This window comes from Pedobacter africanus, from assembly GCF_040548825.1.
GTDB classification, from domain to species: Bacteria; Bacteroidota; Bacteroidia; order Sphingobacteriales; family Sphingobacteriaceae; genus Pedobacter; species Pedobacter africanus_A.
The window spans coordinates 807,403-865,073 of the sequence record NZ_JBEPSL010000002.1 but is presented as its reverse complement, the minus strand read 5'-3'; the positions used below and the strand labels follow the sequence as shown (position 1 = coordinate 865,073).

Annotated in this window: 38 protein-coding genes (2 of these 38 only partly in view); 29 read left to right on the top strand and 9 right to left on the bottom strand. The window is 43.6% G+C overall.

Features of this window, described 5'->3' with window-relative positions; all coding sequences use genetic code 11:
• The 4 genes in view from ABIE26_RS13720 to ABIE26_RS13705 are tightly spaced (at most 58 nt apart) and all read left to right on the top strand, a layout consistent with a single transcriptional unit that may run on beyond the window.
• Window positions 1–1,173 carry the final stretch of a MutS-related protein gene (locus tag ABIE26_RS13720; RefSeq protein WP_310142078.1) on the top strand. Its footprint begins 1,497 nt before the window's first position, so the window shows 1,173 of its 2,670 coding nt (coding positions 1,498–2,670); the start codon falls outside the window, past its left edge; the stop codon is at window positions 1,171–1,173.
• Window positions 1,174–1,231: 58 nt separating this feature from the next.
• Window positions 1,232–3,955 (top strand): M16 family metallopeptidase, encoded by a 2,724-nt coding sequence (locus ABIE26_RS13715; RefSeq protein WP_310142079.1) that lies wholly within the window; start codon window positions 1,232–1,234, stop codon window positions 3,953–3,955.
• A gap of 10 nt (window positions 3,956–3,965) precedes the next feature.
• The gene (locus ABIE26_RS13710; protein ID WP_310142081.1) at window positions 3,966–6,257 is read left to right on the top strand and encodes a Gldg family protein; all 2,292 of its coding nucleotides are present in this window, start codon (window positions 3,966–3,968) and stop codon (window positions 6,255–6,257) included.
• 2 nt (window positions 6,258–6,259) lie between these two features.
• A complete protein-coding gene (locus ABIE26_RS13705; RefSeq protein WP_310142083.1) occupies window positions 6,260–7,024 on the top strand; it encodes a sterol desaturase family protein in 765 nt (254 codons plus the stop codon).
• 91 nt (window positions 7,025–7,115) lie between these two features.
• Here ABIE26_RS13705 and ABIE26_RS13700 read toward each other — a convergent pair whose 3' ends face one another.
• On the bottom strand, window positions 7,116–7,826 hold the full coding sequence (locus ABIE26_RS13700; protein ID WP_310142084.1) for a DUF4198 domain-containing protein: 711 nt from the start codon (window positions 7,824–7,826) through the stop codon (window positions 7,116–7,118).
• Between the two features lie 100 nt (window positions 7,827–7,926).
• On the bottom strand, window positions 7,927–12,027 hold the full coding sequence (locus tag ABIE26_RS13695; RefSeq protein WP_310142085.1) for a hybrid sensor histidine kinase/response regulator transcription factor: 4,101 nt from the start codon (window positions 12,025–12,027) through the stop codon (window positions 7,927–7,929).
• 300 nt (window positions 12,028–12,327) lie between these two features.
• Here ABIE26_RS13695 and ABIE26_RS13690 point away from each other — a divergent pair, with 300 nt between their 5' ends.
• The 9 genes from ABIE26_RS13690 to ABIE26_RS13650 all read left to right on the top strand — a co-directional run bounded on the left by ABIE26_RS13690 (window position 12,328) and on the right by ABIE26_RS13650 (window position 32,735).
• A complete protein-coding gene (locus ABIE26_RS13690; protein WP_310142086.1) occupies window positions 12,328–15,183 on the top strand; it encodes a SusC/RagA family TonB-linked outer membrane protein in 2,856 nt (951 codons plus the stop codon).
• A gap of 18 nt (window positions 15,184–15,201) precedes the next feature.
• Window positions 15,202–16,842, top strand: a complete 1,641-nt coding sequence (locus tag ABIE26_RS13685) for a RagB/SusD family nutrient uptake outer membrane protein (RefSeq protein ID WP_310142088.1) — start codon at window positions 15,202–15,204, stop codon at window positions 16,840–16,842.
• A 22-nt stretch (window positions 16,843–16,864) separates the two neighbouring features.
• Entirely contained in the window at window positions 16,865–19,924 is a 3,060-nt protein-coding gene (locus tag ABIE26_RS13680) for a SusC/RagA family TonB-linked outer membrane protein (RefSeq protein WP_310142089.1), read from the top strand.
• Window positions 19,925–19,928: 4 nt separating this feature from the next.
• Entirely contained in the window at window positions 19,929–21,671 is a 1,743-nt protein-coding gene (locus tag ABIE26_RS13675) for a RagB/SusD family nutrient uptake outer membrane protein (protein WP_310142091.1), read from the top strand.
• A 10-nt stretch (window positions 21,672–21,681) separates the two neighbouring features.
• On the top strand, window positions 21,682–23,118 hold the full coding sequence (locus ABIE26_RS13670) for an alpha-L-fucosidase (RefSeq protein ID WP_310142093.1): 1,437 nt from the start codon (window positions 21,682–21,684) through the stop codon (window positions 23,116–23,118).
• A gap of 25 nt (window positions 23,119–23,143) precedes the next feature.
• Entirely contained in the window at window positions 23,144–24,340 is a 1,197-nt protein-coding gene (locus tag ABIE26_RS13665; protein ID WP_310142094.1) for a glycoside hydrolase family 88 protein, read from the top strand.
• Between the two features lie 9 nt (window positions 24,341–24,349).
• Entirely contained in the window at window positions 24,350–25,603 is a 1,254-nt protein-coding gene (locus ABIE26_RS13660) for a DUF2264 domain-containing protein (RefSeq protein ID WP_310142096.1), read from the top strand.
• 369 nt (window positions 25,604–25,972) lie between these two features.
• Window positions 25,973–31,831 (top strand): Ig-like domain-containing protein, encoded by a 5,859-nt coding sequence (locus ABIE26_RS13655; RefSeq protein ID WP_310142098.1) that lies wholly within the window; start codon window positions 25,973–25,975, stop codon window positions 31,829–31,831.
• Between the two features lie 13 nt (window positions 31,832–31,844).
• Window positions 31,845–32,735: a PorP/SprF family type IX secretion system membrane protein gene (locus tag ABIE26_RS13650; RefSeq protein ID WP_310142100.1), complete on the top strand. Its 891-nt coding sequence runs from the start codon at window positions 31,845–31,847 to the stop codon at window positions 32,733–32,735.
• Between the two features lie 205 nt (window positions 32,736–32,940).
• Here the strand turns inward: ABIE26_RS13650 and ABIE26_RS13645 are convergent, their stop codons facing one another.
• From ABIE26_RS13645 to ABIE26_RS13635, 3 genes are all read right to left on the bottom strand, one after another.
• Window positions 32,941–34,755, bottom strand: coding sequence for a RagB/SusD family nutrient uptake outer membrane protein (locus tag ABIE26_RS13645; protein WP_310142101.1), 1,815 nt, complete (start codon window positions 34,753–34,755; stop codon window positions 32,941–32,943).
• An 82-nt stretch (window positions 34,756–34,837) separates the two neighbouring features.
• A complete protein-coding gene (locus ABIE26_RS13640; protein WP_310142102.1) occupies window positions 34,838–35,893 on the bottom strand; it encodes a YeiH family protein in 1,056 nt (351 codons plus the stop codon).
• A gap of 73 nt (window positions 35,894–35,966) precedes the next feature.
• Window positions 35,967–36,863, bottom strand: a complete 897-nt coding sequence (locus ABIE26_RS13635) for a LysR family transcriptional regulator (protein ID WP_310142104.1) — start codon at window positions 36,861–36,863, stop codon at window positions 35,967–35,969.
• 73 nt (window positions 36,864–36,936) lie between these two features.
• On the opposite strand from ABIE26_RS13635, the gene ABIE26_RS13630 reads away from it, so the two are divergent.
• From ABIE26_RS13630 to ABIE26_RS13585, 10 genes are all read left to right on the top strand, one after another.
• The gene (locus ABIE26_RS13630; RefSeq protein ID WP_310142106.1) at window positions 36,937–37,437 is read left to right on the top strand and encodes an RNA polymerase sigma factor; all 501 of its coding nucleotides are present in this window, start codon (window positions 36,937–36,939) and stop codon (window positions 37,435–37,437) included.
• A complete protein-coding gene (locus ABIE26_RS13625; RefSeq protein WP_310142107.1) occupies window positions 37,424–38,053 on the top strand; it encodes a hypothetical protein in 630 nt (209 codons plus the stop codon). The genes ABIE26_RS13630 and ABIE26_RS13625 overlap by 14 nt, the downstream gene beginning before the upstream one ends.
• A 50-nt stretch (window positions 38,054–38,103) precedes the next feature.
• Window positions 38,104–38,403 (top strand): hypothetical protein, encoded by a 300-nt coding sequence (locus tag ABIE26_RS13620; RefSeq protein WP_310142109.1) that lies wholly within the window; start codon window positions 38,104–38,106, stop codon window positions 38,401–38,403.
• 117 nt (window positions 38,404–38,520) lie between these two features.
• The gene (secA, locus tag ABIE26_RS13615) at window positions 38,521–41,829 is read left to right on the top strand and encodes a preprotein translocase subunit SecA (RefSeq protein ID WP_310142110.1); all 3,309 of its coding nucleotides are present in this window, start codon (window positions 38,521–38,523) and stop codon (window positions 41,827–41,829) included.
• 64 nt (window positions 41,830–41,893) lie between these two features.
• On the top strand, window positions 41,894–42,349 hold the full coding sequence (locus ABIE26_RS13610) for an SPOR domain-containing protein (protein WP_310142112.1): 456 nt from the start codon (window positions 41,894–41,896) through the stop codon (window positions 42,347–42,349).
• A complete protein-coding gene (locus ABIE26_RS13605) occupies window positions 42,349–43,533 on the top strand; it encodes a M20 metallopeptidase family protein (RefSeq protein WP_310143403.1) in 1,185 nt (394 codons plus the stop codon). The genes ABIE26_RS13610 and ABIE26_RS13605 overlap by 1 nt, the downstream gene beginning before the upstream one ends.
• Before the next feature lie 17 nt (window positions 43,534–43,550).
• A complete protein-coding gene (locus ABIE26_RS13600; protein WP_354376048.1) occupies window positions 43,551–44,477 on the top strand; it encodes a hypothetical protein in 927 nt (308 codons plus the stop codon).
• Window positions 44,478–44,501: 24 nt separating this feature from the next.
• A complete protein-coding gene (dnaG, locus tag ABIE26_RS13595) occupies window positions 44,502–46,487 on the top strand; it encodes a DNA primase (RefSeq protein WP_310142116.1) in 1,986 nt (661 codons plus the stop codon).
• Between the two features lie 3 nt (window positions 46,488–46,490).
• A complete protein-coding gene (locus ABIE26_RS13590) occupies window positions 46,491–46,853 on the top strand; it encodes a YraN family protein (protein ID WP_084238043.1) in 363 nt (120 codons plus the stop codon).
• Window positions 46,834–47,922, top strand: coding sequence for a glutaminyl-peptide cyclotransferase (locus tag ABIE26_RS13585; protein WP_310142118.1), 1,089 nt, complete (start codon window positions 46,834–46,836; stop codon window positions 47,920–47,922). The genes ABIE26_RS13590 and ABIE26_RS13585 overlap by 20 nt, the downstream gene beginning before the upstream one ends.
• A gap of 1 nt (window position 47,923) precedes the next feature.
• Here ABIE26_RS13585 and ABIE26_RS13580 read toward each other — a convergent pair whose 3' ends face one another.
• Both ABIE26_RS13580 and pgi read right to left on the bottom strand, forming a co-directional pair.
• Window positions 47,924–48,454, bottom strand: coding sequence for a DUF4251 domain-containing protein (locus ABIE26_RS13580; protein WP_310142120.1), 531 nt, complete (start codon window positions 48,452–48,454; stop codon window positions 47,924–47,926).
• Between the two features lie 102 nt (window positions 48,455–48,556).
• Window positions 48,557–50,203 (bottom strand): glucose-6-phosphate isomerase, encoded by a 1,647-nt coding sequence (gene pgi, locus ABIE26_RS13575; protein WP_310142122.1) that lies wholly within the window; start codon window positions 50,201–50,203, stop codon window positions 48,557–48,559.
• A gap of 83 nt (window positions 50,204–50,286) precedes the next feature.
• On the opposite strand from pgi, the gene ABIE26_RS13570 reads away from it, so the two are divergent.
• From ABIE26_RS13570 to ABIE26_RS13560, 3 genes are all read left to right on the top strand, one after another.
• Window positions 50,287–50,790, top strand: coding sequence for a hypothetical protein (locus tag ABIE26_RS13570; protein ID WP_310142123.1), 504 nt, complete (start codon window positions 50,287–50,289; stop codon window positions 50,788–50,790).
• Window positions 50,791–50,868: 78 nt separating this feature from the next.
• Window positions 50,869–51,943, top strand: a protein-coding gene (gene prfB, locus ABIE26_RS13565; protein ID WP_310142124.1) for a peptide chain release factor 2 whose coding sequence is annotated in 2 segments (ribosomal slippage) — window positions 50,869–50,928 and window positions 50,930–51,943 — 1,074 coding nt in all. Because the reading frame shifts where the segments join, the coding sequence is not laid out codon by codon here.
• Between the two features lies 1 nt (window position 51,944).
• Entirely contained in the window at window positions 51,945–52,856 is a 912-nt protein-coding gene (locus tag ABIE26_RS13560) for an alpha/beta hydrolase (protein ID WP_310142126.1), read from the top strand.
• Here ABIE26_RS13560 and ABIE26_RS13555 read toward each other — a convergent pair.
• Window positions 52,851–53,720 (bottom strand): transglutaminase-like domain-containing protein, encoded by an 870-nt coding sequence (locus ABIE26_RS13555; protein ID WP_084238038.1) that lies wholly within the window; start codon window positions 53,718–53,720, stop codon window positions 52,851–52,853. The genes ABIE26_RS13560 and ABIE26_RS13555 overlap by 6 nt on opposite strands.
• Before the next feature lie 35 nt (window positions 53,721–53,755).
• On the opposite strand from ABIE26_RS13555, the gene ABIE26_RS13550 reads away from it, so the two are divergent.
• Window positions 53,756–54,538 carry an O-methyltransferase gene (locus tag ABIE26_RS13550; RefSeq protein ID WP_310142128.1) on the top strand — a complete coding sequence of 261 codons (783 nt, stop codon included), beginning with the start codon at window positions 53,756–53,758 and terminating at the stop codon, window positions 54,536–54,538.
• 12 nt (window positions 54,539–54,550) lie between these two features.
• On the opposite strand, the gene ABIE26_RS13545 is transcribed toward ABIE26_RS13550, so the two are convergent.
• A complete protein-coding gene (locus tag ABIE26_RS13545; RefSeq protein WP_310142129.1) occupies window positions 54,551–55,681 on the bottom strand; it encodes a BamA/TamA family outer membrane protein in 1,131 nt (376 codons plus the stop codon).
• A 113-nt stretch (window positions 55,682–55,794) separates the two neighbouring features.
• Between ABIE26_RS13545 and ABIE26_RS13540 the strand changes: the two genes are divergently transcribed.
• Both ABIE26_RS13540 and ABIE26_RS13535 read left to right on the top strand, forming a co-directional pair.
• Window positions 55,795–56,775 (top strand): deoxyhypusine synthase family protein, encoded by a 981-nt coding sequence (locus tag ABIE26_RS13540; RefSeq protein ID WP_084238035.1) that lies wholly within the window; start codon window positions 55,795–55,797, stop codon window positions 56,773–56,775.
• A 252-nt stretch (window positions 56,776–57,027) separates the two neighbouring features.
• Window positions 57,028–57,671, top strand: the 5' portion of a protein-coding gene (locus ABIE26_RS13535; RefSeq protein ID WP_310142132.1) for a c-type cytochrome. Its footprint extends 646 nt past the window's final position; the window shows 644 of its 1,290 coding nt (coding positions 1–644); the start codon lies at window positions 57,028–57,030; its stop codon lies off the right edge, out of view.

Sequence of the window (57,671 nt, the reverse complement as noted above, 5' to 3'; positions counted from 1 at the left end):
GCATTTTTTCAGCAGCACAAGGTAATTTTTCCAGTGATCCGTTCCCAGGTAGAATCCATGGAAGATTATCTGGCCGGTGGGGCCGGGGCTTCACTGCCAAGGGTTGCATGGGGGATCTTCGCTAAGAAGTTTAAGCAAGTTCTTTTTCATAATGCTGAACTATTGCAATTGCAGGCCGGACAATCGGTTACCATTGAAGTATTGCAGGCTTTCCGCCAGTTTTTCCTGGAATTGAAAGGGAAAGATGGAGTGTCTGTTTATCGGAATAATCTGGATATGGCACAAAAGATCTTACAGGATCCCAGCCTTCAAAGCATCCTGGATGCTGGAGAAGGGCAGCTTTCTTTAATGCAATTGATCCGCAACGATTACACTATCCGCCATGCAATGATCAGCCAGATGGAAACGCTCCTAAAACTCATCTATGAATTGGATGTATATATAGGTGTGGCTGCGGTAGCCGCAGATCAGGGTTTTGTATATGCCAGGGCTTTACCTGCGGACCATATGCTACTGGATATGGAAGGCTTCAGACATCCGGCACTTAAAAATGGGGTGGTAAATGACCTGCTCCTAACCCGGGACCGCAATATGCTGTTCCTGACCGGAGCAAATATGGCAGGTAAATCCACCTTTATGAAATCCATGGGGATTGCCGTATATCTGGCCCATATGGGCTTCCCGGTTGCTGCCAGACGAATGGAATTTTCGGTTAAGGACGGCTTGTTCTCGTCTATAAACGTTTCGGACAACCTGGACATGGGCTACAGCCATTTTTATGCCGAGGTATTGCGCACCAAAACTGTGGCTAAATCGGTTAGCGAATCACAGGATTTGTATGTGTTGTTTGATGAGCTTTTTAAAGGTACCAATGTTAAGGATGCTTACGATGCGACCCTTGCCGTAAGTAAAGCATTTGCGGCAAACCGCAACAGCTTCTTTGTGGTATCTACCCATATCATTGAAGTAGGGGAAGCCCTGGGTAAAGCATGCGATAACCTGCAATTCTCCTTTCTGCCAACAGTAATGAAAGATGGCGTCCCCACTTATCCATATACCCTTGCGTCGGGTATTACTACAGATAGACAGGGTATGATCATCATTGAAAATGAAAGGATCGTGGACATCATCCAGGCCAACGATCCGGTAACACCTAACCTTATTCAGAATTAACATGTTAATCAGATATAGATTTTTAAGCTTTCTTTTAATTGCGGCGTTTTGCACCCTCATGGCTTGTAAAACCCAGCTAAATGACCAGTCGTTATCCCTGGATCCTGAGGTAAGGACAGGGAAGCTGGCTAATGGATTTACTTATTACATCCGCAAAAATAAGACACCCGAAAAGCGGGTGGTGATGTACCTCGCAGTAAAGGCAGGTTCTATCCTGGAAACCGACCAGCAAAGGGGAGTAGCCCATTTTGTAGAGCACATGAGCTTTAACGGTACCAAACATTTTCCTAAAAAAGCACTGTCCAATTACCTGGAACAATCCGGCGTGCGCTTTGGCGCAGACCTGAATGCGAATACCAACCTTGATGAAACTGTATATCAGCTGCCCTTGCCATCCGACAACCCGGAACTGCTGGCTAACGGCCTGCAGATTATGCGCGATTGGGCGCAGGAAGCCAATATAGAAGCAGAAGATGTGGAGCGGGAACGTCACGTCATTCTTGAGGAGAAGCGTTTCCGTCAGGGCGTACAGCAACGTTATGAAGAACAAAGTATTCTATTTTGTACCAACGGTTCCCGTCATGGTTCGCGGTTGCCCATAGGAACAGAGGAGGTTTTACTAAAGGTAACACCAGAGGAGATCCGTAGTTTTTATAAAGATTGGTACCGCCCCAATTTGCAGGCTTTGATCGTTGTTGGGGACGTTGATGTTGACCAGATGGAAAAGGACATCAAAGCTAAGTTTGCTGACCTTAAAAATCCTGACCAGGAGAAGGAGCGTACAGTTTATAGTGCAAAGTTGAGCGGTAAAAATCAATACATGCAGTTTATAGACCCGGAATGGGGTGGGATTTCTATTGAAATCCTGATGAAAAGGCCCCAGCTTAAGATGGCTACCACAGATGATTATCGCAACAACCTGCTGAAAAACCTATTGGCACAAATGGTGAGTGCCAGGTTCAGACAAATGCCATTTGCTACATTTAATGATCTGACGGGTGGACTGTCGGCGCTCGCTATCAATCTGGCCACTAAGCCTGCTGAAACGCAGCCATCGCTGCAAAGCGTATGGCTGGAACTGCGCCGGATGGAGGAACAAGGTTTTACACCAGCCGAGCTGGAAAGGGTGAAGAAAAGTTATCGGCAAAAGATGGCTGATGCCTTGAAAGAAAAAGACAAAACTCCTTCAGAAACCTTGATCAGGCCTTATTTACAGCATTTCCTTACTGGAAACATCACTCCTGGCATCGTAAAAGACCATGAACTGACCAATCAGATGCTCCCGGATATCAGTTTATCGGAAATCAATGACCTGATGAAATATTACATGAAGGGTACCGATCGGGACATCATTGTCAAATCTTCGGAAGAGAACAAACCCTTTTTACCGGATGAGGCAACACTCCTCGGTTGGATAGAAGGGGTGTATGTAATGCCTTTAACACCCTTTGTGGATAATGTACAAGACCTTCCCCTGTTAAAAAAGGTGCCAACTCCGGGCAAGATCAGCACTATTCAGGATTTCGAAAAAGTAGGCGTGCAACAGATTACGTTAAATAACGGTGTAAATATATTGCTGAAGAAAACAGATTTCCAGAATGACCAGATTGTTTTTAAAGGATTTGCTGAAGGAGGTGCTTCTTTATCTGATGATGCAGATTACCTGAATGCCATCAATGCAGCTAATGCAGTTGCGGTATCAGGGGTCGGAAATTATACAGCCCAGCAGCTTGGTGAATTCTTGTCGGGCAGACAAGTTCAGGTTGTTCCATTTATCAATGATACTTACCAGGGATTTAGCGGGGCCACCACTAAAGAAGACCTTTCGACTACACTTGAATTACTGCATGCTTATTTTACAGAACCCCGGAAAGACCAGGAGGCCTTCAATATTCTGCTTGGCAGGTCTAAAGAACAATTCTCCGTTAAGGGGAATAATCCTAACCAGGTATTTACAGATACTGCAACTTTAGTATTGGGGAATTATCACGTACGCAGAAGGCCACAAACGCTGAAAAGTATTGATGCCATTCAGCTCAACAGGTCGTATGAGATCTATAAGGAGCGTTTTGCTGATGCTTCCGCCTTCACTTTCTTATTTGTGGGAAATATGGATATAGAAACCATAAAGCCATTACTGGAAAAATACCTGGGCTCATTGCCTTCCACGGGTTTAAAGGAAAAAGCCCGCGATCTGGGCCTTAACGTTCCTCCCGGTCGGATTGTTAAGACCGTGTACAAAGGTGCCGGGAAGAAATCTAGTGTGATGTTGGTTTATTCCGGCCCTTTCGATTATAATTTCGGGAACACCATTCAAATGAATGCCATTGCTGATGCCTTGAAAATCAGCCTGACCCAGCGACTGCGCGACCAGGAAGGTGGAACCTATACACCTAATGTCCAAATGACCCTCACTAAATACCCGAAGAGCCGCTTTGCGATGATGGTTTCTTTTGATTGTGCAGTAGAAAATGTAGACAAGCTCATCGCTTCCACACAGGATGAACTCAACAAAATGAGAACAACAGGTCCGTCGGCAGAAAACCTGCAGAAATTTAAAGCTGCACGCAAAGTAGGCTTGCAAACCGGATCAACAAATAACGGGTTCTGGCTGGATTACCTGGCGTCACAAATGATGAATAAAGAACCTTTAAACCAGCTTTTTGATCATGATGCAATGAATAGGATCACTGTGCAGTCCGTTCAAAAGACAGCAGCTAGCTATATCCAGGATAAAAACTATGTGAGGCTGGTATTAATGCCGGAAAAAACTAACCATTGATAATAAAATTATGAAGAAAATCATACAAATAGCCAGGCTGGAGCTCAGCCTGCTATTTTATTCCCCTATTGCCTGGTTATTAATGATCGTACTGGTTGTACAGATGAACCTTTCTTTTTTGCCAGTACTGCCTGGACTAACGCAAGGACAGAATCTTGGTTTTTTAACCAGTAAGGTGTTTACCAATCCGGAAGAATTGGGTGTCTTATCGAGAATTCTGGAGCATCTGTACTTATACATTCCGCTGATAACCATGGGGATCATCAGCAGGGAAACCAGTAGTGGGAGCATTAAATTACTTTATTCTTCTCCGGTAAAATTAAGCCAGGTGATTTATGGGAAGTTTATTTCCATGCTGGTTTATAATTTGCTGATTATTGGTATTTTGACTTTGTTTGTGTTGGTTGGTGCCTGGTTTATACCACATTTTGATTACCCGCATATCCTGGTTGCTTTGCTGGCCATTTTCTTACTATTAAGCGCCTATGCTGCCATTGGAATCTTTGTATCCAGTTTAACGACTTACCAGGCGGTAGCCGCAATCAGTACTTTTGTGATGCTGGCGGTCATGAACTATATCGGGAAAGTTGGACAGGACCTTGATTTTATTCGTGATCTGACACATAGTCTTTCTATGCCGAGCCGTACGGAACGTCTGATAGCAGGGTTATTAAATACACGTGATGTAATTTATTATTTCGTGATTTCGGGTATGTTCCTTGCATTCACCATTACAAAGCTGGAACTGGAAAGGTTATCCAAATCAACTTTGCAGCAAGCCGGCCGATATGCGTTAATTTTACTGATCGGCTTAACTATTGCCTATGTCAGCTCCCGACAGCCGATGATCGGGTATTATGATGCAACATCTACAAAAGTAAACACGATCACTAAAACCGGGCAGGAAATTCTAAAAAACATGGGTGATGAGCCCATCGAAGTCACGGAATATATCAATGGATTCGATCAATCTTATTTTAATTCATCACCTGCGGAACGGATTGCAGATATTTCCCGTTGGGAGCCTTATTTCCGTTTCAAGCCAAACATTAACCTGAAATGGGTTTATTATTATGACAGTATCCCAGGGACCACATCCTTCCTGATGGAACAAAAAATGAGTTACAATAAGTATGTGACAACAATGGCCCTTATACAGGAAATTGATCTTGGTAATTTTTTGAATGTAAAGGAGGTCGCACAACAAGTAGACTTACGTGGTGAAAGTGCGCGTTTGGTGATGCAGCTGAAGTATAAAGGAAAAACTACCTTTTTAAGAACTTTTCCACCTCCTGATCAGAAATTCTGGCCCGGGGAGGCTGAAACTGGTGCTGCCTTGAAACGGTTGATCGTTACGCCACCCAAATTGGTTTTTGCTACAGATGGTTATCAGCGCAGCATGGATAAAGTGGGCGACAGGGATTACAAGGTGTTGGCCAATAGTAAAACTTCCAGGGCTTCTTTAATTAACCAGGGTTTTGATATTGATAGTGTTTCTTTGGAGCGGAATGACATCCCAAAGGATATTGCAGCTTTGATTATTGCTGACCCAAGAGTAGAGTTTACTGCAGCTGCAAAAGCGAAGCTTCAAAAATATATCGCTGAAGGTGGCAACCTGATGATTGCAGGTGAACCGGGTAAACAGCATATCGTAAATCCTTTATTGGATTCATTGGGAGTTCAAATGCTAAAAGGGACTATTGTTCAGGAGAGCAGGGATTATTCTTACGACCTGCTTACGCCAAATTTAGCCCCGGGTGCTGTTGCCATGGATAAGCGTTTACAACAATATTATTCATACGGATTGATGGTCTCTATGCCGGGTGCGGGGGCCTTAAGCTATGTGTCAAAAGGGCCTTTTACAGTATATCCACTTTTAATGTCAAATGCCCAGACCAGCTGGCTGAAAAAAGGCAAGTTTACGCTGGATTCGGCCGCGCTTACGGTTGATCACATAAATGGCGATCAGCAGGGGAGCTTTCCTACCGCTTTGATGCTGACCCGGAAAGTGAACAAAAAGGAGCAGCGGATCATCGTAGCTGCGGATGCAGATTTCTTCAGTAATACGGAATTGAACCGTAACAACATGCAAACTCTAAATACAGCATTTGCCATGAGCATGTTCCGCTGGTTTTCTTATGAGGAATTCCCGGTTGATGCCAGTCGCCCACCATCAAAGGATAACGCCGTTACCCTCACCAAGGCCAGCATAAAACCTATACAGATATTATTTTATGGCATAATTCCAGGGACCTTATTCCTGTTAGGAATGGTATTGTTAATCCGCAGAAAACGTAAATAACCATGAAACATTTATTCGAATCTATTAGCTGGGCGTTTCTCATTACTATAGGCCGTTATTTTATCATTGCAGGTGTCTTTTTTTTAGTTTTTTACCTGCTTTTCCCCAAAAGCCTGTTGCGAAATAAAATTCAAAGCAGGCTGGCGGGCAGGGCCGATTTTCTTCGGGAAATTCTACACTCTTCTATATCCAGCGTGATGCTGGCCATTACCGCAATCATCGCTTTGTCGGACAGCCTCAGGCCGTACACCTTTATCTATACCGATTTGCATGACTATCCTGTATGGTGGATCCCGGTAAGCCTTGTGCTGACTTTACTTGTGCACGACACTTACTTTTACTGGATGCACAGGGCACTGCACCACAAAAAGCTCTTTAAAATAACCCACCTGGTGCACCACCAAAGTACAAACCCTTCGCCCTGGAGCTCCTATTCTTTCCATTTCCTGGAGGCGATAGCGGAGGGGGCTGTGGTAATCTTGTTGGTTTTCACTATGCCTTTGCATCCTTTAACCATAGCACTTTTTGCACTTTCGTCTTTTATCATCAACGTTTATGGCCATCTTGGGTATGAAATTATGCCTAAAGGTTTCAGAAAAACCTTTATGTTTGAAATCATCAATACCTCTACTTTCCATAACCTGCACCATCAAAAGTTTAAGGGAAATTACGGACTGTACCTGAGGGTATGGGACCGGCTGATGGGCACAGAACATCCTGATTATGTAAAGCATTACGATCAGCTCCAGCAAAAACGGTTTGGGTAAATCAATAAATAAATCCCTCCGGATACTTCATTTATCCGGAGGGATTTATTTATTATTTTATCAAATGATTGAGTTCAACAGTACTTAATGCTTATTTACTGACTTCGAAGCTGTAAGTTGCACCCTGCCATGCGGCGTTGTAGGCCTTGCCATGATGCGTGCCGTCTTTTTTCTCACGTGCAGCTACTTCCAATACATATCTTCCAGGCCAGATCGGACTGAAGGTAATTATTCCTTTTTCGTCAGTTGTAATCTCTTTGCTCCAGCCTTCAGGAGAGAAAACAGAAACCGCAGTGTTGGCCAGTGGCTGCCCGTTTGCTGTTGCTTTTACCTGTACCGCTGTATTTGCTTTATAAGTTTTTGCTTCTGTAGGATGCACTTTAACTGCAACCGGAATAGCCGAATGATCTATAGTGGCTGCTTTACCAACAGAAACCAATGCTGTAGCTATAAATTCATATTTTGTGGTACCGCCAAGTTCTTTTGCTTCGTGGCTAACCGTTAATACATACTGACCGTTTCCTTCAGGGGTAAAGGTTGCGCTGTAAAAATTGCTGCCAGGAGTGGTGTTCAGTCTGATCTTTTCTTTACCGGGAGCAGTTAACCATAAAGTGAACTCTTTAACATCAGAATACCATTTGTCCGTTTCCTCACGTTCGTTGGTGGCGTACTCTCCATAATATACTTTTACCTGCTGCGCCTGACCAGCCTTGCCCGTGGTAGCTGTTTCTATCCATAATGCATGTGCGAATAGTTGACTTGTTCCTAATGTGAATAGTAAAGCCAGTAATAGTGATTTCATATCTCTGTTATTTAGATTGATTAAAAATTAAGCGAATGTAGGAAGTATATCCCGGCTTAGGAAATTTATTTAGAATTAATATAAATAAGTGCGCTAGTGGTTAATTGCCAGAATCTGCCGAAGGAAGTGCATTCACGTATTCCTTAGGGCTTTGCCCGAATTGTTTCCGGAATTCCCGGCTGAAATATTTAGGGTCATTGAAACCCACCAAATAGGAGATCTCTGAAACATTGTATTTTTTCTGGGCAAACAACTGGGCCGCTTTTTTTAGCCTGATGGTTTTGATGAAGTCATTTACCGAAAGATCAGTAATGGCCCTTATTTTTTTGTACAGGACCGGCTGGCTCATCCCTATATGTGCTGCCAATTCTGGGATGTTGAAGTCCTGATCGCCCATGTGCTCTTCGATGTACTGGAGCATTTTAGTCATAAAGGCATGTTCAACGCTGTTTACGGTAACGTTTTGGGGTTGCAGGGTTACCTGCTGACTAAATTTCTGGCGCATGGTTTTTCGGGACTGCAGCAGGTTCCGTACATTCAGTTTCAGCAGATCTATGCTAAAGGGCTTGGTTACATAACTGTCGGCCCCTGTTTCCAGGCCATCCATTTGCTGTACATGCGTTGATTTTGCGGTGAGCAGAATAACCGGAATATGACTGGTCCGTTCGTCTGTTTTAAGTTTGCTGCACAGTTCCAGCCCATCCATTACCGGCATCATAATGTCGCAGATGATGAGGTCGGGCAACAGCTCGGTTGCGGTTTGCCAGCCCTTTAACCCGTCTTCACTTTCTCTTACTTCATAATCGGGATTTAAATAGCCCCGCAGCATTTGCCGGATTTCCGGATTGTCCTCTACAAGAAGTATGGTTTCCGCACCAGCTTTATTAGGACCGCTTTCTGCAACTGTTGCCGGCTGGTGTAAAGGTGTGGTGTAAAGCTGATGCCTGCCAGCCTGTTCCGGAGTGCCGGTAAGCTCGCTGGCCTTAAAGTGCTCCTTTCCTTTTTTAAGTGTTACAGTAAAACAGGTATCTCCAGGTTGTTCATTACTGGCGGGACTGCTTTCTATAGTGATGTTTCCGCCATGGGCTTCTACAATGCTCTTGGATAGGGCCAGGCCTATGCCCGAGCCAATATGGCTTGATCCGGGTTCGTCAACCTGGAAAAAATCGCTGAACAGTTTGTTCTGGCTTTCGTAGGGAATCCCTTTCCCGTTATCTCTTACTTTAATAATCACCTGTTCGGCCACAGCCGAAACAGACACAGAAATCCTCCCTTTATCGCTTGTAAATTTAAAGGCGTTGGAGAGCAGGTTAAACAATACTTTTTCCAGCTGTGCCCTGTCGAAATACAGCTCCACCTCTTCCTGTTCGCGATCAAAGCTATACTGGATTTGGTGTATGGTAGCCAGGTGCCGGAACGATTGGAAGATTTCCTCAATAAAGCCAACGATATCGCCACTGGCGACGCTTAATTTCAGATGTCCCGTTTCCGCTTTTCTAAAATCCATCAGTTCTGTAATGAGCCGCATCAGACGTTCCGCATTATTTCTGATAGGTAGAATCTGATTGTTGATCTCTGGATTGTCTTTGGTAGTTTTTGATAAGGTTTCAAGCGGACCAAGTATCAGGGTAAGCGGGGTCCGTATTTCATGAGATACGTAGGTGAAGAAATTCAGTTTCATTTTCTGCACATCTTCAGACCTTTTGAGCAGGGCACGTATAAACAGGTAACGGACAATCAGGAACAGGATGATAGAGAAAACAAGGATATATACCAGGTAAGCCCACCAGCTGGCCCATATCGGGGGCAGAATACGAATGGTGGTACTAGCCAGATTAGTGCCGGGGATACCATCGTTATTTGTGCCTCTTACTTTGAACTGATATTTCCCGGACGGCAGATTGGTATAGGTCGCGCTTGGTGTTTCGGCATAATTCCACCCCTTGTCATAGCCCTCCAGCTTATAGGCATACTTATTTTTGTCAGACTTAATGTAGTTCAGCAATGCAAAGCCAATGGTAAAATGGTTCTGGTCGTGTTTAAAAGTCAGCTGCTGTGTCAGCATCATTTGTTCCTTTAACAGCTGGTCTGGCCCATTTACGCCTACCGGCTGGTTAAACAGCTTAAGGCCGGTAAAAACCATTGGTGCGGTAAAGGTATTGGTCTGGATATTTGAAGGGTAAAAAGAACTGAGGCCGTTTAGTCCTCCAAAAAATATTTCGCCCCGGCTGCTTTTAAAGTAAGATCGGGCATTGAACTCATTGCCTGCCAGACCGTCACTTTTGGTGTAATTCCTGAATTTTTTAACGCTTGCATTAAATTCCGACAAGCCATTGGCTGTACTGATCCATAAATTTTCTTTATCATCCTCAATAATACCCAATACATTGTCGTTGGCCAGGCCATCTTTTTCTTCGTAAGATTTGAAATGGTTGGTAACCGGATCATAAATACTAAAGCCGCCAAAATAAGTGCCGATAAGGATTTTACCGGCTTTGCTCTGGCTTATGCAGTTGATGAAATCGGAATGCAGCCTGGTGCTGTCGGTTTCGTTTTTCAGAAAAGAATGTAGCTGTTTGGTAGTAAAATTATACCGGTAGAGCCCCGCAGTGGTTCCCAGCCAAAGGTTTTTTTCACGGTCTTCAAAAAGGGCAGTCACCCCATATCGGCCTTTATGTACAAATTTATCCAGCGGACTTTTGCTTGTTCTCCAGTCAAAGGTTCCGTTCTTTTTGCGGAGTACGGATAGGCCATTCATGGAACCCACCCAAAGGGTGCCCCTGCTATCGTGCAGCAGAGCAATAATTTCGGCCGTTCCGGGTACGTTTTTGTCGTTTTTTACATTAACAATATGCCTGAATTTCCCGGATGCAGGACTAAAGATGTTTAATCCTCCATAATGCGTTCCTATAATCAGGTCGCCATTTCCAGACCTGTCTGCACACATGATTTTGATGAGGTTAGAGGTAATGCTGTTCGGATTATCGGGGTTTGTCTTGTAATTCTTATAAACGTTATGTTTAAGATCGGCGTAATTCAGGCCTGCACCTTCTGTTGCGATCCAGAAACTCCCGTTTTTGTCTTCCACAATAGAACTGATCACATTTCCGCTTATGCTGGGCCGAAGTTTACTATTTTGATAAATTGTGAAGCGCGTGGTAATAGGATAGGCAAAGTTTACCCCACCAAAATAAGTGCCTACCCACATGATTTTTGCATTATCCTGAAAAATGCTGTGTATTGAATTGTGGCTAAGGCTGCCCTTTACCTCAGGCTCATGCTGATAATTGCTGAATTTCATGGTGTCGGGGTCGAGTATGCTCAGCCCTTCCTGCGTGCCAATCCATAGCAATCCCTTATCATCCTGCCTTATCTCCCTTACATCATTGTGGATCAGGGAGCCAGGATCGAGATTGTTGTGCCTGAAGGGTCGGAAGTTTTTTCTTGAGGGATCAAACAAGGCAATTCCATTGTCTGTGCCTATCCAGAGGTTGTGCTGCCGGTCTGCTGCAATGGCTGTTACATAATCGGAGTTCAGGCTGCTGGCATCTCCGTTTTTATGCCTGAACAGTTTGTAGGTATAGGTACCGTTCTTAAAACCCATGCAAACCAGGCCTCTGCCCGTACCGATCCAGATGCGTTTATCCTTATCTCTGAAAATGCAGGAAATGCGGTTAACCGCGTCTGATTTGTTCGGGTTAAAAAGAAAGGTGCGGAACCTGTTTTTGCGTTTGTCTGTCAGCAGGTTTAACCCATTGATGGTACCCACCCAGAGGTTGCCGTCTGCATCTTCATAAATACTTTCTATGTAATTGGAACTTAAACCGTTCTTTTTAGTGATGTTGATAAAGGCATCCTTTTCCTGATCGTACTTATTCAAACCATAAGCAGTACCTACCCATAGTTGTCCGGCCGAATCGGTTAATAAAGCTTGTGCTTCGTTGCCAGAAATACTGTTTGGATTGCTTGAACTGTTCCTATAGATTTTGAACTGATAGCCATCATACCTGTTCAGTCCTTGCCTGGTGCCAAACCACAAAAAACCTGTGCGGTCTTGCACAATAGCAATCACTGAATTTTGCGACAATCCGTTTTCAATGGTCAGGTTACCAAAATTGAGGGGTAGCTGGGCCGTTGCAGCCGGCCCGGCAGCAAAAATGGAAAGACAAAAAACAAAGATTTTCCATCTGGCAAATTTCATACAGCTTAGTGAGCGTGGTTTATTGGTTTGATGTAATAAAGATAGGTATATCTGCATTTAATGGCCTTGTTTTTATGAATTTTCTACCCAATCGTTTAGAATATTCATCTTTTTTAAACGAATAATCATCCAGATTTGGATTAACAACTTTAACCATCTAAGCGGGGGCTTAAGCCTGTGTTTAAACTTAAAACCAAAAATATAAACTATTGCCTATGAATGAACATTAACTCAATCCTATGTCCGTTCCCGGACAAAACTTATAATCAACAAGATCAACCAAACCTAAAACGAATACATATGAATGAGAAGTTTCTCCATTTATCTATAAATGTGAGTTTGTGCTTTGTCTGTTTTATGTGCTTCATAAACCAGAATGTACAGGCCCAGACACAGGACAGTATTTTCAATCAAAAGGAGCTGAATGATTCTGCGAGAAAAGCAGTTAAGAATTCATTTCAATATTTAAAAGCCGGCAGCAGTATCCCGGTACTCTTTGGCCAGCAGCAAAAAGAAAAGGTTCTGCAGTCTTACGGAATCATCAGTGGAGAAGAACTGCAGAGTTTTCCTGTAGCTCAGATCGAGTCGGGACTGTACGGGAAGTTTGCAGGACTTTTTGTTCAGCAATTTTCCGGTAAACCAGGAGATGATGCGCCTGTCATGACCCTGAGAGGCCGCACACCTTTAGTGCTTGTCGACGGTATTGCCAGGGATATCACCAGTATCGACCCCGAGCAGGTAGCTTCAGTTTCTGTATTGAAAGATGCTATGGCGACAGCCATGTATGGCATGAGAGGTAGCGAGGGCGTTATCCTGATAGAAACCAGAAAAGGTGGTATTGCACCAAGAAAAATATCTTTTACTGCGCAAACAGCAATTCAAAAACAGCTGAGCCTTCCATCTTTTTTAAATGCGACCGATTATGCTACTTTGTTTAATGAGGCACTTACAAATGAAGGCAAGCAGCCCCTTTATACTGCCGAAGCAATAGAAAAATATAGAAACGGATCTGATCCGATTGGCTTTCCGAATGTTGACTGGTATAGTACCATAATGAAAGATCAGGCTACCCTGCAACGCTATAACCTGAACTTTTCAGGGGGGAACAAGATTGCTCGTTATTTTGTAGATCTGGACTATCTTGGCCAGGATGGTTTCCTGGTTTCCGATCCAAAGCGGAATACTTATGAAACCAGTAATTCATTTAAACGTTACAGTTTCAGAACAAATATTGATGTAGATCTTACCCAGGCTTTACTGCTTTCTGTAAATATTTTCGGACGCCTCCGCAATGCAAATGAACCGGGGGGATTGGGCATTAACCTTTTTGGTTCTGATGTCATCTATAATAACCTCCTGCAAACGCCTAACAACGCTTATCCGGTATTGAACCCAGATGGTACTTTTGGTGGAAACCAGCAATTCCAGAACAACCTTTACGGTCAGGTTGTAGGATCAGGCTACAGACCAAGTTACAACCGTAACCTTGGTGTAGATCTCGGCCTTAGGCAAAAACTGGATGTTATCTTGCCTGGATTATACGCCCAGGGCAAGCTTTCTTACAATACTTATTATTCTGAACAGATTTCCAGAAATAAATCTTTTGCAGTTTATCAGTATGTAACCAATCCTGGTGCGGCCCCAACAATTACCAAATTTGGGACAGATGGTTCACAAAGCAACAGCTCTTCCATAGATCTGACCTACAGACAATCTTACGGGGAGCTGGCACTTGGTTTCGACAAAATATCCGGACAGCACGAAATCAATACAAGTCTGAATTTTAACGCAGATGACTATGTAGTTGGCTCTGCCTTGAATCTAACCAATACCACTCTTGCTGGACGTTTTCAGTATAATTATGGTAAAAAATACTTCGCTGAAGTAAGCGCTGCTTATGCTGGAATGAACCTTTATCCGGGAAACAAACGCTGGGGACTCTTCCCTGCTGTTGGCCTGGGTTGGGATATCGCACGTGAAGATTTTATGAAAGGAGTTGGTCTGAATTCATTAAAACTACGTAGTACTTACGGTAAAACAGGGAATAATAGTGGCGCAGGTTATTATGTATACAGACAGTTCTATAATTCCTCCGGCTCGGTATACTTCGGTAATCCTGCTACCTCTGGAGGTTCAATGATAGAGGGAACCCTGGCCAATCCCAATATCACCTGGGAAAGTGCCGATAAATTCAACATAGGAGCTGATCTTTCTGCTTTTGACCAGAGACTACAGCTTAGTCTGGAGTATTACAATAATGCCTATTACGATCTGTTGCAACAGCGAGGTACCAATGCAAGTAGCATGCTGGGCAATAACAGGCCGTTCGAAAACATAGGTAAGCGTACTTACAGTGGTTTTGAACTCACGGCAGGTTATTATGGTAAAAGTAAAAACCTGAACTGGTTTGTAAATGGAAACGCCTCCCTTAGTGATTCAAAACTGGATTATATAGACGAAGTGATCCGCCCCTATGAGTGGATGAAACGTACCGGTGGACAGACGAACCAAATCTACGGAATGGTAGCAGATGGGTTCTTTCGCGACCAGACCGATATTGATAGAAGTGCCAAGATTGACGGGTATAAGCCTGTTCCGGGAGACATCAAATATAAAGACCTTAACAGGGATGGGGTAATCAATGTATTTGATGAGCAGGCCATCGGGAATACCAAGTCCATGTTATTTTATGGGCTTACAGCAGGGTTTAACTACAAAGGCTTTGAATTTTCAATGGTTTGGAACGGTGTGGCCAACCGCGATATCCTGGTAAACGGTGCTGGAACTTACGAATTTCTGGCAACTCCAAATGGGGGTTATGGGCAGGCCTTTACACATCATTTGGATAGATGGACTCCAGCCACGGCTGCTACTGCAAGTTATCCACGCCTTTCAGTGGGGTCAAACATCAACAATCAGCGTAGCTCAAGCTTCTGGATAAAGAATGGCAGTTATCTGCGTCTGAAAAATGTAGAGCTTGCTTATTCCCTCCCTCAAAATTGGATCAGCTTCATGAAGATGAACAGGGCAAGAATATTTGTTAATGGAAATAACCTGCTTACCCTTACCAAACTGGACCGGGTTGATCCGGAGGTATATGTATGGAACTATCCGACCCAACGCGTATTCAATATAGGGGTTAACGTACAATTTTAAACCTGAAAAACTAAAGTTATGAAGAGTTTTAAAAAAATAATTACAGGGTTGAGCATGGCCGTAATCTTTGTTTCCTGCTCTAAATCTCTCGAAAATGAACCATTGGAGCGGATTAGCGAAGACCTTGTGTTTGACAACATTGATAAAAACGCTGACTATGCCAAGCAGTTCCTTTCCGGGGTCTATCTGCAGCTTCCTGATGGCTATAACCGCGTGTCGGCAAACTTTTTAGATGCTGGTACTGATGACGCAGTGCCTTCACAGGAAGGGACAAGTGTTGAGGGTTTTCGTACAGGGCTGGTTTCAGGTCAGAATGTACCTGACAATACCTGGGCCAGGAACTATACTGGAATCCGCAGAGCTAATATGTTCTTAAGTAAAATAGATGTGGTACCGACTACAGATGAACTGAAGGTACAATGGAAGGCTGAAGCCAGGTTTCTACGGGCTTATTTCTATTTTGAACTGGTAAAACGTTGGGGAGGGGTACCGTTGATTGGGGATAAAATCTTCGGATTGACTGATAACGTTAACCTTAGTAGGAATACTACAGCCGAATGCTACACTTATATTTTGGCCGAGCTGGAGGCAATTAAAGATCTTTTGTTACCCGTCGTGGTGGCCGATCAGAACATTGGCAGGGCAAACAAAGGTGCTGCGCTAGCTTTAAAATCAAGGGTATTACTGTACATGGCAAGTCCACAGTTAAATCCGGATAACAATGCGCAAAAGTGGTCTGATGCAGCGACAGCAGCTAAAAATATCATAGATCTGAATAACTACTCTTTGGGTACAGATTATATAGCACTGTTCAATTCGGTTAAACATACCGAGATCATTTTTATGAAAGAACAGGCACAAAATATGTCAGTCGAAAATAACAACGGCCCAATAGGTTATGTAACTGGAAGCGGAAATACCAGCCCTACCCAAAATCTGGCCGATGCTTTTCCTATGAAAAATGGAAAGATGCCGGCCGAGAGCGGTTCCACCTTTGATCCGGCAAATCCTTACGCCAACCGTGATCCCCGTTTTGCCGCGACTTTAATGTTCAACACCACAAAATGGTTAAACAGACCTGTAGAAACTTTTGATGGTGGTATGGATAGGCCAGGAGGCACCCGTACACAGACCCGTACGGGGTATTACCTGCGTAAATTTATGGGCAAGTTTGAAAGCTCCGGAAACTACAGCAACCAAAATCATCATGTTATCCTTTTCCGCTATGCAGAAATTCTGCTGAATTATGCTGAAGCATTAAATGAAGTAAGTGGACCGGTAAAAGATGTCACCGATGCTGTTATCCTGATCCGAAAACGCGCGGGTATTACTGCGGGGACGAATAACAGGTATGGCATTAGTGAAACCATTACTAAGGAGCAGATGCGAGACCTCATTAGAAACGAACGCCGCATTGAAATGGCCTTCGAGGAACAAAGGTTCTGGGATATTCGCCGCTGGAAGATTGCTGAAATTGTGCTTAACCAACCAGTCAGGGGTGTCAATATCACTAAAAATACCAATGGCACATTTGGTTATACCTATAAGGATATTGCGACATCCGTTTTTGATGCAGGTAAGAATTATCTGTTCCCGATCCCTTATTCCGAGATCCAGACCAACCCAAATATGATGCAAAATCCGGGATATACTTATTAATTCCTTCCAAACAAACTTAGAAATGATGAGAAAAATTATTCTTTTATGCTTTATGTTCTGTTTCTGCAGCATGGCATACGCCCAGCAGCTAACATTGAGCGGTAAAGTAACGGATAAGGAGGGCCTTCCTATTCCTGGGGCAACTGTACTTGAGGACGGGAATGCCAAAAACGGAACATTTACCAATGCAAATGGTGAATTTAAATTAAAAATAACAAGTGGTAAGATTGTAGTACGTAGTGTTGGCTATGAATCCCGTACCGTTACGGTTGCAGGTAATAACCAGGGCATTACCATACAGTTGAAAGACGATGATGCCCAGATGAACGAGGTGGTAGTCGTAGGTTTTGCAAAACAGAAAAAGATCACGAATACAGGTTCTATCAGTACGGTGTCAGGAAAGGAATTACGCCAAAGCCCTGCAGCCAGTATTCAGAATTCACTGGCAGGGCGCTTACCAGGACTCTTCCAGCAGCAAACCAGTGGACAACCAGGGAAGGATGCTGCCAATATTTACATTAGGGGTATCAGCTCTTTTGCCGGAAATACCAACAGACCTCTGGTTATTGTAGACGATGTAGAATACCAGTACGAACAGTTAAACCAACTGGATCCGAATGAGGTAGAAAATATTTCTATTCTTAAAGATGCATCTACCACGGCTATTTACGGCATCAAGGGAGCGAATGGGGTAATTGTGGTGACCACCCGTCGGGGTAAGGAAGGGCCACCGGTTATTACTTTCCGTACAGAGGCAGGCTTGCAGATGCCCACCATTTTGCGTAAATCACTAGATTCCTATCAGGCATTGCAGTTGTTGAAGGAACAGGCCATAAATGGGGGTAAAGATCCTAATAATGAATATCCGGGATTGGTAAGTGATGAAGCACTCGAGCATTTCCGTACCGGCGATGATCCTTTTAGGTATCCAAATGTAGACTGGTATGGTGAAGTGATGAAGAAAAGTGCCTTACAGCAACGCAATAATCTGGATATCAATGGCGGAACAAAAAGCTTGCGTTATTTCATTTCCACAGGCTATCTGTACCAGACTGGTATTTTAAAAGATGTTCCCAGAAAAGAAGATTTCGACAATAATTATTCTTTGAGGCGCTACAACATCCGCTCCAATGTAGATCTTGATGTAAATAAAAACCTTACGCTTAAACTTGACCTGTCTACACGATTTAGCGAGATAAATGAACCCAATCTGCCGGATCCTATGCCTGGTGGTGCACTTCCTTTCTGGCGCAGGATATCAAGCGGATTGCTGGGACCATGGGTATATCCGGTGAAGAATCCGGATGGAAGTTACGGAGGTAAAAAAGCGGGCTCTTTAAATCCCGTAGGTGCCATAGAATATGGTGGTTACAAACGCAATTACAGTAATGACCTCAACGTTAACCTGAGTGCAGAGCATAAGCTGGATTTCATTACAGAGGGTTTATCTGTAAAGGGGGTAATTGCTTACACGAATAAGGCCGCTTTTAACAGGGAACTTACCCGTGGGCGTTTCCCTGTGTATGGCATCATTCCTGAAACCGGGGTGCTGGATCCTGTTTACCCGGAACTATTGCGTATAGAACCATTGGTAAAATCTGACGGTGATTATATAGCTCCTTTCAGAAGGGTAAATATTCAGGCTATTTTGAATTACAACAGGCAGTTTGGCCAGCACAATGTGTACGCTTTAGCATTGACGAACCGTTCAGGGGACATTACAGGCGCAGCCGCTCCAGCCAATTTTAAAGGCTATGCGGGAAGATTGGGTTATAATTTCAAATCCCGTTATCTGATTGAATTCAATGCAGGCTACAATGGTTCTGACCGTTTCAAATCCAAAAACCGCTATGGCCTTTTTCCCGCTATATCAGGAGGTTGGAACATTAGTGAAGAACCTTTCTTTAAAGATAATATTAAAATTATCAATTATTTGAAGATCAGAGGTTCTTATGGTACTGTAGGAAGCGATGAGGTAACCGGGAACAGGTATCTGTATGAAGAGGTTTACAATGTGGCCAGTGGTGGGTATTATTTTGGTGAAAGTCCGACCGGGCAGCCTAAAATAACCCCGGGAACACTAGGGAACGACGATGTACGCTGGGAAAAAGAAAGGAAAGCGAACATCGGGATTGACATGAAATTGTTTAACAGTAAACTGGAAGTTACAGCCGATTATTTCGATCATTACCGTTACGATATCCTGACGACCCGAGAAAGCGTTCCTTTGTATGTCGGATTGTCGTTACCGCCGGTAAACCTTGGAAAGGTGAGCAACAAAGGTTTTGAAATTGAACTGAACCATAGAAATACAGTAAACGACCATTTTCAGTATTTCGTAAGGGCAAATGCTTCATTTGCCAAAAATAAAGTGCTGTTTAGGGATGAACCAGAGGCTGTAGCTCCTAATCTTAAGAGAACCGGTAGGCCGGTTAACCAATTATACGGTTATATCGCCGAAGGCTTTTATTATGACGAGGCCGATATAGCGAACAGCCCCCCGGTAGTTGGAAAGGTAGTCATTCCAGGTGATTTGAAATATAAAGATGTCAATGGTGATGGGGTAATCAATGCGAATGATATTACCGCTATAGGTTATCCGGAAACCCCGCAGCTCACTTTTGGTTTTTCTACAGGCTTTAGCTATAAAGATTTTGATTTCTCCATGTTGCTGCAGGGCGCAGCCAGAAGCAGTATGAGTTCCAATACCCTGCTGCAGATAGGTAATGTAAACGGCAAACCTTCCGAAATACATCTTAAACGCTGGACGCCTGAAAACAGGGACAATGCGGAATATCCAAGATTAGGAGGAGTAAGTTTTGATGCCTCTACTTTTTGGTTAAGGCCGGCAGACTACCTGCGTTTAAAGAATGTTGAGATTGGCTACCACATTCCTAAATCTTTTTCTCAACGTTTAAAGCTGAAGGACATCAGATTGTATGCTAATGGATTGAACCTCTTAACTTTTAATAAGCTGAAAATCTATGACGTGGATCCCGAATCTAAAACAGGAAGCGTAGAGGCTTACGTCAATTACCCACAGATGAAAATTGTCAACTTTGGTTTACAGGTAACATTTTAAAATCATGAAAAACGCAATAAAATATATAGCTATAGCTGCGGTTTCTGCAGGATTACTCTGGACCGCAGGTTGCAAAAAAGCAACAGACAAAAGTTTTCTTGATCCAACAGACATTGGTCAGGTAAACGAACAAACTGTATTTGCCGACAGTGCTATGAGTATTCAGTTCCTGACCTCGGTTTATGGGGATCTGAACAGGACTTATTTTGTAGAAAATGGTATTAGTGGCGGAGGAATATGGCCTTTCTCCGACGCCTCTGATGACGGGGAGGCGCGCTGGTCGAGCGGTTTTTCACAGGGCTACAATATGGCAAATGTGGCCAATGCATCCAGCAATACTTTTACCCGGAATACCTGGTCTCAATCGTATAGCATGATCAGGAGGGTAAATGTTTTTTTGGACAATATAGACCGTGCGCCGCTTTCGGCCGCCAAAAAGACCAGGCTTAAAGCAGAAGCCAGGTTTTTGAGGGCCTACAGTTATTACCATCTGCTCCGGACTTTCGGTGGAGTACCTCTGCTGGGTGATAAAAAATATAGCCTTACAGACGACTTTAACCTGCCAAGAAGTACCTTTGCCGCTACTCTTGATTATATTGAAAGTGAATTGAATACAGTGGCAGCTATACTGCCGCTGGAGCATTTACCGGAAGATTTTGGTCGCCCAACTAAAGGCGCTGCACTTGCGATAAAGGCAAAAATGCTGTTGATGGCGGCTAGTCCGCTTTACAATGAAAGTAATCCGGGAACTGGTGCCGTAAAGCCACTGATTGGTTATGAAAGCTATGATCCTGGCCGATGGAAAAAGGCCGCCGATGCAGCAAAAGCTGTAATGGATCTGAACCTGTACAGCCTGGTTGAAGACAATATTACAGCTCCAGGCTATGGTTATTACAATATGGGGATCCAGCGTAAGAATTCTGAATACATCTTTCAGGTCATGATGAATTCCGACAGGTTCTACGAAAAGTATATGCTTCCGGCATCGCGTGGCGGACAAAATTATGGAAACCCAACTCAACAGCTGGTAGATGATTACGGGATGGCCAATGGTAAGCTGATCACTGAAGTAGGTTCTGGTTACGTAGAGGCAACGCCATATAAAGATCGTGATCCAAGGTTTTATTACACTATTATTTACAATCAGGCTTTATGGCTGGATCGGACCAGTTTAACTAAAAAACCAGTAGATTTATACCATCTGGCACCAGGTGATGGGATGGGATCTGCTGCGTATAACACTGTAACCGGTTATTTGTGGAGAAGATTTTGTAATGAAAATGCCGGAGGGAATTATGGGGTAATGAGCCAGATTGGCCTGGTAGTATCCAGATATGCAGATATTCTGCTAATGTATGCAGAGGCTTTGAATGAGGCGCAGGGGCCAAGTGCGGAGATTTACAATGCGGTTGAAACAGTACGAAAACGAGCAGGCTTGATGCCTTATCAGCTGACAACCGGTTTAACCAAAGAACAGATGCGTACCGTTATCCGTCATGAAAGACGGATTGAGTTCGCTGCCGAAGAGGGACATAGGTTATTTGATATTTTAAGATGGAAAGTAGCCGAAGATCTTTTGAAAGGACCTATGGGCGGAATGCGCTGGACAAAAACTGGAAGTACCTTCACGGCTACACGTATTGTTTTTGAGACCAGAAAATTCAACAGCCCGCAAATGTATTACTATCCGATCCCCTTGGTGGAGATCAATAAAAATAATCAGCTGATCCAGAATCCGGGCTGGTAAAACAAAAACTATGAAGAGAAACGTAAGAACCTTCTTGTGCATGTCCATCTTTACCTGCTGTGTATTTTCTGCACAGCAGGCAGATGCCCAGGCACAACAAATTGAATTGAAGCACGGTAGCCACCGCATTGGCAAACGAACAGATGCAGTAATGCAGAAATGGCGGGGTTATGGCCTTGGCCAGTTCATCCACTGGGGCCTGTATGCCATCCCGGGAGGCGAATGGAACGGTAAACAATATAATGGTGCTGCCGAGTGGATCCGCTCCTGGAACGGTATCCCGAAGTCTACCTACGATTCGCTTATTTACAAGTTCAATCCTGTAAACTTCAATGCTGAAGAATGGGCCGTAACCGCCAAACAGATGGGCGCCAGATATGTGACCATTACTACCAAACACCATGATGGTTTTTGCCTCTGGCCCAGTAAATATACCAGGTATACCATAGCAAATTCTCCATGGAAAAAAGACATCATGAAACCTCTGGTTGATGCTTACGACAAACAAGGCATTGATGTGATTCTCTATTTTTCGGTGATGGACTGGAACCACCCGGGCTGGCGTTACGACATCAAAACCAAAGAAGACAGCATCGCTTTTGAAGGCTTTAAGCAGTTTACCCGCAACCAGCTGCTGGAACTCCTTACTTTATACCCAACGGCCAAGGGACTTTGGTTTGATGGCACATGGGACAAGTCCTGGATAAAACAGGCAGCCTTTGCTGATGAGCTGGAAACCGAAATGCGCAAGTTCAGACCCGGTCTCATTATTGGCAGCCGCTTCCGCGCAGATGAAAATGGCAAACGCCATTTTGACTCGAACGGGGTTTTAATGGGCGATTACGAGCAGGGTTGGGAGCGTAAAATCCCAAATAAAATAGAAGATGTGCATGGGAATGACTGGGATTGCGTGATGACTGTTCCGGAAAATCAGTGGGGCTACAATAAGGCCTGGAAAGGACACATCAAAACCAGGAACGAACTGCTGGAAATGACAGCAAAATGCGTTTCCCTGGGTGGAAATTTTGTGCTGAATTTTGGGCCGCAGGGCGATGGTGCGATAAGAAAAGAGGAAAAACAGCTTGCTGCACAAATTGGCGACTGGATGAAGACAAATAGCGAAGCCATTTACAACTGCGAATATGCGGGATTGGAAAAACAGGACTGGGGTTATTTTACTAAAAAAACGGGTTCCGATAAGTTGTATATGATTGTGTTTAATGTTCCTGTTTCAGGGGCGTTGAAAGTGAAACTACCTGCAAACACCAGTATCGGAAAATCTTATTTGCTGGCACAGCCGGCACAATTGCTGAATGCTGAAGAGATCAGTGGTACAGAATATTTTATCCACCTTAAAAACACAGCAGCCGGAAATCCATTTGTTGTGGTGTTGGAGCCTACCGCAAAAAAGGCTAGTGGCAATACATACGATAAGGCAAAAACATAAAACAAGAGATACACACAAATAAAACATGAGAAAGTTGATACTTATTGCCGGTTTTTTACTGGTAAGCGGGATGCCATTTGCGCAGCCACCGGAGAAGAACAGAGAGAAGATGAAGAACCTGATTGATGAACAGTTCAGGTTTGCGGCTACGCAATATAAGGTGCTTGCTAAAAATGTACCTTCTCATCGGATGCCCAAAACATATTATGCCAAAACCAATAAGGTAGAAACCAGTGATACCAAATGGTGGTGCAGCGGGTTTTACCCGGGTGCGCTGCTGTATATCTATGAATACACTAAAGACCCTGCCATCCTGAACGAAGCCGAAAACAGGCTGGCCATTCTTGAACCTGAAAAGCACTATACCGGTAACCACGATCTGGGTTTTATGATGTACTGTAGCTTTGGAAATGCCTATCGCATTACAAAAAACGAAGCCTACAGGCCAACCATTGATACCGCTGCGGCATCTTTAATTACCCGCTACCGCCCAAATGCAAAGGTTATCCAATCCTGGAACGCCAGTAAAAAATGGCGCGGTCCGGTAATCATTGACAACATGATGAACCTGGAGCTGCTGGCCTGGGTTACAGACAATGGCGGAGATAAAAAATATAAGGAGATTGCCATCAACCATGCCAACACCTCTCTTGAAAATCATTTCCGCCCCGATTACAGTTCATATCATGTGGTAGATTATGACATGAATACCGGGGCAGTATTGAAAAAAGGAACCGCCCAGGGTGCAGCTGATAGCTCGGCCTGGAGCCGTGGACAAAGCTGGGGACTATACGGTTATGTAATGATGTACCGTTTTACTAAAGATAAACGCTATTTAGAGCAGGCCCAGCATATTGCGAGTTTTATACTAAACCATCCGAATATGCCAGCCGATATGGTACCTTACTGGGATTTTGATGTTCCTGTAACGCCAAATACCTGCAGGGATGCGTCTGCAGCTGCAGTTACCGCATCCGCCTTGCTGGAGCTTGGACAATATACCTCCGGTAAAGACCGTAAAACCTATGTCTCGGCAGCAGAGACGATGCTGACATCTTTGTCCTCTCCGGCTTACAGGGCAAAGCAAGGAGAGAACGGAGGATTTTTACTGATGCATAGCACCGGCGCACTGCCCTTGAAATCAGAAATAGATGTACCTTTAACCTATGCGGATTATTATTACCTGGAGGCATTGCTGCGTTACAAAAACTGGTATTTATAGACAAAGATTATGGAAAGAAGAAAATTTATAGGTGCCTTATCTTTTGCGGGGGTATTGGGCACACTAATGCCTGAAAAAATATTGGCGGCCAGTAAAACGAAACAAAATGCCTTTGTAAAAAATGATCGGGATTATTGGTATAAACTCTTGTATAAAATTGCAGGGCCAGTAGTGCATAACCTGGCCAATGGTACACTGATTAAAAACATGCCGCTGGAAAAATCGCCTACGTTTGATTCCCGTTCACCTTCGGTTACTTATCTTGAAGCCGTAGGTCGTACCTATGCCGGCATTGCGCCCTGGCTGGCTTTGCCGGATGATGAAACCAAAGAAGGTATTTTAAGAAAATCATTCAGAAATGAGGCAATAAAAGGACTCAATAAGTGTTTTACGCCAGGCAGTCCAGATGCTCTAAACTTTGCCAAAGATCATCAGCCTATTGTAGATGCCGCCTATTTGGCACAATCCTTTTTAAGGGCGCCTAAAGCATTGTGGGAGCCTCTGGAAGCACAAACTAAAACCCAGATCATTGCTTCCTTTAAGTCCTTACGAAACAGGAAGCCGTTCAAAAGCAATTGGCTGCTTTTTGGTTCCATTACAGAAGCTTTTTTACTTAACATTGGCGAAGAGCCTGATGCTGCCCGTTTGAATGAAGGGCCTAAGATGTTGAACGAATGGTACAAAGGCGATGGCTGGTATGGCGATGGCCCCAACTATGCCTTCGATTATTACAATTCTTTTGTGATCCATTCTATGATGGTAGATACGCTGGCAGTGATGGCAGCTAAAAATCTGGTGGAACAGAAAGTGTACGACCTGGCCTTAAAACGCATGCAGCGTCATGCAGTAGGACAGGAGCGTATGATCTCGCCAGAGGGAACTTATCCGCCTATAGGACGTTCCATCACTTACCGCACTGGTGCATTTCAGGTGCTGGCCCAGGTGTCCCTGATGGAAAAACTTCCGGCAGGGATAAAACCGGCCCAGGTACGTTGCGCGCTCACTAAGGTAAAGCAGAACATGTACGAAACACCGGGCACTTTTGATAAAAATGGCTGGTTGCAGCTGGGCTTTTGCGGGCATGAGCCAGAAATTGCCGACTATTATACCTCTACAGGTAGTTTATACATGGCTACATTATCGTTCCTGCCATTAGGCCTGCCTGCGGATCATGAGTTCTGGACAGGCTCCCCTGTAGCGTGGACTGCAAAACAAGCCTGGGCCGGAAAGGGCTTTGCCAAAGATTATCATGTAGATTATTAACACGATAAATGAACTTCCAGAAATGTAATCAGCGGATACTATTTCATTTTTGATGATTGTTTTTCTTGCAGTGTAACTCAAATTTTACATTATGTAGGCTGTTTTAATCAAAATTCAAATGTGTTAGCTTTTGTTGACAATTATTTTTTTACATATTTTTGATGTAGTTAAATTTTATACGGCTACATGAAATATGCGCTCTTCTATACCCTGTTTTTCCGCAGGAATTTAGCTGACAAAATAAATTTTTGCCAGCCCCTTTTCTATAAACTATCCCCTTTTTTTAATTCCAGTTAATGTTTTTATTCAATGAAATGAAATCATGAATGCTGTGGCATTCCATCCCTTTTTGTTAATTAAATGAAATAAATGAAAAAATTATACTATTTATTGATAGCTTTTCTGGCTTTTGCCGGAACACTCCACGCACAGACCTCCACTGAACAATTTGAGACAGAAAGCCATGGTTCAGCAAGTTTTACAGACAACGGTGTTATATTTAATATTATTTCCCATATTAGCGTATTTGATGTTCAGGGAAACTATCCCGGTACCGGATGGAACGGGACTGCTAACGATAACAGATATATCGATAATTCCAACGACATTGCTTTTCCACCATCTTTCAGTATCAAGACAACCTTAAACCTTTTTAAGGTGAACAGGTTCTGGATGTATTTGTCTGCACTCAACTTAGACCTGAACGTTCCAGGTTCGCTTACAGTTACAGGTAAATTAAGTGGCGTTACTAAATTTACCCAGACTAAAACCTCCGGGTTTGCTACCTCTTTAGGTTCAACAAATGGTTACACGCTGATTGATTTAACGAATTTGAACGGACAAAATTACAGTAATATCATTATTGATGAACTTCAAATTACGTTGGGAGGTAATTTTCGGTATGCAGGCTTAGATGCTTTCACCTGGGTGAAAGACTCAAATGTGATCCCGCCCCCAGGACCAACGGCAAGTATTGTAGTAGCCAACACTACTTTAAAAATTGGGGGAACCTCAACGGTAACCATTACTTTTAACGGAGCTGTTAGCGGTTTTGACAATACTGACCTTACGATAGCCAATGGCACATTGAGTAATGTGAGTTCCACAGATGGTGGCACCACCTGGACAGCAACATTAACCCCGACAACTGGAATTACGGACCAGTCCAATATGATTGTGTTAAATAATGCTGGTGTTACAAATGGTGCAGGTAACGCTGGAACGGGCACTACCAATTCCAACAATTATGCTGTTGACACACAGCGTCCTACAGCCAGCGTTGTAGTAACGAACACCGCCCTGGGGATTGGAGGAACCTCTCTGGTTACCTTTAACTTTAGTGAGGCGGTTACGGGTTTTACCAATGCAGACCTTACGATTGCCAACGGTACGCTAAGTGCAGTGAGTTCGTCAGACGGTGGGATTACCTGGACAGCGACCTTTACACCAACAACCGGGATTACTGATGCAACCAACCTGATTACTTTAGACAATACGGGTGTGCAGGATGCTGCAGGCAATGCAGGGTCGGGTACTACCAATTCAAATAACTACGCTATCGATGGCCATCGCCCTGTTGCGACAGTAGTTATAGCTGATCCTGTTTTAACTGCTGGCGAAACCACATTGGTCACCATCACCTTCAGTGAATCGGTTACCGGTTTCACCACCGCTGATCTTAGCATTGCCAATGGCACAATTACAGCTGTAAGTTCATCAGACGGAGGTATTACCTGGACAACTACCTTTACACCGACAGCTGGTATTGTAGATGCCAGTAATCTGATTACTTTGAACAATGGCGGGGTTAGCGATCTTACCGGAAATGCCGGAACAGGTACGACCAACTCGGCCAATTACACCATTAATACCCTGCGACCTACAGCTACTGTAGTTGTAGCCAATAATTCTTTGAAAATTGGGGGAACCTCAACGGTAACCATTACTTTTAATGAAGCTGTTAGTGGTTTTGACAATACTGACCTTACGATAGCCAATGGCACATTGAGTAATGTGAGTTCCACAGACGGCGGCATTACCTGGACCGCTACTTTTACACCAACAACCGGGATTACAGACACAAGCAACCAGATTATATTAGATAATACAGGTGTTACAAATACTGCAGGTAATGCTGGAACAGGCACTACCAGTTCCAACAACTACACTATTGATACGAGGCGACCTACAGCCACTATTGTTGTAGCCAATACTGCCTTGGGTATTGGAGGAACTTCATTGGTTACCATTACCTTTAGTGAGGCCGTTACCGGTTTTACCAATGCAGACCTTACCATTGCCAATGGCACGTTAAGTACTGTGAGTTCATCAGACGGGGGCATTACCTGGACAGCAACCTTTACGCCGGTAGCGGGAATAACAGATGCAACCAACCTGATCACTTTAGACAATACAGGTGTGCAGGATGCGGCCGGAAATACAGGTTCAGGCACTACCGACTCTAATAATTACCGCATTGACAGCCAGCGGCCAACGGCAACAATTGTGTTGGCAGATAATGCCTTAAGCATAGGAGAGACTTCACTTGTCACCTTCACCTTTAGCGAAGCAGTTATTGGTTTTACCAACGATGATCTTACGATTGCCAATGGTACGCTGACAGCTGTTAGCTCATCAGATGGAGGTATTACCTGGACTGCAACTTTAACACCAACAGCTGGAATTGCAGATGCCAGCAATCTGATTACTTTGAACAATGCCGGGGTTAGCGATCTTGCCGGAAATGCCGGAACAGGTACGACCAATTCGGCCAATTACACCATTAACACCCTGCGGCCTACAGCGACTGTAGTTGTAGCCAATACTTCTTTGAAAATTGGAGGAACCTCATTGGTAACCATTACCTTTAGTGAAGCGGTTACCGGCTTTACCAATGCCGATCTTACGATTGAAAATGGAACGCTGACAGCAGTAGGTTCATTGGACGGGGGCATTACCTGGACAGCTACTTTTACACCAACAACCGGGATTACAGATGCAAGCAACCAGATTATATTAGATAATACAGGTGTTACAAATGCTGCAGGTAATGTTGGAACAGGCACCACCAATTCCAACAATTACGCTATTGATACGAGACGTCCTACAGCTACTGTAGTTGTAGCCAATACCGTCTTAGGTGTTGGAGGAACTTCAGCGGTTACCATTACCTTTAGTGAGGCCGTTACCGGTTTTACCAATGCAGACCTTACCATTGCCAATGGCACGTTAAGTACTGTGAGTTCATCAGACGGGGGTATTACCTGGACAGCAACCTTTACGCCGGCAGCTGGAATTACGGATGCAACCAACCTGATTACTTTAGACAATACGGGTGTGCAGGATGCGGCCGGAAATACAGGTTCAGGCACTACCGACTCTAACAATTACGGCATTGACAGCCAACGGCCAACGGCAACAATTGTGTTGGCAGATAATGCCTTAAGCATAGGAGAGACTTCACTTGTCACCTTCACCTTTAGCGAAGCAGTTATTGGTTTTACCAACGATGATCTTACGATTGCCAATGGTACGCTGACAGCTGTTAGCTCATCAGATGGAGGTATTACCTGGACTGCAACTTTAACACCAACAGCTGGAATTGCAGATGCCAGCAATCTGATTACTTTGAACAATGCCGGGGTTAGCGATCTTGCCGGAAATGCCGGAACAGGCACGACCAATTCGGCCAATTACACCATTAACACCCTTCGGCCTACAGCTACAATAGTTGTGGCTAATACAATTTTAAACACTGGTGGAACTTCTCCGGTAACCATTACTTTTAGCGAAGCGGTTAGTGGTTTTAGTAATGCAGACCTTACTGTTGCCAACGGTGGCCTAAGCGTTGTAGGTTCAACAGATGGCGGCATTACCTGGACAGCAACATTAACTCCATCTGCCAACGTCACTGATGCAACCAACCTGATTGTCTTAGACAACACAGGAGTGCAGAACGCAGCAGGTAATACAGGCACAGGCAGCACTAGTTCTAACAATTATGCCATAGATACTCAACGGCCAACTGCAAGTATTTTGGTAGCTAATGCAGCTTTAAGAGTTGGGGAAACATCATCGGTTACCATTAATTTCAGCGAAGCAGTGACTGGTTTTACCAATGCCGATCTTAGTGTTGCAAATGCTGTGGTTACCGGCCTTGGTTCGTCAGATGGCGGCATTACCTGGACGGCAACTTTAACGCCGACGGCTGGAATCGAAGATGCCAGCAACCTGATCACTTTAGACAATACAGGCATTATTGATGTAGCGGGCAATACCGGTACAGGCACTACTAATTCCAATAACTACGCCATTGACACCTATGCACCAACAGTTCCGACAGGACTGGCTGCAGTGGGGGGAGATACTGAGGTTGTGCTGAACTGGGCAGGCAATCCGGAAACAGATATTGCCAGGTATCGGATTTTTGGCGGAACAACAACTCTTCCTGCAACATTGTTAACAGAAGTTGTTGCCGGAGGTATAACGTATACAAATACAGGCTTAACCAATGGTACAACTTATTATTATCGTATACAGGCGATAGATCAGGCCGGTAATACTAGCCCAATTAGCACAGATGTTGTGGCTGTGCCAAAAGGTAACCAAATGATTACCTTTAATACTATAGCGGCTAAAACCTATGGCGATGCGGCCTTTACCCTGGGAAATGCAAATTCTTCGGCAGGGTTAGCCATAACTTATACCGCTGCCGACCCTTCAGTAGTTTCTATCAGCGGAAATACCGCCACTATTCTGAAAGCTGGAAACACTTTGGTTACTGCCAGTCAGCTGGGAAATGCCACGATTAAAGCGGCTGCCAATGTTCAGCAAACCTTAACCGTTAACAAGGCAGTATTAACCATTACTGCCGATAACAAAGAGCGGTTTGCCGGCACAGCCAATCCTGCGCTTACGCTAAGTTACTCAGGCTTTGTGAACGGCGAAACCAATACGGTGTTAACTACAGCGCCAACAGTAAGCACTACTGCTACGCTTGCAAGCCCGGTAGGAGACTACCCGATTACAGCCATCGGAGCTGCAGCAGTGAACTATAGCTTCAATTACGTAGCGGGTACACTTAAAGTAAAAGGAGGTGCACCAACCAACATCAGTCTGGCCGGGATAATCCTTTACGAGAACAGTGCGGGTGGTACCAATGCCGGCACCCTGAGCAGCACTTCGGATGATCCGAGTGCTACCTTTACTTATACACTGGTTGCGGGTACAGGCGATACCGACAATGCACTTTTTGCTGTTAGCGGCAACAAGATCAATACTGCAGCAGCACTTAACTTTGAAAACAAAGCCAGCTATAGTGTTCGTGTCAAAAGCACTACACAATATGGCCTGAGCCTGGAAAAAGTGTTGAACATAGCTTTAAGCGATGTGAACGAAATTCCTGCACTGGCTGCTATTGCCAATCAGACGATCTGCTTTACTACAGCAGCGCAAACAGTAGCTTTAACCGGTATCAGTTCCGGGCCTGAAACTGCACAAACCACAACATTAACAGTGAGCAGCAGCAATGCCAACCTGTTTGATGCCCTAACGGTTAGCGGAACTGGCGCTACCGGAACCCTGAACTATCGCATTAAAGCAGGGGTTGTAGCCGGAACTGCCACAGTTACAGTAACCGTTAAAGACAATGGGGGCACTGCCAACGGTGGTGTGGATACCTATAGCAGGACCTTTGTGATTACCGTAAATGCTTTACCGGTTGTTTCTATAAACAGCGATAAGGGTACAAACCTAAGCAAAGGAGAGACCGCACTACTTACTGCAACAGGAGGCACCAGCTATGTATGGGCAAACACGAGCGGCATTATTGGTTCAACCAATGGTGCTGTGTTAACGGTAAGGCCAAGCCAAACCACTACTTATACCGTAACTGCTACCAATGCCAGCGGATGCAGCCAAACTCAAAGCATCACTATCGTAGTAAATGAAGACTTTGCAAAGATCAAGGCTACAAACATCCTGAGTCCTAATGGAGATGGTTACAACGACAAATGGGTGATTGATAACATCGATTTTTATCCTAACAATGAGGTAAAGATTTTTGATAAATCTGGTCGTTTGATGTATAACAAAAGAGGTTATGACAACAGCTGGGACGGTACATTTAACGGCATAGCCCTAAATGAAGGGACCTATTATTACATTGTAGATTTTGGCAACAGAACAAGGGTATTTAAAGGTTTCATTACCATTGTTAGAAATGATTAAAGAGAGCAGAAAAATGAAGATCACATATAAAACATTGTTATTGGTGGCGATTGTTGCCATCTGTACGACAAACATAAAAGCACAGTTAAACCCATTATCGGCACAGTATTATACCAATCAGTACCTCATCAATCCTGCCTTTGCAGGGGCAGGTGAAGGTTTGAAGCTGAACGGTGCCTACCGGAAACTATGGAGTAATGTGCCTGGCTCACCTCTAACCCAGAACCTGACAGCCGATTATGGCTTTGGTAAAGTAGGGCTTGGCTTAACGGTTAACAACGAAAGCGCGGGTTTGCAGCGGCAAACCCGGGTGGTGGGCAGTTATGCCTATCACCTGATGTTAAGCGAAAACAATCATAAACTGCACTTTGGCGTTTCCCTGGGTTTCATGAGCCAAAGACTGGAAAATGCGGACATTTATGGTAATCCGAATGATCCGATGGTGGGGCAATACAACGATCGCAAAACCTATCTGGATGGTGATTTTGGTATCGCTTATACCTCAGATAAACTGAACATTCAGGCTTCGGTACCCAATCTAAAAAGCGTGCTGAAAAAGGATGTGATCAAACTCGCTGATGTGGCAACATTTTACACTGCCGCCAGCTATAAGATCCAGCTTAGTGAAGGACCAGAAGGTATAGACATGGAGCCGAAAGTTGCCTACAGGGGCGTAAAAGGTTTTGACAACATCTGGGATGCGGGTTCGCAGTTCAGTATCGCCAACAAACAGGTATTTTTATTGGCCATGTACCACAGCACCGAAAATGCAACCTTTGGTTTGGGGATGGATTTCAGAAAAAAATACCTGATCAGCGGAACATATACTACACAAACATCAGCTTTGAGTGGTTATACCAATGGTAGTTTTGAACTGAATTTGAGGCTGAATCTGAGTAAATAGGTATTGGGGCTGGCTAAAAAGCCGGCCCCAACATTTGATACGCTTTCAATTTTGGCAAATCACTTTCCTTGCCTGCTATTTGGCTCTTCTTCGGTTTTAGTTGGCATAGGCATTTCAATGGCCTGTTTTTGCAACAACAAAAAAGTAAAAGAACTTTGACTGGTGTAAAGTTGATTGGCGGTTTAGTGATGTGACCCGTCGTATGCTAATATCCTGGATTTTGGACCATAAACCTGTTTAACATCATTTCTATCTGAGGTATAGGCATCAGCTTTTGGTAAGATTGAACCCCCAATACAGATTCCGCTAAACCGTTGCGTTTCAGGAAAGCAAAAAATACCCCTTCGTTATTCAAATCTGCCTTTATTTCTTCCTGCAGCAATGATAAAACATTACTCTCGTTTGAAGAAATGGCTGTTTTTCCATTTCTTTCGCGTACCAGATTCAGTAAAGAAATAGCTTCATCTTTATTGTTCAATTTCAGATTGACCTCTGAAGCAAGAAGAATTACATCTGTATACCGGATTAAACTCCGATAATTCCCCTTTCCATATAAGTCATAGCTGGCAGGTTTTAAAGTAGGAGACTGGTTATAATCAACTCCGAAAATGGTTTCCAGGCGAGTGGTGTGAATTTGGGATTTGCTGGCCAGGGTACGTTTTTTGCTATCTATAATTTGAGATAGGTATTTTTTAGCAATAAGATAATCTCCATTATCGGCGGCGATCCTGGCTGCAACAGCCCGGGCTAAATCAATTTCATTATCAAAAGCACCTAAATTCTGGATAGCTTCATCCAAGTCCGCGATTAGCCTTTCAGATATTGTCTTTTTGCTAACCCTTGCAGGAGGATTTTGATAATCCTGATAATTGCCAGTATTTACAAAAGGAACATCGCCCCAAAAATTCATCAGAACCCAGTAATTATAGGCAAAATATGGAAGAGATTTATGCTTAAAAGATTTAAAAGAAGAGGATTTCGCTGCGTAATCCACTATGGTATTCGCCCTGGCGATACCTTTGTACAAATCGGCAAATAAAGTAGCGATATCTCCATTGGAGGGGTTAATCCTATGCAGATAAAAATCGTGTTGCGGTAATCCGGAAACAGTCCTGGTATATAAGCCTTCAAGTCTGAAATATTGCTCTGTTGCTTTAGTGGTTACATCCAGCAAACCATTATAGGCGGCCCTGTATGCCGCTTCGTCTTTAAAGTAATCTTCACCACCTATAACTTCGCTTCCTTCTATTTCCACAGAAAAGGCCTTGCCAATAGCGAAATCACTTAATGTGGTATTAAATGCTTTATACCGGGTTTTTATATTATCGGAGATGGCTTTAGCATTCAAACTCTTTAAACCCTGCTTTATCGCTTGCTTTAAAGATTCTTCTATTGCGCCATCATTATCCAGATCGGCAGAAAGGGTACTTAAAAGTTCAGTTAATTTTGCGTTATCTGATTGAGCGGTATTCAGCAATGCTGCAGAAATACCGAGCAAAATATTAGAATTGTCGTCGTTCTTTGTTAACGAAACCAATTCGCTGCTGGTTGTTGGTGATGTTTTAACAAAAAAAGCAGTATAAATTTCAGTTAGTGCTTGTTTCTTTGCTTCATTGAAACTTTTCTTTTCTTTCTTCATCAAAGATTTAACCCTTTTTTCTTCCAGATGGCTCAGCACATTTACATTTATTTGCTTATTGCTGGCAATATCGGCAATGGCATTTAGCGTTATTTGAGCCGTAGAAAGATTTCCGGTTACTTCGTTGAAGTAGAAGCCATTTACCGACAACTGAACATAATTAGATGCCAGCTCTATATCAACTAAAGAAAAGCTTCCCTTGTCGTCCTGTATTTCCGATTTGAAAGACCTTCCGGTTGGGTTCAATTCTGAATTGAGTTCATAAATGGTAACTACAGAGCCACGAACAAAAGGGCCTTTTTCTACTGTCCCTCGTATAGTAACCTTTTGATCTGGTTCTGAAGGATCGTTCTTTTTGGAACAGGCCATTAAGAAAGCCATAGCAAACAATAGAACAAAAGATTTGAAAGCTTGGCTGGTAAAAAGCGTCATGGTAAAATTTTTCTTGTAAAGATATGTAAATCTAGGTTGTTTTTGAATTTTTTATATTAAAGATAACTTGTGTAACCAAGCTCACAGGCAGAAGAGGCACAATAATCATGATGATGGGTGGTATACATTTGTATCTGCCATTATCTGAAAGAAGTATCACAGGGAATATTTGCAGTACAAGAATGATATAAAGACTTAATGCTGAAATGAGCACCCATAGTGTTGTACCCAGTACCAGCGGACTGCTGCCTACCTCTTTTAAAGTTTTAAAAGATAAGCCGGAGCCTATAAGAAACAAGGTAAGGCTTAACCCGGATTTGGCCAGGCCAACCAGGTAATGGCTATAGTGGCTTATAAAAGGAATATAGGTGTTTGCCAGTATGGCCAATACAAACAAGGCAATGAAATAGGGTATCTGTACTTTGACTTTATTGGTTTTAAACACATAGGTGGCAGCAAAGGATACCGGAATGATCCAGAGCGCCCGCGCTAGTTTTACGGTAGTGGCAACCTGCAGGGCTTGTTCGCCGTATTTACTGGCGGCACCAACCACCGAACTGGTGTCGTGTATGGAAATGGCGCACCAGAGGCCAAATTGGTTTTGCGATAAATGTAGCCAGTGGCCTACAGCAGGAAATAGGAACAGGGCTGCAGAATTGAGCATAAATACTGTGCCAAGTGCTACAGAGATCTGCTGCTGATTGGCCTTCATTACCGGTGAAAGCGCTGCTATAGCGCTACCGCCGCAAATGGCCGTGCCGGCAGAAATCAGTGATGTGGTTTTAAGGTCTATTTTTAGTTTCCTGCCAATGAAATAGCCCGTTGTGAGCACAACCAGGATAGAGCCTACTGTAAAAAGCAGACCTTCTTTTCCTGCAGTTATTGCGCTGTAAATGTTCATGCCGAAACCCAGCCCGATAACCGAAAGTTTGAGCAGGAGATGTGTAGCCTTTTGGCTGGATTGCGGATAGGGGTGTTCCATGGTTTGGGCCAGGACCAGTCCGAGCAACAGAGCCAAAGGCGCCGTGATGTAAGGACTTAAGGTAAGTGCTGCTGCGGCTAGAAAAATAAGTTTGCGGATATTCATAGTATTGCTGTATTTCTATTGCAAAACTATGCAGGTCATTACTGGAATTTATATTCCAAATATTTATGATTTATTACTTCATGTTATAATGAAGGCTGGCGAAACGCATTAGCTTTTCAGCAAGTGCGTCTGCATGACCCTGGAGATGAATGAAATATAAACTTCTGGTTATAGATAGTCCTTTGATGTCAATAACCCGTAGGTCACCATTTAAGAGCTCTCTGTTAATGGAGTGGACGGATAAAAAAGCAAGTGTAGATGAATGCATCAGGTACGATTTGATACTTTCGGTATTACCCAGTTGAATCTCGACCCTTAAATCGGCCAGGGACAAACCGGATGTTTTTAATGCGTGGTCTATTACCTGTCGGGTGCCTGAACCCTGCTCGCGCACAATAAAATGATGATCCTTTAATTGTTCTGGTGTTATTTCTGAAGTTTTGGCCAGCGGGTGTTGCTTATTGCAGACCAGCACAATCTCGTCCTGCATAAAATCAGAATAGCTGATCTCCAGATTTTTGGATCGGCCTTCCACAATACCCAGTTCTATTTCTTTTTTCAGTAAAGCCTTTTCAATCTGTTCGGTATTACCAGTGATCAGTTTGAGCTCTATATCGCTGAACTTCTTTTTGAAACCAGCAAGGATGGGTGCGATAAGGTACTGGGAAATTGTAGTACTTGCCCCCAGGTGCAGTACACCCAGGTGTTTTTGGAGTAAAGCGTTCATGTCAAAATCAATAGACCTGTAAATGGCAAAGAGGGATTCGGTATGATTCAGGAGCACCTGACCCGCTGGGGTTAACCCTATCTTGTTGCCCTTCCGGTCGAACAGTTTGTTGTTGTATTGCTGCTCCAGTTCGCGGATGTGTTTGGTTACCGCAGGCTGACTGATGTATAATTCTTCTGCAGCCCTTGAAAAACTAAGCCTTTTGGCAACAGTATAAAAAACGGTTAAGCGAAAATCGGCCATGATTCCGGATTAATTTTATCAAAGATGTAATTTTAGTACTGGTTTTACGACTTATTGTTCAAATTGAAACAGGATGGAGCAGGTATTTATCGAAATGATAAACAAACATCGCGGAATTATATACAAGGTTTGCAATCTCTATGCGGTGAGCAGGGAGGATAAGAACGACCTCTTCCAGGAGATTGTGCTTCAGCTCTGGCGGGCATTCCCATCCTTCAGGGAAGAGTCGAAACAAAGCACCTGGATGTACCGCATCGCTCTAAATACGGCCATTACCAATTTTAGAAAAGAAAGTAAACGGCTGGAGCGCAGGGAAATTTCGTCAGATGAGTTTCAGATTCCTGATCTGGGCGCATATACTGAAGAAGATGAACAGATGTTCATGCTCAAACAGGCGATTGAGGCATTAACAGAAGTAGAGAAAGCCATCATTCTGCTGTACCTGGAAGAGAAGAACTATGAAGAAATCAGTGAAATCATCGGGATCAGTAAGACCAATGTTGGGGTCAGGATCAACCGGATTAAAATTAAACTGGAGAAAATAATTAAAACAGATCGTTATGAACTTAGATGAGTTGAAAACTGCCTGGCAGGAATATGATAACCGGTTGACTGCAACAGAGGAGATCAACCAAAAAGTAATTGCAAGCATGATCGGGGAACGGTCTGTTTCCAGAGTTGCCAGGATCAGAAGGCGTTATATGGAAATGTTGTGCCTTTTTCTTTTTTACACGGTTTGCCTTACTGGTTTTTTCTTCGGAAATCCTTTCGATTATACTTTTCCGGTACAATACATACCGCTTGCGGCGATAGTGTTGTGCTGCATATTAATGGTGATTTTTTTGTTCAGAGCACGGATGGCACTTAAAAAGATAGAGCTGGAGAGGCAAAATCTAGAGGGAGCATTGGTACAGGTTATTGCGGCTTACGCAAAATACAGGAAAAGTTTCAGGTATATCATCATCCTGTTGTTCTGTTCTTCCATGTTGCTCAACCTGTCACGTATTATAGCCAAAATACCTGAATCGGGAATATTGGAGGCAGTTTATTCCTTCCTTATCTTTGCTGCGCTGATGGGGTTCGCCTGGTTTTATGCAGGAAAAAAAACAAATGGCTGGCCCGATTTAGGAAAAGAAGAAAAAGGCCTCTATGCCGATCTTGAAGAACTTAAGGAGCTGAATGCGCAATAAATGAGTAAATTTAGGAGGACTGGAATAGAATTTGTAGCTTTGGCGCGGACATGAGACACATAGTTACCTTATCGCTGGTTTTTTTTAGCCTGACCCACCTTGCAAAGGCGGAGCGGGTAGAAGGACTGCGTATCGTAACCAAATATTGCAATAGTCAGCAGCTGGAAAAGAAATCGGCAGCAATAAGGCTAAGCCAACCTGATGACCAGCACCACCCTTTCTTTTTGTCGTACAATGCCCTTAGTGCTATAGGTGTATTGCCAGAAAAACGCATTGAGCAGCATAGCATCAATAATTACGTTATTGTTGATCTGACCATAAAAGAACAAACCAAGAACAACAGCCCCTAATTCCCAGTCTATCCCAGTTTTTAACACCCCTGCAACTGACATTGTGGCTCAATTGGCCGCGTGGCCTGGTTGTTGTAATTTCACCATTTTTTTAAAAATATAAACACAAAACATTATATGTTAGGATTTTTAGCCAAGATTTTTGGAAGCAAATCAGAAAGAGACATCAAGGCCTTACAGCCTATCGTTACCAAAATAAATGAAGAATATGCGAGGTTGTCGGCTTTAAGTAACGACGAACTGCGCGCAAAGACCGCATACTTTAAAGATATTATTGCCAAGGCCCTGGCCGAAATTGATGGCAAGATCAGTAGTTTGAAAACAGATGCTGAAAGTCAGGATTTATCACTAGCCGATAAAACAGCTTTGTACGATCAGGTTGATGCATTGATTAAAGACCGCGATAAGGAATTGGAAGTTGTTTTACAACAAATCCTGCCGGAAGCATTTGCAGTGGTTAAGGAGACATCGAGACGTTTTTCCGAAAATGAAACGCTTGAGGTTACTGCAACCCAATTTGACAGAGACTATGCTGCAAAAAAGAAGAATGTAACCATACAAGGCGATAAGGCACTTTGGGCTAACCGTTGGGAAGCCGCAGGAGTAGATGTAGTATGGAACATGGTACATTACGATGTGCAGCTGATAGGCGGTATGGTATTGCACAGCGGCAAAATTGCTGAGATGGCCACTGGTGAGGGTAAAACATTGGTAAGTACATTGCCAGCTTACCTGAACGCATTGGCCGGACAGGGTGTACACATTGTAACTGTGAACGATTACCTTGCCCGTCGTGACTCGGAGTGGAACGGTCCGCTGTTTGAATTCCATGGTATCTCTGTAGATTGTATTGACAAGCATGAGCCGAACTCGCAGGAACGCAGGAATGCTTACCTGGCCGATATCACCTATGGTACAAATAACGAATTTGGTTTTGATTACCTGCGTGACAATATGTCGCAGACCCCAGATCAGCTGGTTCAGCGCAAGCTGCATTTTGCCATGGTGGATGAGGTCGATTCGGTTTTAATTGATGATGCGCGTACCCCTTTGATCATTTCCGGACCGGTTCCTTTTGGTGATCAGCATGAATTCCATGAACTGAAACCAAGGATTGAACGCCTGGTAAATGCCCAGAAAGAATATGTAACCAGGGCATTAAACGATGCCAAGAAATTAATAAATGAAGGCAAAGCCGGAACTGAAGAAGGCGAAGGTGGTCTGGCGCTTTTACGTGCCCACCGTGGTTTACCTAAAAATAAAGCTTTGATCAAGTTTTTGAGTGAAGGTAGCGTAAAGCAAACCTTACTGAAAACTGAGAACCATTATATGGCCGATCAGTCTAAAAATATGCCTAAGGTAGACGCTGAGTTGTTTTTTCATATTGATGAGAAGAACAATCAGGTTGAACTTACCGAAAAAGGTATCGAGCTGATCACCAAATCTGGTGAAGACCATAACTTCTTTGTGCTTCCTGATGTGGGTACAGAGATCGCAGAGATCGAAAAATCGTCACTAAGCAGTGAAGAGAAGATTGCACAAAAAGATGCCCTGATGCGTGATTATTCGATCAAGGCTGAGCGCATCCATTCGGTAAACCAATTGTTGAAAGCTTATACCCTATTTGAAATTGATGTAGAATACATCATTGATGAGGGTAAGATTAAGATTGTAGATGAGCAGACTGGCCGTATTATGGATGGCCGTCGTTATTCGGATGGTTTACACCAGGCAATTGAGGCCAAAGAGAATGTTAAGGTTGAAGACGCTTCGCAAACCTATGCTACAGTTACCCTGCAGAACTTTTTCAGAATGTACCATAAGCTTTGCGGTATGACTGGTACAGCAACCACAGAAGCCGGTGAGTTCTGGTCTATCTATAAACTGGATGTGGTGGAAATCCCTACAAACAGGGTGATCTCCAGAAAAGACCAGCAAGATTATGTATACCGTACGGTACGTGAAAAATACAATGCCGTTGCAGAAGAGATTGTGAAATTGACCCAGGAGGGAAGGCCGGTATTGGTGGGTACTACTTCGGTAGAGATCTCGGAATTGCTGAGCCGGATGCTGAAACTTCGTGGTATCAAGCACAACGTACTGAACGCTAAAATGCACCAGAAAGAGGCCGATATTGTGGCCGAAGCTGGTCAGACTGGTCAGGTGACCATTGCTACCAATATGGCTGGTCGTGGTACCGATATTAAATTAGGCCCTGGCGTTAAAGAAGCCGGAGGTTTGGCCATCGTTGGTACAGAGCGCCACGAGTCGCGCCGGGTAGACAGGCAGCTGCGCGGTCGTTCCGGAAGGCAGGGAGACCCGGGTTCATCTCAGTTCTTCGTGTCGTTGGAAGACAACCTGATGCGTTTGTTTGGATCGGAAAGAATCTCTAACATCATGGTAAAAATGGGTATTGAGGATGGTGAGGTGATCCAGCATTCGATGATCACCAAATCTATAGAGCGTGCCCAGAAAAAAGTAGAGGAGAACAACTTTGGTATCCGTAAGCGTTTGCTGGAATACGATGATGTGATGAACTCTCAACGTTCGGTAATTTATGCAAAACGTAAAAATGCCTTGTTTGGCGAGCGTTTGGATGTTGACATGAGCAATATGGTATTTGACGTTGCTGAAGACATTGTAACTGAATATAAAGAAGAAGGTAATTTTGAAGGCTTTAAGCTGGAAGTGATCAAAAACTTCTCGGCCGATACTTCAATCGATGAAAATGAGTTCAACACTAAAGGCATCCACCATTTAACAGACAAATTGTTTGAAGAGGTAACTGCCTTCTATGCGCGTAAATCGGATGCCATCATTGAGCAGGCCATGCCGGTGCTGAACCAGGTGTATGCAGAACGAGGTGCACAGATTGAGCAGATCGTTGTGCCGTTTACAGATGGCATGCGCAGCATTCAGGTGCCGGTAGGACTTAAAAAAGCGATAGACAATGGCGGTCGCGAGATCACCAAGTCGTTTGAGAAAACAATTGTACTTGCCCTCATTGATGAGTCATGGAAAGAGCATCTGCGTGAAATGGACGAATTAAAACAATCTGTACAGAATGCAGTTTACGAACAGAAAGACCCACTGATCATTTATAAAATGGAAGCTTTTAACCTGTTCAAGAACATGCTGAATGCGGTGAACAAAGAGGTAGTGAGCTTCCTGTATAAGGGTGGTATCCCGATACAGACAGATCCGAACGATGTACGTGAGGCACAGGCACCAAGACCTGCACCAAGCAGGTTAAAAATGTCTAAACCGGAGTTCGGACATGAAAGCAGCAGTGCTGATGTGATGGAAGATACCCGTGAATTGGCTCCACAGCAGCCCATCCGCAAGGAAGTAACAGTGGGCAGGAACGAGCCTTGTCCTTGCGGTAGCGGCAAGAAATTCAAAAACTGTCACGGCGCAGGATTGTAATTTGTATTAAACATATAGAATGCCGAGTTTTGTAAAAAATTCGGCATTCTTTTTTTATCCTTTCATGAAGAAATTGTTAACTGGTATATTGTGTTGTTTTTCTGCTGTGGTAGTGGCCCAGACTAAGGGTGTAGTTGCAGTAGTTAAAGATCCGATGATAGACAGTTTGATTGCAAAACGTATTGAGTTGAACCTGAAACCCGCTACAACAGGGACTCCAGGTAGTGTAAGCCCGGTAAGACCGGGTACAGCCATCGTTTCGCAAGTGGGTTACCGGGTACAGATCTATTACGGATCAGACCGGCGTGAGGTTTATAATGAGCAAAGCAAGTTTAACTCCAGCTACCCGGAATTAAATACTTACATTACCTATAAACAACCTAATTATTATTTACGGGTTGGTGATTTCAGGACGCGTCTGGAAGCACAGCGCCTGCTAAATGAACTCAGGCCAATGTTCCCCACCTTATTTATTTTCAGGGAAAAGATTAATGCACCTAATTTAGAACCACAACAATGATGATTAAAGACAAGATCCAGACCCTTTCGGGTAATATATTTGAACAGGTTGTTGGCTATCGCCAGCATTTACATGCCAATCCGGAACTTTCTTTCAAGGAATACCAGACTTCAGCCTTTGTAAAGGGAATTCTGACCGATTGGGGTATCCCTTTTACAGAAATGGCTGATACCGGTGTTGTAGGTTTAATTAAAGGTGAACTGCCTTCGGATAAAATCATCGCCCTGCGTGCCGATATGGACGCGTTGCCGATAACCGAGGCAAACGATAAACCTTATGCTTCTAAAAATCCTGGTGTGATGCACGCCTGCGGTCATGACGTGCATACTTCTTCCTTGTTGGGAAGCGCATACATTTTAAATCAGCTGAAAAAAGAGTTTGGCGGAACCATAAAACTGATCTTCCAGCCTGCCGAGGAAATACTCCCGGGTGGTGCAAGTATCATGATCAAAGAAGGGGTACTGGAGAACCCTAAGCCGCAGCATATCATAGGACAACATGTAATGCCTTTGATAGATGCAGGTAAGGTAGGCTTCCGTTCAGGCATTTACATGGCTTCTACCGACGAGTTGTATGTTACCGTGCGCGGTAAAGGCGGACATGGTGCACAACCGCATCAGAATATAGACCCTGTGCTCATCACCTCGCATATCATTGTTGCCCTGCAGCAGATTGTGAGCAGAAATGCAGATCCACGTTTGCCTTCAGTACTTTCATTCGGAAAGGTGATTGCCAATGGTGCCACCAATATTATCCCTAATGAAGTGAAGCTGGAAGGCACATTCAGAACCCTGAATGAGGAATGGCGTAAGGAAGCCAAACGCCTGATGAAAAAGATGGCGGAAGGCATTGCCGAAAGTATGGGCGGAAGTTGCGAATTTACTATTATGGATGGTTACCCTTACCTGATTAACGAAGAAAAACTGACCGCCAACACGCGTGCTTTTGCCGAAGATTACCTGGGTAAAGAAAATGTGCTCGATCTGGATATCTGGATGGCTGCGGAAGATTTTGCTTATTATTCGCAAATCACCGATGCTTGTTTTTATAGGTTAGGAACAGGAAACAAAGAAAAAGATACCCACTATTCTGTACATACGCCAAATTTTGACATTGATGAAGACGCTTTAAAAGTATCGACAGGTTTAATGGCCTATGTTGCGCTGAAACAGCTGGGCAATTGAAGAAAGGATTGATTTATATGGTGTTGATGATCTTTGCAAAACCCGGGTTTGCACAGGAAATTCAGCGCTTTAATCCGGATACGATCAAAACCATCCAGCTGGATTCTGTGGTGAATATCAAAGCGCAGAAGTTTGGTGTGGAGACCTTTATCAATGCCATCATTACCGATCAGAGTTTTTATCAGGCTTTCAGGAACATGAAGCGGTATAATTTTATTGCTGAAAACCGCATTTATACCTACGATAAGAAAAATAAGGTAGACGGCCGTATTTACCGTAAGATTAAACACACCAACCAGGGACCGGAAAAAATGGTATACCTGGCCAAACAGGATACAGGTAAGGTTTATAAGAAGAACGGTAAATACCAGTTGTACACCATAGAGATGTTTGACTACATCTTTATGAATGCCTATAAAACGGATTTTGTGAAGGAAGGCCCAATGACAGAAAATAAAAATGCTGAAACCAACGAAAGTTACAAGGATAAACTGAAGACCCTGATATTTGCCCCGGGGAGGCCTATCAAAGGCCTGCCTTTTATTGGCAGCAAAACCCAGATCTTTACGGCCAACATGCGCCAGTATTACGATTATGCTTACCATAGCGGTACCTACCTGGATTCTATACCGGTTTACCGGTTTAAGGTTACCGTTAAAAAGGACTTGAGCAAAGGCACAAAGGATGGCCTGATGATCAAGGAGCTGACTACCATTTTTGACAAACGGAATTTTGAGATCCTGGGCCGCTATGTAGACATGAAGTACAGCAATATGCTGTTCGACTTTGATGTGCAGATGAATATCGAGACCAGCTATTTTGGAGAAGAAAAGCTGCCCACCAAGATCACCTATCAGGGAAACTGGGATTATCCGTTTAAAAAGGAAGAACGTGCCAGTTTCCTGATTGTACATAAGGATTATCAGGCGGGCAAAGAAAAATAGTTAAATTAGGAGAGCGTTAGTAAAATGATCAACCAGGATACCATAAACAAAATAATGGACACCGTCCGCATTGAGGAAGTGGTAGGCGATTTTGTTGCGCTTAAAAAGCGGGGTACCAGTCTGATCGGTAATTGCCCTTTTCATAACGAAAAAACACCTTCCTTTAATGTTTCTGTAACCAAGGGGATTTACAAATGTTTCGGCTGTGGCAAGGGGGGCGATTCGGTCCACTTTATTATGGACCACGAGAAGTATTCCTATCCCGAGGCACTTAAATACCTGGCCAATAAATACAATATAGAGGTTGAGGAAACGATTCAGTCGCCACAGAATATTGAAGCCCAGAATGCCCGTGAAAGTCTCTACATTGTTTCGGAGTACGCCGCCAGTTACTTTGCAAACGAACTCTGGACCGGCAACGATGGCCGAGCAATAGGCCTCAGTTATTTTAAAGAGCGTGGTTTCAGGGAAGATATATTAAAGAAATTCCAGTTGGGATATTCGCCGGATATATGGGATGCCCTGATCCAGAGTGCTGCCGGAGCCGGGCATAAGGAAGAATACCTGGAAAAGACAGGCCTGGCCATCAGAAACGATAAAGGCAAGTTGTACGACCGTTTCAGGGGGCGTGTGATGTTCCCGATCCATAATTTTACCGGAAGGGTAATTGGTTTCGGCGGGCGTACACTTAAAACCGATAAAAATGTTCCAAAATATGTAAACTCTCCTGAGAGTGACATCTACCATAAATCCAACGTGCTTTATGGTTTGTACCATGCAAAAAAGGCCATCAGAGACCTGGACAATTGTTACCTGGTTGAGGGCTATGCGGATGTGCTGGCGGTGCACCAGGCGGGGATAGAGAATGTGGTCGCTTCTTCAGGAACTTCACTGACCACAGAGCAGATCAGGCTTATCGGGCGTTTCACGCAAAATGTGACCATCCTGTATGATGGGGATGCTGCGGGTATCAAGGCCTCTTTGCGCGGGTTGGACATGATCCTGGAAGAAGGCCTGAACGTAAAGGTAGTGCTTTTCCCGGATGGGCATGACCCCGACTCATACATGCACCATGTAGGCTCGGGTGAGTTTAAAAAGTACATTGAAGAAAACCGCAGGGATTTCATCTTGTACAAGGCCAATATTTTACTTAAAGAAGCCGGTACTGATCCCATAAAACGGGCCGGTATCATCAGGGACATTATAGAGAGTATTGCGAAGATCCCAGATGACATTAAAGCTGCGGTCTTTATCAGAGAGTGCAGTAACCTGCTGCAGGTAGAAGAAAGGATTCTGCTTTCAGAACTCAACAAAATGCGGGCTGCGAAGCTGAAAAAAGCTTCGGGAGGGGGGCAAACCCCGCAACAGCAATCTTTCCAGCAACACCAGAACGCATCAGGCCCTTACGGGGATATGCCGCCAGATAATCTGTTTGAGAGCGAAGGGTCATATCAAGACCCGGGCCCGCAGGCCCCGGTAAACAACGATCTGATACAGGAACAGGAAATTGTGCGTTTGCTGCTCGCTTTTGGGCACGAACTGGTGAATTGGGACGGTATAGACAATATGTATATCGGGTCTTTCATTGTTCAAAACCTGACAGATGTGGTGTTTGAGGACAAACTTTGCAATGTGGTTATTGAAACCTACAGGGAAGAAATTGAGAATGGGCATTTACCTGTAGCCAGTCAGTTTATCAAAAACCCGGACCGGCAGATTGCCGAACTGGCCATCAACCTGTCTACCTCGCCCTATATTTTAAGTGAAAACTGGGAAAACAAGCATAATATCTATGTAAGGGACGAAACGGTAAATTTAAAAGCTACGATATTGGGCGGATTGTTTCACCTGAAAAAAACGAAAATAGCGGGGATATTACAAAACATCTCCAATGAAATAAAAGTGGAAACGGATCCTGTAAACCTGGAGATTCTGATGCAGAAATTTGTGCTGATGAAGGGCGTGGAAAAAGAGATTTCCAAACACCTGGGCATAACCATTTTAAAATAAAGAATGGCAGTACACAATGACCTGGGCAAAAGAGGCGAACAGATTGCTGCCGCGTACCTGGAAAACCTGGGCTATCGCATTTTGCATGTGAACTGGAAATGTGGAAGAGCAGAGGTAGACGTGATTGCCGACCAGCAGGGGACGATTATTTTTGTGGAAGTAAAAACACGAAGTTCTACAGATTATGGTCACCCAGAGGATTTTGTGGACTATAAAAAAGAACGGCAACTGGAATTTGCCTCATCGGCCTATATTGAGATGACCAATCACCAGAAAGAGATTCGTTTTGACATTATTGCAATTGTTTTTGAAAATAAAGACCTTTATAAAATTAATCATATAGAAGATGCATTCTGGCCAAGTTAAAAATACCTTTCGCAGTGCAGTTTTTTGCCTGCTGTTCAGCTTATCGTTCATGATGTCCTGTAAGGACAAAACATCGGCTCCCGGAGTTTCCTTTAAATTGCCTGAGCAGGGACAGTCCATAGGTTTAGGCGAAGACCTGAAAATTGCCCTGGATGTTCCTGAGGGGACGAATATTACTTCAGCTACTTATTTGCTGGAAGGCAAACCATTGGCAGAGAAAACAAACGGAGAAGCCGTATCTGTAAGTACAAAAGGGCTTTCTTTGGGCTATAAGCTGATTACGGCTGTGGTTGACAATGGCAGCAAAAAAGACACCTTAACGATCAATATAGAGCTTACGTCAACAGTTAAGCCAAAGCTGTATGGCTACCAATTGGTGAAAACCATGCCACATGACACCTCTGCCTATACCCAAGGGCTGGAATATCATAACGGCCGTTTTCTGGAAAGCACCGGGCAGCAACAGCATTCTACCTTGAGATGGGTTGATGTAACATCAGGAAAGGTACAGCAGAAGATAAAACTGGAAGACAAATACTTTGGCGAAGGTTCTACATTGGTGGGGGATAAGGTTGTGATGCTAACCTATAAGGACAATATTGGACTCGTATATGATGCAAAAACATTTCAGCAGCAGGGCACCTTTGTGTATTCGACCACCAGAGATGGCTGGGGCTTGTGTTTTGATGGTAAACAACTGATCATGTCTGATGGTTCTAACCTGCTTTATTTTATGAATAAAGACACCTATAAAGATGAAAGCACCCTGGCGGTATACGATAACAATGGCCCTGTAGATTCACTGAACGAACTGGAATATATAGACGGCAAGATCTATGCGAATATTTATACGAAGAATATTGTAGTGGTGATTGACCCTGCAACAGGTGTGGTAGAGCAACAAATTGACTTTTCAGGATTATTACCGGGTGATTATTTTAAAACAGAAGATGACCGGGCTAACAATGTATTGAACGGGATTGCCTGGGACAGGGCAGGAAAACGGCTGTTTGTTACAGGAAAAAAATGGCCTCACCTGTTTGAGGTGAAGCCGGTAGCTAAAAAATAGCCTATTTCTTTTGTTTGGGTTCGCTAATGTATCCGTTAAAGGATATGGACTGCTTGTTATTGCTGTTTACATTTAAGGTAGCATACCCATTTTCAGATACATTAAGGGTCATAGATTGTGTGTCCTTCGTATCTTTCGGATTGATGGTAATAAGCCAGGAGCCTTTCTTCTTTTGCGTTGCTTTATATTTAAAGTCTTTCGATTTGAACTTAATGCCCGAATCGTCAGGGTTCATGGTAGCAGTATAGGCCCTTCCATAGTAAGGAAGGTAAGCCTCTACACTGTCTTTAGCAACTGTAAGCTGGTACTGTGATCCGGTAAGTTGGATCAGTCCACCACCATTGCCGCCAGGCATTTTGCTTAAAATGTTATTTACATCCATATTGGCCATTGGCATAGCCGAAGTGGCATTGAATATAAAATTCTGCGCATTGATTACCTTTATGGTAGTTTCCTTATCGGTTTGGGCATTTACCTGAATGCTTATAACTAGCAGGGCGGCAAATGCCAGCATGTTTTTAATTGTTTTCATCTGTATATTATTTTAGCGTTTCACTAATTTAATGTTATGATGCAGGCATCAGCCTTTTTCCATAACCAACATACATAAAGATACAAAAAACAAGGGCAATACCTACCTCCAGGTTTTGTACTGATTGATCAGACCATTGGTCGACCCATCATGAGTAGTCACCTCTTTATCGTCACCAAGTTCGGGCAAAATGCTTTTTGCCAGTTGCTTGCCCAATTCCACACCCCATTGGTCAAAACTGAATATATTCCAGATGATGCCCTGTACAAATATCTTATGCTCATATAGGGCAATAAGACTGCCGAGACTAAATGGCGTAACTTTTTTCAGCAGTATGGAGTTGGTAGGCCTGTTTCCTTCAAATACCTTGAATGGCGCCAGTTTTTCAATCTCCTGGTCTGTTTTTCCTTCTTTTTTAAGCTCTTCCTTTACCTGTTCTATGGTTTTGCCATTCATCAAGGCTTCAGTTTGTGCAAAGAAATTGGACAGCAGAATTGGATGGTGGTTGCCAATAGGGTTTAAACTTTGTGCCGGCGCAATAAAGTCGCAAGGGATAATGCGGGTTCCCTGGTGTATGAGCTGGTAGAATGCGTGTTGCCCGTTTGTTCCTGGTTCGCCCCAGATGACCGGACCGGTTTCATAACTTACGTCATTTCCATTGCGGTCTACATGTTTACCGTTACTCTCCATATCGCCTTGCTGGAAATAAGCCGCAAAACGGTGCATATATTGATCGTACGGTAAAATGGCCTGTGTTTCCGCATCAAAGAAATTGATGTACCATACGCCTATAAGTGCCAGGATAACCGGTATATTGATCTCAAATTCAGCGTTTTCAAAGTGCTCGTCGGCGGCATGTGCCCCCGCCAGCAGCTGTTTAAAATTATCATAGCCGATGCTTAAGGCAATAGGAAGGCCAATGGCACTCCATAAAGAATACCTGCCACCAACCCAGTCCCAGAATTCGAACATGTTCTCTGTATCAATACCAAAAGCAGCAACGTCTTTTGCATTGGTAGATAAGGCAGCGAAGTGTTTGGCGATGTTTTCCTTTTTCGCTCCATGCTGCAGGAACCATTCGCGTGCTGTATTGGCATTGGTCATGGTTTCCTGTGTGGTGAAAGTTTTGGAGGCGATCAGGAATAAAGTAGTTTCAGGGTTTACTTTTTTAAGGGTTTCCGCAATATGTGTTCCGTCAATATTGGAAACGAAATGCATATTGAGGTGATTTTTATACGCTTTTAAAGCTTCTGTCACCATTACAGGCCCCAGGTCGGAGCCGCCTATACCAATGTTTACCACATCAGTAATGGCTTTGCCGGTATATCCTTTCCAGCTTCCGGAGATAACCTGGTTACTGAATTTTTCCATTTTGCTGAGTACCTGGTTTACTTCCGGCATCACATCTTTTCCGTCTACCAGGATGGCATTGTTGCTTTGGTTGCGCAGGGCTATATGTAGTACCGGGCGGCCTTCTGTCTGGTTGATCGGCTCGCCGCTAAACATGGCTTTAATGGCTTCGTCTAATTTACACTCCCGCGCAAGCTGGATAAGCAAAGCAATAGTGGTGTCGTCGATCCTGTTTTTGGAGTAGTCAACCAGGATATCCTCAAACAGCAGGGAAAATTTCTCAAATCGGGATTCATCTTCTGCAAAAAGTTCTTTCAGGCTTTTCTTATTAATGTCGATGAAGTGATCGGCAAGATACTTATACGCAGCGGTTTCTGTGAAATTTATTGTAGGAAGCATAATATTAATGTTATATTTATTAAATATATCGATGTTACATTTATTCAACGGAACAAGATAGTAAAACCTTTAAAAAAACACCTATGTTAGAAAATTTAAATCAACTCGTAAAAGAAAACGTTCAGGAGGCCATAGTAAACAACAATGCTGTGCCGAACGAACAGAACGAAGCCGCCATTGGTGCCGCTTCAGGTTCAATTATTGACGCGCTTAAACAACAACTTTCATCTGGAAATATAGGGAACCTTGTAGATGCATTTAAGGGCGGTAATGCAGAAGGCAGCGCAGTTGCACAGGAAGCTACAGCCGGATTTTCTGATAAGCTTGCAGCCATGGGAATCAATATGGAGTCGGCCAAGAACATAGCGGCATCGGTGATCCCTTCTATTGTAGGTAAGCTGGTGAACAAGACCAATGATCCGAACGATAGTTCTTTCAATATTCAGGACCTTGTGGCCAAGGTTTCAGGACCTGATGGGAAATTTGACCTGTCTGATGTAACCAGGATGTTTACAGAAAAAACAGATGTAAACGGGGATGGTAAAGACGATGGCATTGTAGATAAATTGAAGGGGCTTTTCAGCTGAGGTAACCACTTAATTTTAGAAAAGGGCTTGTGTCAAAAGGAATTTGATACAAGCCCTTTATATTATATATTTGTGCTTATGACAAAAGAACAAATTCAGGATTTAAGGGACAGAGTAACGTCGCTGAGGAGGTACCTTTGACGTTGAAAACCGTTTAGAAGATATTCGAATTGAGCAGGAACTTACCCTGCAGCCGGATTTTTGGGACGATCCTAAAAAGGCCGAAAAACATATCGCAGAAATAAATACCAAAAAAGTATGGACAGATGCCTGGCAACAGGCCAACAGTTTGCTGGAAGACACACTTGTGCTGTTTGAATTTTATCAGGGAGGAGATGCAGGTGAAGAAGAGATGCAGGAGCAATACGACCTGTGCTTAAAGGCCATAGAAGACCTGGAGCTGAAGAACATGTTGAAGAACAAGGAAGATCAGTTGCCCGCCGTAATGCAAATTACAGCTGGTGCAGGCGGGACGGAAAGTTGCGACTGGGCCTACATGCTGATGCGCATGTACATGATGTGGGGCGAAAAGAACGGGTATAAGATTACTGAACAGGACTATCAGGAAGGTGAGGTTGCTGGGGTAAAATCGGTAACACTTCAGTTTTCAGGCGATTTTGCCTATGGTTACCTGAAAGGCGAAAACGGAGTTCATCGTTTGGTAAGGATTTCCCCTTTTGATTCCAATGCCCGGCGGCATACTTCTTTTGCTTCTGTATATGTTTATCCATTGGTAGACGATACCATTGAAATAGAAGTGAAGGACTCTGAGATTGAATTTGAGACTTTCCGTTCGGGCGGTGCCGGCGGACAAAATGTGAACAAGGTGGAAACTGCGGTGCGTTTGTACCACAAACCATCCGGGATTATCATTAAAAACCAGGAGTCCAGGTCGCAGTTGCAGAATAAAGAGAACGCCATCAGATTATTAAAATCGCAACTTTATGAAGCAGAGATGCGCAAGCGCATGGAAGCTACAGCCTTAATTGAGGGAAGTAAGAAAAAAATAGAATGGGGTTCGCAGATCAGAAGTTATGTACTGGACGACCGTAGGGTTAAGGATCACCGGACAAATTTTCAGTCGTCCAACCCGCAGGCGGTGCTCGACGGAGAACTGAACGACTTTTTAAAAGCGTACTTAATGGAATTTTAATATGAAATATTTAAGCGGACTATTCATGACTGTATTGTTATCGGCAAATGGGTTAATGGCCCAGCAAGTACTACCTCTTTATCCAGGTCCTATTCCTGGAGCAAAACCTACACCTGCAGATTACCAGGAAACCACGGTGATGCGCGAAGGAAGAGGAGCGGGGATCAGCAAAGTCTCTATACCAACGCTTACGGTTTATCAACCTGCTAAGGATAAGGCAAATGGCACGGCTGTAATTGTTTGTCCGGGAGGAGGCTACTCTGGCCTGGCAATAGGACATGAGGGCTATCCCGTGGCCGAAAGGTTTGCAGCTATGGGGGTAACTGCTTTTGTATTGAAATACCGTTTGCCAAGCGATGAAATTATGCAGGACAGATCTGTTGGGCCTTTACAGGATGTTGAGCAGGCCATCTATACACTTAGAAAAGATGCCTCTAAATGGGGTATTAACCCTTCAAAGATAGGTGTTATGGGATTCTCAGCAGGTGGCCATCTCGCGTCGAGCTTAACCGTACATTATAAAGATGTAAAAATTGAGAATAAGGAAAGTTTAAGCCTAAGACCTGACTTTTCCATTCTGATTTATCCTGTGATTTCCTTTACCGAATCTGAGCATAAGGGCTCTGCAGAGAAACTGGCCGGTGCAAATACTACATTGAGACAATATTTTTCTAACGATAAGCATGTTAATACCGAAACACCGCCAACTTTTCTGATTCATGCAAATGATGATATGACCGTTCCCGTTCAGAACAGCATGCTGTTTAACCAGGCACTGGTAAAAGCTAAAGTAAAAGCAGAAATGCACATTTACCAGGCCGGAGGGCATGGCTTTGGTTTAAAAAACAAAACCACGGCTGAGGATTGGTTTAAGACCCTGGAGAACTGGATGAGGGGCAATCAGTTCTTATAGATCTGTATTGCTTAGGATATCCTGCAACTGTTTCAGCTCGTTCACTTTTTCTGCCGAGCCAAGATTTTCGTAGGCAGACACCAGGTTGCGGATGATCCTTCTGATAATTTCTACATTGCTGCAGGGAGCATAAAAGCCCGGTAGCGGATCAAGGTTAAGCTGACGGAGGAATTGATCTACATCGTGCTTGCCAAAAATAGCACCCTTGTTAAAGGCATTGATGTAAAAAAGAACACCAAATTCATGCTCTTCACGCCTGCTTTCGTCAATGTATCCCAAAATAAAGTGCTGAGGCAGGTTTACGCCATATACTGGAATATCCAGTTTCTGAGCTAGTGTGGCATAAATAATGGCCAGCGAGATCTGGTTCCCTTTTTTGCTTTCCAATACCTGGCTGATATAAGAATTTTGCGGGTCGTGATGATTTTTGGTATTTCCTCCAAAGCCGTAGACGTTGTAAAATACATGATTGATGAGTTTTATTTTTTCAATAGAACTCATTTCATATTGCAGGCCCAGCCAGATTTCCCTTTTTATTTCTTCAATCTGAAGGATTACCTTTTCTTCATCCAGATCAGGGTACTGGTAACGGTTGATGACCAGGGCACCCTGCAAAAGGTCAAATGCCCCGCTGTGGTACCATAAGTTAAGGTCTTCTTTGACACTTTGAAACTGGATCTTGTGTACAATATTTTCGATCCGCTCCTGTAGCAGGGTATCCAGGGAGTGCTCCCATTCATTCTCGAGGAAGTCGACCACTTCAGGACCGTATTCGAGCAATCTTTTTTCAACATGTTCATATACTTCAAGATCAGGATCATCAAGAAGCTTAATCAACGCACTTATTTCTTTACTATTTTCCATCAAACATGCAAATTTGAATACCTATTTTTGCGGCTATGGTTTTTAATTTTATCAGTGACTACATTAAGCACCGTCTTACTGCGAAAAGCAGGCATGGTACTCATTCCCCATTTGTATATAAACTTACTGATGAGGTAATTTACGATTTTAACTCCAAAACCGATTATAAAAGTATTGAAGCGCAGCGAAAAAAACTTTTTAATGACGAATCATTGATTACTGTGACCGATTTGGGGGCAGGCTCCCACTTGAATAAGAACAGGACCAAACAGGTAAAGCAGATTGCAAAAAATGCATTAAAAAGCCCGAGGCTGGCACAATTGATCTATCGTTTGGCGAAAAATAGCCAGCCCTCCAATATCATAGAATTGGGTACCTGTCTTGGCATTACCACGGCATACTTATCGAAAGCTTGTCCTGATGCAAAAATAATCACCATAGAGGGATGTCCCGAAACCGCGAAAGTTGCAGGTGGAAATTTTGAGGAACTCGGATTGGAAAATGTTGAACTACAGGTTGGGAATTTCGATGTACTGCTTCCGGGCCTGATTGAGGGGCAGCAGCAGCTTGACTTTGTTTACATAGATGGGAACCATCGAAAGGAAGCTACACTGGATTACTTTAAATGGTGCCTGCCTAAGGTGCAGGAAGGGTCATTGCTGATATTCGATGACATCTATTGGAGCGAGGGCATGAAGGAGGCCTGGGAAGAGATTAAAAACCATCCCGAAGTTACGGTAACGGTTGATCTGTTCTGGATTGGCCTGGTTTATTTCAGGAAGGGCCAGGTCAAAGAGCATTTTAAAATAAAGTTCTGAATATAGCCTGATTTAAAAGGCTTCGGCCAGACTGATGTAAAAACCGGTCTGGCGTTTTTCATTGGTGCGTTTTTCGCCAATCCCATAATCTACACGAACACTCAGGCCTTTTTCAGGATCGAAGAAATACCTTCCGCCAGCACCGTAAGAAGGTTTAAAATTTTTGATTCCCAAACCGCCATTTTCAAATACCTGCCCGGCCCCGCCGAAAATTGCAGCACCAAAGCGGTTGTTGTAGCGGTACCTGAGCTCGGCTTGTGCGGCCAGGAGATTCCTGTCGCGGTACCTGCCGGTATAATAGCCCCGCATCATTTCGTCATTACCCATTTGTGGCAACAGGTAAAAGGGTACATTTTTGCCTTGAATGCTATGGAACAGTCCATTCACACCGATCACAAATTTTGGAGAGAGCGACCAAAAACTCCGTACGTTTGCTTTGATGAGGCTGCCGGTAAAATTTTCTTTCCCCCAAAAGTCGGGCGCATATTGGTACGACACTTTGGCCATCATTCCTTTTGTTGTGTAGTTATTGGAATTTCTGGTGTCGTAGGTTTGAGACACCCCGGCATAAAATACGGAGCCTCCTATCTTATGAATAATGGTGGGGTCTGTAGTAAATATGCCTCCAATTTCTTTATCAGTAAAATGGTAATTCTCGAAGCCAGCAGAAAAGCCGGTATACATGGAAGGCCAGAACCTTTTTTCTGCTTCCAGCACCACCTTTACAAAGCCCTGTACCAGGCGGTCTTCATTAGCGGCGTCCGTTTCATTTCCAATTCCGTAAAAGTTAAAAGGCATACGTTTAAAACGAACTTCAGAAATGTAATGGTGTGTATTTTTTTTTGTCCAGATGTCACTTTTAAGGGTAACATTGTACTGTCCTTTGGTTGATGCAGATACTACGCCCGAGAAATTTGAACTGCGATTGCTGAGGTCTTTTCTGTCGAGATAAGTTGAATAGAGCAACCCGGCACCAAATTCAACACCTATTTCCTGGCTATAGCGAAAAATAGGGACCGGCATAAAGCTGGGCCTGCGGGAAGAGTCTGTTTTATTAGATAGATAGCGTTCTATGAGTTTCTTTTGGGCCAATGCGTTTGCGGTGATCAAAACAAAAAGGGTACAAATCGAAAGTTTCTTCATCGGCCTAAAATAGGAGAAAGGATTTAATTCTGAGACTCTGCTAACAACTTTGAGGCCAAATGGCTTAAAATAATAATATTTGCCTATTTTTGCGGCAACAAAATTAGATTAAGATGAGTACAACAAGAGGACCGATTTCTCAGTTTATGGAGCGCAATTATCTCCATTTTAATGCGGCGGCCATGATGGATGCAGCAAAAGGGTATGAAACACACTTGGACGAAGGGGGTAAAATGATGATTACCCTGGCTGGTGCAATGAGTACAGCAGAACTGGGTATTTCACTGGCAGAGATGATCCGTCAGGATAAAGTTTCTATCATTTCCTGTACAGGGGCTAACCTGGAGGAAGACATCATGAACCTTGTTGCGCACTCACACTATAAACGCGTACCAAATTATCGCGACCTGAGTCCGCAGGATGAATGGGATTTGCTGGAAAACCATTATAACAGAGTTACCGATACCTGTATTCCTGAGGAAGAGGCTTTCCGCAGATTGCAGAAACACATCTACAAGATCTGGAAAGACGCTGATACGGCAGGCGAGCGCTATTTTCCGCATGAATTTATGTATAAAATGCTGTTGAGCGGAGATTTGGAGCAATATTATGAAATTGATCCGAAAAACTCCTGGATGCTGGCTGCGGCGGAGAAGAACCTGCCTATTGTTGTACCTGGATGGGAAGATTCTACGATGGGAAATATTTTCGCTTCGTATGTAATGAAATCGGAGATAAAGGCCACGACAATGAAGAGCGGTATAGAATATATGGGCTGGCTTGCCGATTGGTATATTAACAACAGCGCAGGAAAAGGAATTGGCTTTTTTCAGATTGGTGGCGGTATTGCCGGTGATTTTCCGATTTGTGTAGTGCCGATGCTTTACCAGGATATGGAAATGGAAAATATCCCGTTCTGGAGCTATTTTTGCCAGATTTCTGATTCTACCACATCATATGGTTCTTACTCAGGTGCAGTGCCTAACGAAAAGATCACCTGGGGTAAACTGGATATCCATACACCTAAATTTATTGTGGAATCGGATGCGACGATAGTGGCGCCACTGATATTTGCGTGGATATTAAAAATGTAATTTGAAATAACAAATACAGCGTCAATATAAGGCTGGCTGAGGATCACCAATTTTTACAAAAATTGGTGATTTTCTTTGTTTAAAGCATAATAACGGCATTATTTAGATTGATTATAAATTGTATTTACTGTCATTTCTTTGTCATTGGTACGTTAATAAATTTTACTTTTGTGGACGTTTTGGTGAAGGACTCAAGTTTAAACATCAATTACGTTTATAAAGTTTTTTAAAAAATAGCATAAAATACTCATTATGAGGGATATCTCATTGATCATTAGAAGAGTTTGGAAGTCGGCATTCATGTTTACGGCTCTATCTGTTTTAATCGTTTCTGCAACACATGCGCAAGATGTAGTGGAGGGAAGAAAAATATTTAAAGATAAATGTGCTTCTTGTCACCAATTAGACCGTAACAGTACCGGTCCGGCTTTAACTCCCAAACTGACCGAACTGGATGAAGCATTCGCTATCAAATGGATCAGAAACTGGAAAGCTTTAGTTGATGCTGGTGATCCAACTGCAATTGAGGCTGCAAAGTTCTCTCCTGCGGAGATGACTACATTCCCTACATTGACTGATGATCAGATCAAAAATGTAATTGCCTATGCTAAGGCGGGGGAGCCTAAGAAAGAAGGTGATAAACCAGTTGAAGTGGCTTCAGAAGGAGTTTCAGATTTTTCTATTGCAGGTATTGCGCTGATTATTCTGATCTCTATCGCTGTACTGGTTGTTTTAGGCCGTGCAGTAAAAATGCTGGAACGCTTGATCCTTAAGAAGCAGGGCGTAGCGGTTGTTGAGGAAGAAAGCTTGTCTTTCGGAGCTGCTACCCGCAAAATGTTCAAAAACAAGAAATTTGTGATGTTCTTTGTGCTGTGTTTAATTATAGCGTTGGGATC

Bases quoted from the DNA above. Each gene is read 5' to 3' on its own strand.
- ABIE26_RS13670 (WP_310142093.1), top strand. From the start codon at position 21,682: ATGAAGAGAAACGTAAGAACCTTCTTGTGCATGTCCATCTTTACCTGC.
- pgi (WP_310142122.1), bottom strand. From the start codon at position 50,203: ATGCTTCCTACAATAAATTTCACAGAAACCGCTGCGTATAAGTATCTT.
- ABIE26_RS13540 (WP_084238035.1), top strand. From the start codon at position 55,795: ATGAGTACAACAAGAGGACCGATTTCTCAGTTTATGGAGCGCAATTAT.
- ABIE26_RS13690 (WP_310142086.1), top strand. From the start codon at position 12,328: ATGAATGAGAAGTTTCTCCATTTATCTATAAATGTGAGTTTGTGCTTT.
- ABIE26_RS13695 (WP_310142085.1), bottom strand. From the start codon at position 12,027: ATGAAATTTGCCAGATGGAAAATCTTTGTTTTTTGTCTTTCCATTTTT.
- ABIE26_RS13625 (WP_310142107.1), top strand. From the start codon at position 37,424: ATGAACTTAGATGAGTTGAAAACTGCCTGGCAGGAATATGATAACCGG.
- ABIE26_RS13715 (WP_310142079.1), top strand. From the start codon at position 1,232: ATGGCTTGTAAAACCCAGCTAAATGACCAGTCGTTATCCCTGGATCCT.
- ABIE26_RS13660 (WP_310142096.1), top strand. From the start codon at position 24,350: ATGGAAAGAAGAAAATTTATAGGTGCCTTATCTTTTGCGGGGGTATTG.
- ABIE26_RS13640 (WP_310142102.1), bottom strand. From the start codon at position 35,893: ATGAATATCCGCAAACTTATTTTTCTAGCCGCAGCAGCACTTACCTTA.
- secA (WP_310142110.1), top strand. From the start codon at position 38,521: ATGTTAGGATTTTTAGCCAAGATTTTTGGAAGCAAATCAGAAAGAGAC.
- ABIE26_RS13685 (WP_310142088.1), top strand. From the start codon at position 15,202: ATGAAGAGTTTTAAAAAAATAATTACAGGGTTGAGCATGGCCGTAATC.
- ABIE26_RS13545 (WP_310142129.1), bottom strand. From the start codon at position 55,681: ATGAAGAAACTTTCGATTTGTACCCTTTTTGTTTTGATCACCGCAAAC.
- ABIE26_RS13570 (WP_310142123.1), top strand. From the start codon at position 50,287: ATGTTAGAAAATTTAAATCAACTCGTAAAAGAAAACGTTCAGGAGGCC.
- ABIE26_RS13635 (WP_310142104.1), bottom strand. From the start codon at position 36,863: ATGGCCGATTTTCGCTTAACCGTTTTTTATACTGTTGCCAAAAGGCTT.
- ABIE26_RS13580 (WP_310142120.1), bottom strand. From the start codon at position 48,454: ATGAAAACAATTAAAAACATGCTGGCATTTGCCGCCCTGCTAGTTATA.
- ABIE26_RS13710 (WP_310142081.1), top strand. From the start codon at position 3,966: ATGAAGAAAATCATACAAATAGCCAGGCTGGAGCTCAGCCTGCTATTT.
- ABIE26_RS13680 (WP_310142089.1), top strand. From the start codon at position 16,865: ATGATGAGAAAAATTATTCTTTTATGCTTTATGTTCTGTTTCTGCAGC.
- ABIE26_RS13620 (WP_310142109.1), top strand. From the start codon at position 38,104: ATGAGACACATAGTTACCTTATCGCTGGTTTTTTTTAGCCTGACCCAC.
- ABIE26_RS13555 (WP_084238038.1), bottom strand. From the start codon at position 53,720: ATGGAAAATAGTAAAGAAATAAGTGCGTTGATTAAGCTTCTTGATGAT.
- ABIE26_RS13705 (WP_310142083.1), top strand. From the start codon at position 6,260: ATGAAACATTTATTCGAATCTATTAGCTGGGCGTTTCTCATTACTATA.
- ABIE26_RS13645 (WP_310142101.1), bottom strand. From the start codon at position 34,755: ATGGCTTTCTTAATGGCCTGTTCCAAAAAGAACGATCCTTCAGAACCA.
- ABIE26_RS13590 (WP_084238043.1), top strand. From the start codon at position 46,491: ATGGCAGTACACAATGACCTGGGCAAAAGAGGCGAACAGATTGCTGCC.
- ABIE26_RS13550 (WP_310142128.1), top strand. From the start codon at position 53,756: ATGGTTTTTAATTTTATCAGTGACTACATTAAGCACCGTCTTACTGCG.
- ABIE26_RS13665 (WP_310142094.1), top strand. From the start codon at position 23,144: ATGAGAAAGTTGATACTTATTGCCGGTTTTTTACTGGTAAGCGGGATG.
- ABIE26_RS13650 (WP_310142100.1), top strand. From the start codon at position 31,845: ATGAAGATCACATATAAAACATTGTTATTGGTGGCGATTGTTGCCATC.
- ABIE26_RS13605 (WP_310143403.1), top strand. From the start codon at position 42,349: ATGATTAAAGACAAGATCCAGACCCTTTCGGGTAATATATTTGAACAG.
- ABIE26_RS13675 (WP_310142091.1), top strand. From the start codon at position 19,929: ATGAAAAACGCAATAAAATATATAGCTATAGCTGCGGTTTCTGCAGGA.
- ABIE26_RS13600 (WP_354376048.1), top strand. From the start codon at position 43,551: ATGGTGTTGATGATCTTTGCAAAACCCGGGTTTGCACAGGAAATTCAG.
- ABIE26_RS13585 (WP_310142118.1), top strand. From the start codon at position 46,834: ATGCATTCTGGCCAAGTTAAAAATACCTTTCGCAGTGCAGTTTTTTGC.
- ABIE26_RS13630 (WP_310142106.1), top strand. From the start codon at position 36,937: ATGGAGCAGGTATTTATCGAAATGATAAACAAACATCGCGGAATTATA.
- ABIE26_RS13560 (WP_310142126.1), top strand. From the start codon at position 51,945: ATGAAATATTTAAGCGGACTATTCATGACTGTATTGTTATCGGCAAAT.
- ABIE26_RS13655 (WP_310142098.1), top strand. From the start codon at position 25,973: ATGAAAAAATTATACTATTTATTGATAGCTTTTCTGGCTTTTGCCGGA.
- ABIE26_RS13700 (WP_310142084.1), bottom strand. From the start codon at position 7,826: ATGAAATCACTATTACTGGCTTTACTATTCACATTAGGAACAAGTCAA.
- dnaG (WP_310142116.1), top strand. From the start codon at position 44,502: ATGATCAACCAGGATACCATAAACAAAATAATGGACACCGTCCGCATT.
- ABIE26_RS13610 (WP_310142112.1), top strand. From the start codon at position 41,894: ATGAAGAAATTGTTAACTGGTATATTGTGTTGTTTTTCTGCTGTGGTA.